The sequence below is a fragment of the Acetobacter fallax genome, from assembly GCF_011516735.1.
In the GTDB taxonomy this organism is placed as follows: Bacteria; Pseudomonadota; Alphaproteobacteria; order Acetobacterales; family Acetobacteraceae; genus Acetobacter; species Acetobacter fallax.
In genome coordinates this window covers 1-48,070 of sequence record NZ_WOSX01000027.1, presented here as the reverse complement: position 1 = coordinate 48,070, position 48,070 = coordinate 1, and the positions used below count along the sequence as shown (strand labels likewise).

The window sequence follows — 48,070 nt, the reverse complement described above, 5'->3', positions numbered from 1 at the left end:
GACGCTCTTCAAGATACCGTCTGTGGAGCAATTGACGATATCTCTCATCGCCAGGCCGCAGCGTGCTTCACCGCCGCCGGATATGAACCAGACTGATCGGATTATGCTCTAAATAGTTATAAGCGCCTCATTTTGATGTTATCGTAGGTCGTGATGCTCGTCTCAATGGGCATTGATCTCATGAGCAGCTCTCGAGATGGCGGTAAGTTCTCGCGACTGCACTTGAGAGTAATATCCAATTTGATTGTCACACTTCTCGATAGCCGACATTCTGCTTCCCCCCCCAACCCAGCCATTCGGCAAATGCACTTCAATGTCCGCTTCCGGGAAATGGACTGTCCTGCCTGAATGACAGGAACGTGCGCATGGCGTCCAACACCACTCCTTGCAGGATGCCCCCTCCCGGAGCTGCAGGCCGAACCTTCGGCCTGTTGTCGATCTGGCGTCCCGGGCCGTCTTATTTGCAAACGGTATAATCGCCTTTTTTAAGGGCCTTGAAATCTTCTGCTTTTGTTTCCGCCGCGAGTTTGTGGGCGACCGGGATGAAGACTTCGATTTTATGCCAGCATGCGGGAATATCAGAGATAGCTGTCCGATGCTGACGTCATCGCTACGGCCTTTTCTTATGTTACATTTTATTATTGTTAACGACTGTACCATGAACAGAGGAAAGGCAAGCAGGTTTTCGGCTGTCCGGGCCATATTGACGGACGGGTTTGCGTCGGGGCGGGTTGCGGAGGCGATCGGGGGCTGTTTTCCGCGATAACGATGCGTCTGGTCTGATTTAACGCTTTCCGGACGGGGTTCCTGTCCAGAGCCAGAGGATGAGCGGGGGCACGAAGAGCCAGAGAACGGTGCCGCCGATCATCCAGGGCAGGAGGTAGGTCAGGTCGATATTCAGGCCGAAGCGGCAGAGCATGTTTGCGAAGCCGAGCATCGCCATGGCGCCACAGAAGCAGATGGCGCTCGCGAACAGGCTGCGTCCGCCATTGGCCTGCCTGATTTTTTCCAGCAGGGCGTTGTTCCGGCTTGTCCCGTTGGTCATGGGTGGTCCTCTGCTGGCTGGGTCTGCGATTGCCTGATGGGCGTTTGCCTGATGGGCGTTTGCCTGTGGGCGTTGTCTTACGGGCATGTGGGGCGGAAGTCACTGACGGAGGGTGGATTGCGTGCAACTGAGGGGCGTGGTTGCATGGTGTTTTCCGCTTCCATTCCGTTTCAGGGGCAGTCTGTGCGTAAGAGATTATTGGGGCTTTCAGGTTCTGTTGCGATGTCTGCGTTGTGTGTTTCGGCGCTGTGTGGTTCGGGTGCGCGGGCCTCGGACGGGCCGCAGCCGGTTGCGCTGCCGCCGGTGATTCCGGTGGCGAAGGATGTTGCTTATCCGGGCACGGTTGAGCTTGCCGTGACGGCGACGGATCTGGACCGGCATGTTCTCTCGGTGTCCGAGCGGGTTCCCCTGCCCGCTTCGGTGACGGAGAAAGGTGGCGATGTGGTTCTGCTGTATCCGTCATGGCTGCCGGGCCATCATTCGCCTGGCGGTCCGATTGCCGAGGTTGGCGGCATCGGAGTGAAATCTGGCGGAAAGACGGTTCCCTGGGTGCGGGATACGGTGAATGTGAATGCGTTTCACATTGCGGTGCCGGCGGGCGCGAAGGATGTGGACGTTTCGTTTCAGGTTCTGACGCCGATCACGCCGAAGATGGGGCGTGTGGTGATGACGCCTGAGATGGTGAATGTGCAGTGGAATATGGTTGCGCTGTATCCGGCGGGTTATTTCACGCGCGACATTCCTTACAGTGTAAAGCTGACATTGCCGCATGGATGGCAGTATGGGACGGCGCTGCGGGCTTCGGGGCCGGCGGTGGGCGACACGGTGACGTTCGGGACGGTGCCGTTCAATACGCTGGTGGATTCACCTGTTTTCTCCGGGCAGTATTTCCGGCGGATTGAGCTGAGCAAACCGGGTGAGACGCCGGTTGCGCTGAATGTTATCGCGGACCGGCCGGAATGGCTGGCGGCGACGGCGGCGCAGACTGATCTGCACCGTGCGCTGGTGGTGCAGGCCGGGCTGCTGTTCGGGACGCATCATTATGACCACTATGATTTTCTGCTGGCGCTGACGAACGAGCTTGGCGGGATCGGGCTGGAGCATCACCGGTCGAGCGAGAACAGCGGGCCGCCGGGATATTTCACGAAATGGGATAAGACGTTCCCGGTGAAGGATCTTCTGGCGCATGAATATACCCATAGCTGGAATGGCAAGTTCCGGCGTCCCGCTGATTTGTGGGCGCCGGATTTCAACACGCCGCAGCGCGGGTCGATGCTCTGGGTTTATGAGGGGCAGACGCAGTACTGGGGCTATGTTCTGGCGGCGCGGGCAGGCCTGATGACGCCGGCGCAGACGCTGGATGCGATTGCGATGGTGGCGGCGGTTTATGACCGGCGGGCCGGGCGGACCTGGCGGCCGCTGGAAGACACGACGAATGATCCGATTATTTCGCAGCGGGCGCCGCTGTCCTGGCGGAGCTGGCAGCGGAGTGAGGATTATTACTCCGAGGGGCAGCTTGTGTGGCTGGACGCGGACACGCTGATTCGTGAAAAGACGGGTGGGCAGAAGTCACTGAACGATTTCGCGAAAGCGTTTTTCGGGGTTGATCCGGGGAGCTATGTGACGCGGACCTATACGTTTGACGATGTGGTGGCGGCGCTGAACGGGGTTGTTCCTTATGACTGGGCATCGTTTTTGCGGACGCGGCTGGATCGTCCGCGCCTGCGGGCGCCGCTCGATGGTCTGACGCGGGGCGGGTATAAGCTGGTTTATACGGAGACGGCCTCGCCTTATCTGAAGGCTGTGGAAGCGCTGAAGAAGGCGCGTAATTTCGATTTTTCACTTGGCTTCACGGTGGATGGCAAGGGCGTGCTGACAAATGTGGAGTGGGGCAGCCCGGCATGGCAGGCGGGGCTTGCGGCGGATGAGACGATTGTGGCGGTGAATGGCGTGGCGTTTGACGCGGATGATCTGTCGGATCTGATCACGGCGACGAAGGCTCCGGACAAAGACCCGATTACGCTGCTGGTGCAGGCGCGGGACCGGTTCCGGACGGTGACGATCTCTTATCATCTGGGGCTGCGCTATCCGCATCTGGAGCGGGTGGCGGGTGCGCCGGATGTGCTGGGGCAGATTCTGACGCCACTGAAGTAAGGGGTGAGAAAAAGGCTCGCCGTGGCTTGCTTATGCCGGTGCCGTTGGGTATGAGCAGGTCCACCGGGACCGGGGTGCGTAGCTCAGCGGTAGAGCATCGCCTTCACACGGCGGGGGTCACAGGTTCAATCCCTGTCGCACCCACCACGGTTTTCCTGGATTTCTGGCATTTTATCAGTGTTCCGTAATTTCGTTACCGTTCATATCGGTGCAAAACGGTATGGGTTGGCACGTCGCGACGCATACAAATCCGGGCCATATCCGTGCCGGTCGAATCGGGAACAGGCGGCGGGCGCCTCACCTCTTCACACATGCCCGGACCAGCGGACCGCAAGCTGCGTCCGGTCCAGGCAGCAGACGAAGCCTTATTCCTTCTTCGCAGAAGCTCCGGATATTGAAGTAAGCCGGATTTTTAGCCAGACAGGCACATCGCGCGATGCAAAGAGTTCACCATTTGCGGCGCAGGAGGCGGCATCATGGCGGACATCACTGACAAAAAACACGATGAGTTAATCCGGCGAATAGAGTTACTCGAAACGCAGGTCGCAGAACTCACCGGAAAACTGAAAGAGGGCAACCCAAAGGATAATGCCCGAAAGATACGAATACTTTCGGTTATCATCTCGGCTCTGGCGGGCACGATACGTGAACTCACTCGCCAGATCGGAAGGATTCGATCACCGAGGCAGAATCGGCAGTCGCTGTAGGCTGCACCTGAAGCGATGCCGGCGGAATACCTCAGCCACGCGCCGGCCGGGCCATATGCCGCGCGGCAGACCTGTGCGTATCGTCAGTTAAGGGTGATGAAGGCTGAGACGAGTTACGCGGCTGCGAGGGGCCCGACAGGTGGTCCGCCGACGTTCGGGATCTGACCCGGCCACCAGGCCGGGATTTTTCTACCTCTCTGTGTCTGGCACATCCCCCACGCTTCCCAGATACTCAGGCTCGTCGTAATCTCCGGCTTCGTCGTCAACTGCGATCCTGACGACCTGTGCGCCATCCACGCTGATTTGCCCCGACCGAACCTTTTCAAGCCGACGCAGACCTTCTTCAGCATCACGACAGGCGATCGGGGTTCCGGGTTCAAGAACGGGTCGGCGACCGCCTTTCTTCCATGTGTAGGGCTGGAAGATGATTCGCTCTTCGAGGGCCATGGTGCGTCCTGCTTACTGTTGTTTCCATCCTGGCATCCGGACCCGGATGATCACTGCGATTTCTTTGTCGTATAGCCTGTATGGTAACAGTGTCGGGTTATTTTCCCGTCGTCACCTGTGATGGAGCTTTTGTGTCATCCGGACCGGACCTTGTCTGTCCGGATCATAATCACCTTCTGAGTCTGCTGTGACTTTTCACCAGGTTACAGGTCGGCGATGGCCGGTGGCGCTGTGAACAGCGAAACGCCCTGTCTCGCTTTGGTGGGGGGCTTTGTGTGGAACTCTGAGCTGTTCCTGACGCTTAGAGATTGAGCCGCGAGAGGTATCCGATGTCACCCCACCAGCGCAGGAGACTGATCAGGTCGTTCGTGTTCGGCGTTATGCTGGTGATTATCGGGGCGATGATATTTCTTGCCGCGGGAAAGCGGGGCGGGCTGGACGGGCACCGACCCAATGATCAGTCGATCTCGGGACAGGCTCCGCGTCGCTTCTGACGTTTCCGTATCTGCACAATCCTGACTTTTTTATTCCGGGAATTACCTGGCGAAGGTGGCTTACCTTCTGTAACACCGCTGACCTTTCAGGGCCGTGTTTCTCCCGTAACGGTGGCGAACAGCGAGAAGGAAACGTTATGAAGAAGATCCTGACACTGGCACTTGTCGCCGTATCACTCGCGGCCTGTTTCGGCCCTCCTCCGGGTGGCGGCCATCGCGGCGGCAGGGGCTGGGGCCATGGTCAGCGTGGTGGTCCTGGCGGCGGTGGCAATCAGAATGGTGGCGGGGGCATGCAGGGCGGAGGGCCACAGGGAGGCGGAAACGGAGGGGGACAGCGCGGCGGATACTAATCGGCGCGTCCGGGTTTTATCTGTGTGAGGCTGACCGGGCTCTGGCTGAGCCCGGTTATTGCAACCGGGCGGCATCGTGAAAAAAGAGGGATGAGCGCGCATTCCGGCGCGTCTGACATTGTGCCGGGATCGCCCCCCTCTGCCCTGTCGCGATCGGGGAATCCACCTCTGAAGGCGTATTCCGGCCTCTTGCGTCAGGCCGCATCAATGGCATCTGAACCAATGCACACCGTGGCCGTTTCATTCTGGCTCAGCAGAATGAGGTGAGCCAATGACAGACAGGAACATGACACGCCGCAGTCTTGCGTTGCTGATAGCCGCGGTTGCTGTGGTTGGCGCATTGCCGGCACAGGCACAGCCGGCAGCAGCGTATTATCCCCCGCCACCTCCTCCTCCGCGTCGCCGGCGCAGAAGGCGGCGCCGGAGACTTCCTCCACCGCCCCCGCCACGTCCGGGCGGTCCCCGCTGACTGCATTATGATCCCGGCTGGCGATAGCCGGGACTTTTTACCTGTGCCGGGCTTGTGACGACGAATCGGTTTCATTCCGTTGAGACGGACCAGGGGGCAGGTGGGAGGATGGATGGCGGGACTTCCCTCCCGTGTGTCAGCCTTAACTCTGGTGAGTATAATACTACAGGTTGTGAAGACTGACCTGTCGATGAGAGTATCCGGGCTCTGCCCGGACCCGGCAGGGACCGCAGGCCCCCTGCGCCCCGATCTGTTCAATAAAATGGGTTCAAAAAGCGCTGTTAGCGTTAAGTGTTGGCTCCTTCCCAGGGCTTTGCCCTGGAACCCACCAAAGGTCACAGACCTTTGGAAACCATTTTATTATTAATCAATCGGGGTGCAGGGGCCTGCGGTCCCTGCCGGGTTCGGGCAGAGCCCGGATTCTGCTAACCCTTTGAAAAATCACAGATCAACACGTAACGACAACAGAGCGTTTCCAAAGGTCTGCGACCTTTGGTGGGTTCCGGGGCAAAGCCCTGCCAGTCCTGCACCAGCCAGTCGCACACAGGTCAAAGGCCAGATCCTCTGGTATAATACGTGTCCACTGCGGCGACTATAATTTCATCACAACCGCATTATCAGTAACGTTCGATTAACCAAAGACAAAGATGATCATTTTTATTCATTCAGGAGGAACATAATGGCAGGTTCAGTTGAAACTGAAACTGAAACAAAGATTATCTGCGCATTGATACTTGAACACGGAACCGATGCCGCACATGTTGCAGCGCGACGACTGGAAGCGGCCCATGGGGCCGGGCAGATCGAGGAGGCTGAGCGGTGGCTTGCGACGTATCGGCTTCTGACCCGGCCCCGGCATGTCATTCCGGGGCCGTTTCCATCAGCACCGGAACGCGGGGCACCGAACACGCGTGGCTTCAGGCATGTCGCACCGGGAAAGAGTTCTTCATCGCGTGAAACTATTGTCCTGCCGGGACGCTGACAGGGAAGGCTCATCCTGAGAGCATCACGGAAGGATTTTTCATGCGTCTGACTATTGCGGCGGTGCTGGCTGTTTCGGTGTGTTGTCTTGGACTGACGGCCTGCGAGCCCCACAAGCGGACTTTTGGCGAAAAGGTTCGGGACACGATTGATCCGCCGCAGGGACCGGTTGAGAAGGCCGGGCGTTCGATTGATCGGGCGACGGGCAACTGAGACGACGGGTCACTGCACTCGTAACCGGACTGTGGACGGCGGTGCCTTCGGGTACCGTCGTTTCTTTTTTGTGATGGGTTGAGTTGTGATGGGTTGAGTTGTGACGGGTCCGGGGCTGGTCTGTTTGTTGCCAGAGCATGGTTCGCGTGAGAGAATCATTTTGCGTGAATTGTGAATGGTGGCGTCAAAAGAGCCCATGAAGTTTATCCACAGTGCGGACTGGCAACTTGGCAAGCCGTTTGGCCGCTTTGATCCGGACATACGGGCGGCTCTTTCTGAAGCGCGGTTTGATGCCATCGATGCCATGGGCCGGGCTGCCGCGGAGCATGGCGCCGCGCATGTCGTGGTTGCCGGGGACGTTTTTGATACGGAAGGGCCGGAGGATCGCACGATTGTGCAGGCTCTCTCCCGGATGGAACGTCATGCGTGTCGCTGGTGGCTGTTGCCGGGGAATCATGATTTCGCGCGCAATGGCGGGCTCTGGGACCGCGTTCGCGCCCGAGCCGGAAGCCGGATTGTCGTTCTGACCGAACCTGAGCCGGTGGAAATGGAAGAGGGTGTCTGGCTGCTTCCCGCGCCGTTGACGTATCGTCATCATCTCGACGATCCCACGCATCAGTTCGACAGCATGGAGACGCCTGGCGCCCGGCTTCGGATTGGTCTTGCGCATGGATCGATCCGCGATTTTGGTTCACGGGGCGAGACAAACAACCAGATTGCCGCCGATCGTGCGCGGCGCTCAGGGCTTGATTATCTGGCACTGGGCGACTGGCATGGCGTGCTCAGGGTTGATGACCGCACGTGGTATGCGGGGACGCCCGAGGCCGACCGTTTTCAGCGTGATGATCCGGGATCTGTTCTGCTTGTCGATGTTGCGGAGGGGGCCGGGCCGCTGGTGACGCCGATCCGGACGGGGCGTTTTCAGTGGCTGATGCGGGACTGGACGGTGAATGATGTCGCGGCTTTTGATGCTGACTGTGCGGCGCTGCTCGGTGACATCGACGCGCCGAACACGTTGCTGCAACTCCTGCTGGCGGGAATAACGGATCTTACGGATCGGGTTGCCATTCTTGGTAAGGCGGAACACGATCTTTGCCACAGGCTGCGTTTTCTGGATCTGCGCGCTGATGATCTTGTCGGCCGGCCGGATGACGATGACCTTGCTGCTCTTGCTGCCGAAGGAACGCCCGGGATTGCGGCGGAGAAGCTGAGTGCGCTGATCAGGGCGGGTGGCCCGGACGCGCTGATCGCCAGGCGCGCGCTGGAGCGTCTGCTCATTGAGTATAGCCGTGAGGAACAGATATGAGTCTTCGTATCTGCCGGATGACGGCGACGGGTTTTCGGAAATTCCGTGAACCGGTCAGCATTGACGGGCTGACTGGCGGTCTGAACATCATTATCGAGCCGAACGAGACCGGGAAATCGACGCTCCTCGAAGCGCTTCGGGCTGCTTTTTTTGTTCGCCATGGCACGAAAAATCAGCTTACGCGGTCCTATGCGCCTCATGGTGATCTGGTCGCTCCGCAGATCCTTGTTGATTTTGAAGTCGATGGGGCTTCGTGGAGTGTCACCAAGCGTTTTCTGAAAAGCATGTCGGTCGAGGTCAGCGGACCGGACGGGCGGGCGCAGGGCGAGGATGCTGAAAAGCGGCTGCATGATCTTCTGGGATCGGTAAAGGACACCAGTTCGAAGGGTGATCTGTCGAACCAGGGAGCGCTTGGTCTGCTCTGGGTCGGCCAGGCCGAGGCATTGTCGGTGACGGCGCCAGGGCAGATCGTTCGTGACACGGTGCGGTCGATCCTGGAGGCTGAGGTTGGCGCCATTATGGGTGGGCCTGGCTACAGGCGTGTGCGCGACCGGATTGAGGAACAGTATGGCGTTTACTGGACGCAGACGGGTCAGCGGCGCGGCAGGCTGACCGAGGCGCAGAAAGCGGTCGAGGTGGCGGAGGGTGAAGCTGAAGAAGCAGGAAAGCGACTGGCTGCGCTTGAAGGAAATTTTCGCGACCTTGAGGATGCACGCACCCGGCTGAAGCTGGCGGAGCGCGAGATTGCGGATGAGGCCGATATTCAGGCTCGCAAAGCTCTGGAAGCAGAGCTTGAGGTGGCCCGGAGCGCGGCACAGATTCTCACGACGCGGCGCGCGGAGAAAGAGGCGGCGAACGGTGTGGCGAAAGCGCTGGAGGATCTTCAGGGTCGGCACAGGAGGGCGCTTGAGGCTCGGGATGCGGCGGGACGCGCGCTTGCGAAGGCACGGGAGAGACGTGCTGTTGTTGCTGCTGATCCTGGTCGTGCGCAGGAAAAGGTCAGGCAGACCCGGGAGGCTCTGGAGCGGGCGCGTGTTGCACAGCGGGACGCGCGTGTGGCGCTGGATGACGGGCAGAAGCTGCAACAGTTGTTGCGCCGCCGGGCTGCGGTTGCCGCGGCACGGCTGCGCTATGCTGAACTTGGCCGGCTGGAGACTCAGTATCGGGATGCCGGAGCAGTCAGTGGATCGCTGATCGCTCCGGAGCATATGGCGTCGCTGGAAAAGCATGAGCGCAAGGTTGCCGAAGCGCGGGCGCGGATGAGTGTCGGGACTGCGGTGATCGTGCTTTCCGGCGATGTGTCCGGGGTGACGGTCGATGGCCTGCCGATGGCGGCCGGGGAGCACAGTGTCACGCAGGATGTGACCATCCGGGTCGGCGGGGCTGAATTTCTGGTGCGGCCTCCGGCCAGTGTGGCCAGTGCGGAACTGGAGCTTGCGGATGCGCAGCGGAAGCGTGATCTGGCTCTTGAGACATTCGGTGTCGCCAGTCTGGCTGAAGCGCGGCTGCGGAACGAGGCGGCCCGTGAGGCGGCGGCGGAGCGTCGCACGCTGGCGGCACGGATCGACGCTGTGACCCCGGCCGATGATGCGATCGGGCTGGCGGCCGGTTCGCAGGCGCTCAGGCTTTTTGTGAGGGAGCTTGCGGAGGATGACCCGCAGGAAGAGGTCGCGCCCCCTGACATTGCCGCCCTGAGCAGAACTCTGGAGGAGGCTGAAAACGTTTTTGGACCTGCGGATGGTGCTTATAACAGCGCGATGGAAGCACAGCGGCGGCTGGAGACAGACAACATCCCGCTTGCGGCGGCTGAGGCGGGTGCGGAAAGTGATCTGTCGCATGCCGAAGCGCAGAGGGCTGAAATTGAAAACCTTCCCGAGTTTGCTGATCTGGATGTCAGTCTGACGGAGGCCCGGAAGCGTGCGGCTGAAGCTGCGGTGAAGCTGGAAGAAGCCATGCGCAACGCGACCGCGCACGATCCGGTGGCCATCGCGCGCAGGATGACGGGTATTGACGACCGTATGCGGCTGGCTGGCGAGACGTGCAGAAAGCTTGAGACGCAGATTGCCCATTTGCGGGGCACGATTGAGAGCGAAGGCGGCAAGGGGCTGGCTGAGCGTGACGCGGCTGCGCGCGAGGCGGCGGATGCGGCGCGTGAGGCATTCCGGCGTGTGACGGACGAGGCTGAGACCATCAGGCTGTTGCGCAACACTCTCGATGAGGCGCGCGCGGAGACTTCCGCCCGTTTTGCTGGTCCGGTGGCCCGGCGTGTGAAGAGCTATGTGGATCGCCTTATGCCGGGCTGTGATCTGACGTTCAGTGAGGATCTCGGGCTTGAGGGTGTCATCCGTGGCGGGCTGAACGAGGAATGTACGAGCCTGTCAAAAGGCACTCAGGAGCAGCTGGCCGTGCTGACCCGGATTGCTTTTGCCGACATTCTTCTTGAGCAGGGGCTGCCGGTGTCTCTGATTCTGGATGATCCGCTGGTTTATTCCGATGACGTCCGGCTCGAATTACTGATTGACGTTATCTGCGACGCCGCGAAACGGATGCAGGTCATTTTGCTGACCTGTCGTGATCGCGCGTTCAGGCATGTGCCGGGGAACCGGGTGTGTTTTGAGTGGTCCCAAAAGCATGAAGATAAACACACTCAATACTGACGGAACGCCACAGACGTTCGATCAGGATGTGATCCATCCGGTGCCCTTTGCCATGCATGAAAATTTCCATGCATGGCCAGGGTGTAGTGTCATGGTTGGTGTTTTTGAGGATCGAAGGCTTCTGCCGGCAAGGGTCTGCACTTCCGGAAGTTCCTGAGTTTCAGGAGAGCGGGTGCTGGAGATGACTACCGGAATCCATGTCCTGGTCGATTGCCCCGCGCGTTTCCACCGACCCGCTCCGCTTCAGCAGCGCAAGTGCTACGAGATAGACCAGCAATCCGCCGACCGACAGGAGAGCGCCGCCAATCCCGAGCGAGCCATAGCCGAACTGTCTGGCCAGCAGGGCGCTGCCCAGCGAGGCTCCGAGCGCATTGGCGATATTGAAAGCCGAGTGGTTGAGTGAAGCCGCGAGTGTCTGGGCGTCGCCTGCGAAATCCATGAGCCGGGTCTGAAGCGATGGTCCAAGTGCGTTCACGAAGCCCGGCACAAGCAGCACATCGATCATGAGAGCGACTTCGTTATGCAGAACGAACGGGAAAACGAGCATCACCAGGGCGCTGCCTGCCAGCGCAATGATCGCTGCGAGATTGAGATTGCGATCGACGAGCCATGCGCCCGCATTGGCGCCGATCAGCATGCCCATGCCGGACATGATCATGTAGATCATGATCCGCCATTCCGGAACATGCGTGACATTCTGAAGGACGCTCGTGAGATAGGTATAGATTGCGAACATGCCGCCAAAACCGATGGCCGCTGTCAGCAATGTTAGCAGGATCTGCGTGTTCATCAGCGCCCTGACCTCGCGCAACGGCGAATTCCTGCGGTTGGGATGATCCGCCGGGATATAACGCCAGACTCCGAGGAACGTCAGGAAGCCGAGAGCGGCGATGATGAGATAGGCGACGCGCCATCCGAAATGATCCGCAGCAAACGTCGAGAACGGTGCTCCGACAAGGGTTGAAATCGCGATGCCGGAAAGTATCCGTCCCACAGCCCATCCTCGCCTGGAGCGTTCGACCATCGACGCCCCCACTAACGCCGAGATGCCGATCAGCGCCCCGTGCGGCAGCCCGGTGATGAAGCGGGCGATTTCCACCGTGCCGGGTGTCTGCATGGCGACACTCAGGATATTGGCGAAGCCGAACAGCAGAAACAGGATGAGCAAAAGCTCACGGCGTGACAGGCGCGCGCCGAGGATCGTGATGAGCGGGGCGCCGATTACGACGCCCAGCGCATAGGCGGTAATGGCATACCCGGCAGCCGCCGTCGAAAGACCGAGGGATGCCGCGAATTGCGGCAGCATCCCCATAATCGCGAATTCGCCCGTTCCGACCACAAATGTGCCGAAAGTGAGAATGAAAAAAGCGGCTTTCACGCCGTGTGGTGGCACGATCGGCGAAGTGCCGCGCGCGGGCGGAACTGTTTTTGTCATGTGGAAGTCCGGAACGGAAGAAGATCAGGCGGTGAGTGTTTTTGCGGCGGCCTGTGCGATCGCGATGTCGTCTTCGGTGCTCGCGCCCGATACGCCTATCGAACCCAGCACCGTGCTGTCAGCGGTCCTGAGAACTATCCCGCCGCCAAAGCTCGTCAGGCCGCCATTGGTGTTCTCAAGCGTATAGGCGTCACCTCCGGGGCAACCGATTTTTGCGAAAACCTCGCTGTCCATCTGGAACAGGATGGCTGTCCGGGCCTTTTTTCCGGCGACGTCAATGACACCGAGCGGCGCGCCATCCATCCGGATGAAGGCCACGGGCCACGCTGCGGCATCCAGAATGGAGATGCAGACACTGACGCCGCGCTTTTGCGCCTCGGCAAGAGCAACATCGAGCATAGTGGTCGCCTGAGACAGTTTCATAATCTGCTTTCGGGTTTCTGGTATCCGGACAGGCAATCTAGCTTCGGCCCGGACGCCGCGTAATGTGCCGGCTCGCGAAATCCCGATTTGTTCAACATCGTTGAACCGTCGCGCGCTCTACATGCCTCATCATCATCCAGGCGAGCCGGACCAGACGATGCCGGGGGAGCTTCGACGATGGCCCGGTCAGGGCGATGCTGGCACGCACCTCGCCATTCTCGCGCCACGGCACGGCGACACCGTTCTCGCCTGGACGATAGGCTGCCAGATCGAGCGCATACCCTCTGATCCGGACCGTTTCGATCTCGCCCGGAATATCACCATCAAGCGCGTTGGCCCGTGTGCTCATGACGCGCCTGGCCAGGCCGGGGACGAAGGCCAGGAACACAAGCCCGACGGCGGATCCTTCGAGCGTCTCGCGACGATGCATCCGTGCGGCGGCGATATCGGGGGCGTGTGGATCGAGAATATCGAGATAGGCGGCTTCGTCTCCGCTCGGCACACCAAGATAGACGGTCGCGCCGCTTTCGTGGGCGATGGCTTCCAGCGTCGGGCGCATGCGATCTCGCAAAGAGGCATCGTCACCGACGATACGAGCCAGATTGAGAATGCGGCCACTGAGATGATAGCGCATGTCGCCCGGACGGCGCTGCACATAGCCCAGATGATCGAGTGTCTGCAGGATATTGTGCGCCGTGGTTTTCCCGAGTCCTGCAATGGCGGCGATCTGCTGAAGCCGCGCGCCACCGCCTTCCTGCGCGATGATCTCCAGGATGGCCGTCGCGCGCTCGATGGACTGAATCAGCTTCGGTGTTCTTCCCACGCGGCCCTCTCCTCCTGCTCCACCCTGCCGCACGGGCTTCCGGAAGGCTCTGTTAGCATTACGTGCCGGCACCTTCTCAGGGCTTTGCCCCGGAGGACGCCAAAGGTCGCCGACCTTTGGAAACCGGCTTATTGATAACAGATCGGGGTGAAGGGGTCCGCGACCCCTTCCGGGTGCATGACGTCCTGATCGGATTTCTGTGGCGTTCCGTCAGTAATTTAAGTGTGTTTATCTTCATACTTCTGGAAAAAGAATTCCGCAAACTGGCCGGATCTCCGGATACGCTGTTATGATGCTGACTGCGTGCTGCTGGCGGAGCGGCACGGAACAGTTTCCTGTTGTTTTGTGCTCTGGCGGCGGAGAAACGGAAGGCGGTTTTACTGGTATTCGCGTTGCCGTTGCGGCGTGGGCCGTCGCTGTTTGCATCCCGTTTTCTGACAGGACGTTTCTTCCTTAGCGAGGAAAGGTTCGGCCATGGCCGGCATGTGCTGGCGCAGAATGACCCGTCGGAAACGCATGTCGCGCTCGGCATGTCCATCATCGACGAGATCACGGAACACGATGACCATGGCGATGATGAGAGGCAGGACAAAGGACAGGAAGAGGAATGTCAGCAGAGAGACGAGAGCGTGCCATTCCATCTGCTTTCTCCTGTTGACCTGATAGTAGCCGGTAATTTCTGCAGCAACTCTGCGGGGCAGTCTGCCGGGCGTTTTTACGGCCTGCCGTCCTTATAACATTGCTGCTTATAACATAGAAAAAGTTATCTGGTTTTTAAAGAGACGCGGAGGTCGCGGAGAGTGAGCTGAGGATGGGAGCTCCGGGCCCTGGCCCGGACCGGAGGCTCCTGCGTCCCGGTTTGTTGATCGTAAAAGGCTCTGTTGTCGCTGGGTGCCGGCACCTCTCAGGGTTTTTCCGGTGATGACCATCAAAGGCCGCAGACCTTTGGAAACCGGCCTGTTTATCAAAACAGATCGGGGTGAAGGGGTCTGCGACCCCTTCCGGGTTCGGACGGAGCCCGGTCTTCTGCTAACCCGTTGAAAAATCACAGATCGACATACAACACTAACCGGGCCTGTGCCGGGTTCCGGGGCAGAGTCCTGCCAGTTTCACACAGGGCAAAGGCCAGATCCGCTGGTTTTTTATACCAACCCGTATGAAAACTGACTGCCCTGAAGAAAACCCGGGCTCTGCCCGGACCCGGAAGGGGTCGCAGACCCCTTCACCCCGATTTGTTAAGCAAGAAACCGGAATTCAAAGGTTTGCGGGAGCCCGGAGGCTCTCCTTCTGTGTGTCAGGCTCAACGCGAATCTGTCTTACTCCCGCAACTCTATCTGCTGCTTACGGGCGGCCGAGCGACTGGTAGTCCAGTCCTTCGGCGCGCATGGCGACCGGGTCGAAGATGTTGCGGAGGTCAACGATGACCCGGCCTTTCATGGTTTCGGCAAGGGCCCTGGGAGCAAGCGAGCGGAACATGGTCCATTCGGTGAGGACGACCAGGGCATCGGCATCTTCCGCGGCGTCGAGCGCATCCTGGCAGTAGATCACTGAGGGTGGCAGGGCGGGTTTTGCGGGTTCCATGCCGACCGGATCATAGGCGCGGAGGATGGCTCCGGCTTCGGCGAGGCGGTGCAGGATGGGGATCGACGGGGCCTCGCGCATGTCGTCGGTTTCGGGTTTGAAGGTCAGGCCGAGCACGGCGATTGTTTTGCCGTGTACCGAACCGCCGCAGGCGGCGATGATGCGGCCGGCCATGCCGATCTTGCGGGCATCATTGACCTGCACGGTGGTTTCGACGAGGCGGCAGGGGCTGCCGGCTTCCTGGCCGATGCGTGACAGGGCGAGCGTATCTTTCGGGAAGCAGGAGCCGCCATAGCCCGGGCCTGGATGCAGGAACTTACGACCGATGCGACCGTCGAGGCCCATGCCTCTGGCGAGGTCATGCACGTCCGCGCCGAGTTTCTCGCAGAGGCTGGCCATCTCGTTGATGAAGGAGATTTTCACCGCGAGGAAGGAGTTGGAGGCGTATTTGGTCAGTTCGGCTGTTTCCAGCGTGGTGAACAGGACCGGGGCCTCGATGAGGGAGAGCGGGCGATAGACGCGGCGCATCACCTCTTCGGCGCGGGCACCGCTGTCAGGGGCTGTGCGGTCGAGGCCGACGATGACGCGGTCTGGCCGCATGAAATCGCCAATGGCATTGCCTTCGCGCAGGAATTCAGGGTTGGAGGCAACGTCGAAATCGGCATCGGGGCGGGCTTCGCGGACGAGCTGTGCGATGCGGCGGCTGGTGCCGGCGGGCACGGTCGATTTGGTGACGATCACGGTGTAGCCGGTCAGGGCGTTGGCGATCTGTTTAGCGGCGGCGTGGACGTATTGCATGTCGGCGGCGCCGTCGCCGTTGCGGGGCGGTGTGCCGACGGCGATGAACACGGCTTCCGCGCCCTGAACGGCGGCGGCGATGTCATCACCGAAGGAGAGGCGCCCCGCCTGCATGTTCGATTCAACGAGCCGGTCGAGACCAGGTTCGTAGATGGGGATCCGGCCCTCGCGCAGGGCGGCCAGCCGGGCCGGGCTGTTTTCCACAACGGAGACATCAAGCCCGAATTCAGCGAAACACGCCGCGGAGACGAGGCCAACATAGCCGCCGCCGATCATCGCAATACGCACGTATAATTCCTCCTGGCCCCTGGCGGCCTTCCTGTAAATCGGTGTCGGACCCGGTTGCCGCAACGACGGGCAGCTGCGGAGTTCGGGTGCGCGGTTCTGTTGTCCGCCGCTCCTTCGGACTGACACGCGATCCGGACGGAGGGGACTTGAACCTGTCCATGCGAGCCCGGTCAAGCATTCACGACTATCCTGTCATTACGAAACGAGGCTGACTGTAAGTTTTTGAAAACCGATCGTGTTTCAGGGGGCTGGCGGCGACTTTGACGCGGGGCAGGTCTCGGGTTACGGCATGACTGTGGCTGGTGTCTGTTCCGGCCCGGCCAGGGACCGCAGGCTTCTGCGCCCTGATGTGTTGACGATATGCGCGGGTCCGGGGTTCCGGCCGCAGGAGGGCTGATCGCGCCGGATGAACGCTGTTCTTGATTTTATCGCTGCCATCGGCCGCGCTGCCTTTGCTCTGATCCGTTCCGCCGGGGCTATTGCGCTGTTTGCGCTGGAGGGGCTGTCGCATGCTGTGCGGCCTCCGTTTTACTGGCGGGTTTTCGGGGTGGCATTGCTGGACACCGGGTTTCTGTCGCTGCCGGTTGTGGCGCTGACGGCGCTGTTCTCGGGCGGCGTGATTGCGTTGCAGTCTTATACCGGGTTTGCGCAGTATCATGCGCAGAGTGCGATCGCGAGCATCGTGGTGCTGTCGGTGACCCGCGAGCTGGGTCCGGTTCTGGCGGGGCTGATGGTGGCGGGGCGCGTAGGTGCCGCGATGGCGGCGGAGATCGGCACCATGCGGGTGACGGACCAGATTGACGCGCTGACGACGCTGCGGACCAGTCCGATGAAGTATCTGGTCACGCCCAGGCTGCTGGCGGGTGTTATCGCGCTGCCGTTGCTGGTGGTGGTCGCGGACATTCTCGGTGTGGCGGGAGGTTTTACGGTTGCGACGGCGAAGCTCGGCTTCTCGCCGACGGCGTATATTACGGCGACGCTGAATGCGGTGAAGACGAGCGACATCACGGTTGGTCTGGTGAAGGCGGCGGTGTTTGGTTTTCTGATCGCTCTGATGGGCTGTTACCAGGGCTATAACAGCCGGGGCGGTGCCGAAGGGGTGGGGAGCGCGACGACTTCGGCTGTGGTGTCGGCCTCGATCCTTGTTCTGGCCTTTGATTATCTCCTGACGGATCTGTTTTTCGCGCAATGATGGAACAAACGCCCCCACCCTCCCCTGTCCCTGCTTCTGCTGTGCCGAAGATCCGTATTCGCGGCCTGTATAAATCATTCGGGAACAAGCATGTTCTCAACGGGGTTGATCTGGATGTTCCGGCGGGGACTTCCTTTGTCATCATTGGCGGCTCGGGGACGGGAAAATCGGTGCTGCTGCGCTGTATTCTCGGGCTGATTACGCCGGATGCGGGGACGATCGAGATTGACGGGAAGAATGTGCTGTCCGCGTCGCGTCGGGAGCGGGAAGTGATTCTTGGCGAGATTGGCATGCTGTTTCAGAACGGTGCGCTGTTCGACAGTCTGACGGTCTGGGAGAATGTGGCGTTCGGGCTGCTGGCGCCTGAGGCACGGCGGCATTCCGACGCGCATCCGAGGCTGACGCGGGCGCAGGCCCGGGTCCGGGCGGGTGAGATTCTGGCGCAGGTCGGGCTGGATGCTTCTGTGGGGGATCTGTCGCCTTCCGAGCTTTCGGGGGGGATGCAGAAGCGTGTCGGGCTGGCGCGGGCGATTGCGGACAGGCCGGACATTCTGTTTTTCGACGAGCCGACGACCGGGCTCGATCCGATCATGGGGGCTGTGATTGACGGGCTGATCGTCGACTGCGTGAAGCGGCTGGGATCGACGGCGATTGCGATCACGCATGACATGGCTTCGGCGCAGCGGATCGGCGATGAGGCGGCGATGCTGTATCAGGGGAAGCTGGTCTGGCAGGGACCGGCGTCTTCGCTGATGAACAGCGGGAATCCGCTGGTGGATCAGTTCACCCATGGGCGCCGTGAAGGGCCGATTACGATGGAGTTGCGGCGGTAGGTTTCGGTGCCGGGATGACGGAACAGGCGGGCTGACTTTAACGCGATGTGCGTTCTGCGATGGTCCAGGGAGCCTGTGTAGTTTTCCCGGCCGGTCAGTCATACTGTTAATGTCAAATTATGTCTTATTCACCGGAATTGTGGTCACTTCTGACACAGGAAAATCCGACCTGTGTCCGCTGAAACCCGCTCATCAATGTGTTTTCACACCTGACACTCCTTGAGCTATGGATGAAAGTTAACTAATCCACCTGCTGGGAATACAGGCTCTTCAGCTGGCCGGGCCGGGTCCTCCAGAGTGAGAGACGAGAGGCGGTTTGTGACAAACAGTGTTTTCAGCCGGGCAGGAGGTGAACGCGCAGATGTAAAACAGAGCGGTGCGATGTGGATTATTCCCCTGCACCTGGTGTTGCTGCTGGCTTTGTTTCTTATGGCGTGGTCTTCGGGCGGGCCGGCGAACGCTCTGTGTCACTGGGACTGCGCGTGGTATGAACAAATCGCGGTGCAGGGATATAGCAGCACGCCACGCCTGACTCCGAACGATTTCGCTCAGGGATCCTGGGCATTTTTTCCGCTCTATCCGTTGCTGATCCGTGCCGTGGCGGGCCTGACCGGATCAGGGGCTCACGCGGCCGGGTTCGCGCTCAACGGGGTACTTTTTCCCGTGCTCGTTCTGCTGGCGGTCCTCTACATGCGGGACCGCACGCCCGTTGCTGACAAAGACCGGACATTTTGCGTTCTGATGCTCATGCTGCTGCCGACCACGCTGTGGTATCGGCTCCCCTATACGGAATGTCTGTACGGCGTGCTGCTGCTGGGCTGCGTGATGGCGATGTCAAAAAGACGAACATTGCTTGCCGCGCTTCTGGCCTGTGCATTGTGTCTGACCCGTCCTACCGGTCTTTTCTGTGTTTTAATTGCCGCGGCGTTCCATGTTCTGGCGCTCCCTTCCGCCGCGTGCCGGTCTGATCGGCGGGATCGGCTGATCGAGGGCGTTGTGATCATTCTTGCGGGAGCGACCGGGCTCTCTCTGTTTATTTTCTTTCTGGACCGGCTGCTTGGCGATGGGCTGGCTTTTGCGCATGTGCAAGCGGCCTGGGGGCATCGTCTGCGCCTGCCGGTTGTGTGGATCTGGCACGGGTTCAAACACTCCCGGACAATTCCGATGAGCATCGCTGCTCTGGCGGAAATCGCGCTTATTATCTGGAGTTTCAGAATTCGGTGGCGCATGGAAAGCGTTGTCCTGCTGGTCACTTTCTTGCTGGCCAGCAGCACCAGTATGATGTCCATCCATCGCATCGTTCTGGCCAACCCGTTCGCGAATATGCTGCTGACGCTGCTTGCCTGCAAAACCCCGCCGCGCTGGCGACCGTGCCTGGTCGTGCTTTGTCTGGTTACAGATGCTTTTCTTATGAATGGCTGGATGCATGGAAAACGTTTTCTTGCCTGACGCCGTGAGGCCCGGAACAAAAACCTCGCGTAGGCGTATGGCGGGGTTGATAGCGCTCGGTCTTTTCTGCGGTCTGGTTGATCTTGCCGGAGCGTGGAAAGCCGCACACCCGCATGTCAGCGCAGCCTATCGCGCGCTCTATCTTACGCCTGGCGCTATTAAGAATGGCACCAATTGCGAAGCTGCCAGGACAGCCAGAGCGACTGACACATCGCCGGGACGCCGATGCGGGGATGACTGAACCTCCGTGGATCCATCCGGCCGAGGGTGTGGGAGCGAAAATCCATTATGTCGTAGGCGCTTTGGGTAAGCTTATTCGCGAGGCGGCGAAGGCGGAGTTGGGAGCATCCGAAACCAAACCCGGCGGGGACCGCTGGCCTCTGCACCCCGGTTGATTAATAATAAAATGGTTTCCAAACGCTCTGTTGTCATTAAGTGCTGGCATTTTTTCAGGGCTTTGCCCTGGAAACCCACCAAAGGTCTGCGACCTTTGGAAGCCATTTTATTATAAACAGATCGGGGTGAAGGGGGCCGCGACCCCTTCCGGGGTCGGGCAGAGCCCGGTCTTTTTCTAACTCTTTGAAAAATCACAGATCAACTCGTAACGGCAACAGAGCCTTTCCAAAGGTCTGCGACCTTTGCCGGGGTCCTGGGCAGAGCCGTACCAGCCTCGCATTTCTTTCCGTTTTAGGGCATGGTCGATATGGATCAAAAATGGGAAATACTTCTGAATGAAGCGGGCTTTTCTTCTTGTTCTCGGCTGTTCTCTGCTTTCCGCCTGTTCCTGGTTCGGAAGCAGCGGACCTGATAAACACCTGACAAAAGAGCAGCAACTTGAGGCTCTTGGCTATAAGGATGGCCTGAAGGCCGTCAAATAAGGACCCTGCCCCGTGAGTTTGTCCTCTTTCCTGCCTGAGCCGGAGGATGTTCGGTCGGCTTCGGTCCGGCTGGCGGGGCTGGCGCATCGGACGCCGGTTCTGACGTCCCGGATGTTTGACCAGCGGCTCGGGGCGGAACTGTTTTTCAAGGCCGAGACATTTCAGCGGAGCGGCGCGTTCAAGTTCCGCGGGGCGGCGAATGCGATTGCGCGTCTGTCGGATGAGCAGCGCCGGCGAGGCGTGGTGGCGTTTTCGTCGGGCAATCATGCGCAGGCCATGGCTCTGGCGGGGCGACTGGCCGGGGTGCCGGTTGTGATTGTGATGCCGGCGGATGCGCCTGCGATCAAGCGGGCGGCGACGGCGGGATATGGAGCGGAGATTGTCTCCTATGATCGTTACACGGAGGATCGGCAGGAGATCGGGGCACGGCTGGCGGCTGAGCGCGGGCTGACGCTGATTCCGCCGTTCAATCATCCGGACATTATTGCGGGACAGGGCACGGCGGCGCTGGAGTTGCTGGAGGAGACGGGGCCGCTGGATATTTTGCTGGCGCCTTTGGGTGGCGGCGGTCTGCTTTGCGGAACGGCTCTGGCGGTGGCGCTGCTTTCGCCGGGCTGCACGGTGATCGGGGTGGAGCCTGAGGCCGGGAATGACGGACAGCAATCGCTGGCGGCGGAGCGGATTGTGACTATTCCGGTGCCACAGACTCTGGCGGACGGGGCGCAGACGACGGCGCTCGGAGATCTGACGTTTGCGATGATGCGTGATCGTGTCGCGAAGATCGTGACAGTGACGGACGCTCAGTTGTTACGGGTGATGCGGGATCTCGCGGAGCGGATGAAGGTTGTTGTCGAGCCGACCGGGTGTCTGGCGGCTGCGGCGGTGCTTGAGGGCGTTGTGGATGTGCGCGGGAAGCGGGCTGGCATCATCCTGTCCGGCGGAAACGTGGACGTTTCGCTTTATGGACGTGTGTAAGAAGAGGATCAGACATGGAAAAGGCACTTTACGCCACGATGCGGGCGCTGCCGGGACAGGAGGAGACCGTGGCGTCATTGTTACGGACTCTGGCCGGAAACGTTCGGGCTGAACCGGGCAATATACGGTTTGTGGTGTATCGGCTGGCTGACGATCCGGCGTTTTTCCATGTAGAGGAAACGTATCGGGATCAGGCGGCATTTGAGGCTCACATCGGAATGGCGCATGGCAAGGCGTTCAACGCGGCGATTGAGACGCTGGTTGAAGGAGGCGGCTCGACGGTGGTGTTTCTGGAGCCGGTGGCCTGACGCCGGTCTTTCACTGTGACGGGCAGCGTGTGACGCAATCAGGAATTATCTGATTTTATCAGGAAACTGAGGACTTCTCAGAACAGGCCGAGTTGCCCTGCGGCCCACCAGAAGGCACCCAGCAGGACGATACCGCCGATGATGACGGGAATCACGATAGAGGTGGTGAAACTGCCGGCCGTCTGACGTGGCTCGGGAATGCCGGCGGCCTGCTCGATGCGGTCTGCCGCAGCGTCGGCTTCGGCGTCATCAGCGCTTTGAGTCGTCCAGTCTTCTTCGCTCATTGCATGAGTGTAAGAGGCTCCGGCGCGAAAAGCGAGAGCACAGGTCGGGGTGTGATTTTTTTCGTTCGCTCCTTTTCCGTGTCATGATCGAAGGATGAAACAGCACAAGGTTATGCCTGGGGCGCGTGTTCTTTATCAGGCGGCCCAGTTGTCTCATGCCGAAGTCTTTGCGGCGGCGCGGCGGTCGGAAGGGATGGACTGTCATGTCGTGCCGGATGTGAGCGGGACGAAGAGGGCGGTGCGGATCAATCCTCTCACGGGGCGAGGCCGCAGACGGTCGGGAGAGGCTGGCTGTCACTGCGATACCGTGTGAGGCTGTTTCAGATGTTTCTCTGCTGAGTGAAACGGCTTTCCCGAGGGGCGCGGTCATACGCTGCGAGGCAAAGGCGCGCCAGGCCGGTGGCAGGGAATGTCTGAAACAGTCTTTTACTTCGGGATGCGGGCCTGCCTCCCGCTGTCCTGTTGTTGTCGGTCCAGCCTCAGTCGCTCATAAGGGCATTCGGAATCTGAACCGGGGAATGACGGGATAAATGCCTGTGCGCACAGAGTCGTCCGGATTTGGGACGGCGTTCAGGATGGCGATTGTTTTCATCGCTCTCTCTGTTCTGGCTCTTATTGCCGCACCGGTTCTGGGCCTGTCGGCGCGGATTCCGTTTGACTATAATGAGGGCTGGAATGCCTACGCGGCCTTACGGGCGCTGGGACTTTCCGGCGGCCCGCTTTATCCCGCGCCGGGCGGCCTGATCGCCAACAACTATCCGCCGCTCTCCTTTTTTGTGACGGGGGTTCTGGGCTGGCTGACTGGTGATATGATCATTGCCGGCCGGATCATTGCGCTGGTCTCGCTTCTGACATCCGCCGGGCTTGCGGGGGCTGTTTCGCGACGCTGCGGGCCAGGCGGATGGGGCGTTGCGGCGGCGGTCCTGCTGCCGCTGCTCTATGTCGCGGCTTTCAGTCATGATTACGTGGCCATGGATGATCCGCAGTGGTTTGGCATTGCAATCATGCTGTCGGCTGTTCTGATTTTTGTCTCGGCTCCGGCTGGTGCGGACGGCAGACCTGACCTTCGGGCGCCGCGCCTGATCGCCACGGCGGCTCTGATGGTCACCGCTGGCATGGTGAAGCACAATGTTCTGTCATGGCCGGCGGCGGTGACATTTCAGCTCGCCGTCATGGCCGTGAGGCGGCGGGACTGGCGGCCGTTCGGGGTCTGGCTGATCAGCGGGGCTGCTTTTGCCGCGTTTGCTGTCGGGCTTTGCGTGGTCATTTTCGGGCCGGTTTTTCTGACGGATGTGCTGCACCATTCCCGGGTAATCAATCCCGCGCTAATGTTGAGCGGCGCCAGACGGACTTCGGAGATTCTGTCTCTGGGTCTGGTGTCGCTGACGCTGATCGGGCGCAGACCTTCGGTGCCGCACGGAGGATTGCTGGCCCGGGCGGCGGCCTGTTCCATTCTCTGGACCCTGATTCAGCGGACGGGCGAAGGTGTGGCGCTGAACGCCTGGTTTGAGCCGCTGATCGTGCTGTCGATTTTGACCGGTGTTGCGATTTCAGCGGCGGGACAACGTGAGCATGGCCTGTCTGTGACCGGCCCTGCGCGTTTTGCTTCGCGTGTCGGGCCGGCCGGGCTGCTTGGGATTGCACTGGTTCCGTTTCTGATCGGGGCGTGGGTGCTGTTGCCGCGCGCCGTGTCGCAGGTGGTGCATCTGAAGCGGGATGCCCGGGCCTGGGATGTTTTCGTCGATGAGGTGCGGCGCCAGCCGGGGCAGGTCGGGTGCAGCATGGCGGCGATCTGTTACTGGGCCGGAAAGGACAATCTGATCGACGTGTTCAACTATAGTGAATATGTCGCGAATGGCGGCAGCCGGGACCCGTTCGTGGCGTTGCTTGGCCGCCCGGATCTTGCGGGGTTTGTCATTCCGGTCGCTTCTGATGGTTCGCATTTCCGGCATCGGAACAACGAATTGCTGCGGCAGAAGGCATTACTGGCGCCGGTTTATGACCGGGACAGGCCGGGACCGGTTTCACCGGACGGGAAGCTGCGGCTTTATCTTCCGGTCAGGTGAACCCCGGTGTGTGCGGATGGCATATCCTGATCTGATCAGGATGTTTCGGGCAGTTGCTTCAACGCTGTCAGGATATGGCGCAGTTCCTGCTCCCGTGTCCGGTGTGTTCTTTTGTGTCGCAATTCGCGGTTCAGGAAACGACCATGGACAGGAGCAGGGCGAAACCCAGTCCGAGCAGTGAAATCAGCGTTTCGATCACGGACCATGTTTTCACGGTCTGCGATACGCTCATGCCGAGATATTCCTTGATCTGCCAGAAGCCGGCGTCGTTCAGGGGACCGAAAGCGATGGAGCCGGCGCCGGTTGCGATGACGAGGAGTTCCGGGGAGACGGCCGGGGCACTGGCCACCATCGGGCCGATGATGCCGGAAGCGGTGGTCATGGCGACGGTGGCGGACCCTGTTGCGATGCGGACGATGGCGGCGAGCAGCCAGGCGAGGATCATGAGCGGGACGTGAGCGCCGAGGGCCAGCGAGGTAATGGCGCCGGAGAGGCCGCTTTCGATGAGGACGTGACCGAAGCCGCCTCCGGCGCCGACGACGAGGAGAACGATGGCTGTGGGCGCGACGCATTCATTCGCGAAGTCGAGAATGGTGGCGCGGGAGAAGCCACGTGCGGTACCGAAGACCTGGAATGACAGAAGTGTGGCGATCAGCAGGGCGATGTCGGTATTGCCGATGAAATGGAGCGTGGTGTTGAGCAGCGATCCTTTTGTGGTGATGAAATCGGAGGCGGAGCCGATGAGCATCATGAGGACGGGCGAGAACACCGTTGTGGCGGTGATGACGAAGCCGGGCGGGTTTAGCACTTTGCTTTTGTGTTCGAACTGGGCGGCGATGCCATTCGGGTTTTCGATATGGATGCGCGGGCTGATCCAGCGCGCATAGACCGGCCCGGCGAGGGCGGCGACGGGAGTTCCGATGAGGATGCCCCAGAGAATCGTGAGGCCGGTATCGGCGTGATAGGCGGTCACCGCCAGCAGGGTTGCGGGGTGCGGCGGGATCATGGCGTGGGTGACGGACAGGGCGGTCGCCATTGGCAGGGCGATGGAGATCAGTTTCACATTGGCCTGCCGGGCCATGACGACGGCCAGCGGGATGAGAAGGACAAATCCGACCTCGAAGAACACGGGCAGGCCGATCAGCAGACCGACGGCCATCATGCCCCAGTCGGCGCGGCCCCGGCCGGCGAGACGTCCGATTGTCAGCGCGATGACATCCGCGCCGCCGGATTCGGCGAGCATTTTGCCGAGCATGGTGCCGAGCGCGATGACGGGCGCGACGTGGCCGAGGACGTGACCGACCCCGGCCTCGAAAGCGGAAACAGTTTTTTCGGGTGGCATACCGGCGATGAGGCCGAGACAGATCGACACCAGAAACAGCGCGATGAAGGGACTGAACCGGAGGCGGGAGATCAGCACCACGACGGCGCCTATGGCGCCGGCCGCGAGGCAGGCGGCGAGAACAGGGGTCATGCGGTTTTTATCATCCGTCTTGTTTTTTTAAGTCATGACATGATGTGGGGACGTCGTCACACCCCCGGCGCTCTCATCGTTGCGTGAGCGGTTCATCTCCGGCATGTGTGGCTCTGTCCGAATCCTGTCTGTTCCGGGCTGAAAGATGCCGGAGCCTTCGACCGTCCGGCACGGTGCGGCCTGTGCTGAAGGATCAGGTGTCGTCGCGCGCCGGATCTGGCCATGGTCAGTGCTGTGACGCACCTGAATTCCTTCGCGATGACTCTGCAAAACCGGACGGGCGCACTATGCTCCGCCGGCTATGACAACACGCCCTCCTGCTCCGCCCTTCTCTGCCTCCGGGCTCTCTTCAACGGCCGATGTGCCTGACGGCCTCTATGGTGCGGCGCGGACCCGGGCGATGACGGCGGTGTGCCTGTCTATTCTGCTGGCGTTGCTTGATTATGCGATTGCCAATGTGGCGCTGCCGGACATCTCTGCTGATCTGCATGCGACGGCGTCCGAGACGATCTGGGTGGTGAATGCCTATCAGCTGTCGAGCCTCATTTCGCTGTTACCGCTGGCGGCCGTAGGGGCATGGATCGGATATGCGCGGCTCAGCATTATTGGCGTGATTCTTTTCATGGTGTCGTCTGTGGGCTGTGCGATGGCGCCGACATTGCTGGAACTGAGTCTGGCGCGGGCGGTGCAGGGGCTTGGGGCGGCGTGCATGCTGGGCGTGAACACGGCGCTGATCCGCTTCATTTATCCTAAGAAGGAACTGGGACGCGGGATCACGCTGAACATGCTGATGGTCGGGCTGGGGCTGGCGCTCGGGCCGTCTGTGGCCGGTGTGGTGCTGGCGTTTACGACCTGGCCGTGGCTGTTCTGGATCAACATTCCGTTCGGGGCGCTGACGCTGTTCCTGGCGCAGACTTCACTGCCTCGTTCGGAGCCCCGTTCAGAGATGCCTGACCCGCGCGGGGCGTTGCTCTGTGTGGTCGGGCTCGGGCTGCTGGGGCTGGGAGGCGATGGTTTCGCGCACGGCAACAACGTTCTGATCAATGTGGCGCTGCTGGCGACCGGGGTGCTCGCGACGGCGATGCTTGTGCGGCATGAGGCGGACCTGTCGCAGCCGATTTTACCGGTCGATCTGTTGCGGGGGAGCGGGTTTCGGGTGGCGTTCCTGACGGGGCTGTTCGGTTATATCGCGTCCAATTTCTTTCTTGTTTCCCTGCCATTCGCGTTGAATCAGCATTTCGGCTGGAGCGCGACGGCGACCGGGCTGCTGATGACATCCTGGGCGGCCGGACTGATCCTGTCCACGAATGTGACGAAGCGGCTGGCGGATCGGATTCCGGCTGGCCAGATGTCTTCCGCGGGTCTGCTGATTACAGCAACGGGGTTTGTGGCTTTCCGGCTTCTTCCTGAGGCACCTGGAGCATTTGACATTGCCTGGCGGATTGCGGTGGCGGGTTTCGGGTTTGGCGTGTTTCAGGTACCGAACAACCGGGCGATGATGCTGTCGGCGACGGCCGGTCGTGAGGGCGGGGCGAGCGGCATGGTGCAGATGGCCCGTCAGGGTGGCCAGACGCTCGGGGCGATGGCGGTGGCGATGACGCTGAGGATTGCGATGACGGGCGGCACGATGACCTGCGTTGATGGCGGCATCCTGTTTGCGGTCACGGCAGCGATGCTGAGCGCGTCACGACTGCTGGGTGCGGGCCGGGTGCGGCGGGCGGGATAATGCGGTGCTGATCCGGCGAGCACGGCTGGCTGACGTGGTGTTTCTGCCTGTGCTGGAACGGTCTGCGGCGCAGGCGTTTCAGGATATTGCCGGTCTGGAGTGGGTAGTTTCGCATGAGGTGATGCCGGAGGCGGAGCATGAGGAGGCTGTCCGGACGGGGCTGAGCTGGAGTGCGCTGCGAGACGGAGAGCCGATCGGATTTGCTGTCGCGGCGGAGCATGAGGACGGGCTGCATCTGCTGGAACTGTCCGTGGCGCATGAGGCACAGGGACACGGGGCCGGGACGCGGCTGGTGGAAGCGGTGATCGCGGCGGCACGGGAACGGGGCAAGGTGTCGGTGACGCTGACGACGTTTCTCGATCTTCGTTTCAATGAACGGTTTTATCGGAAGCTGGGATTCGTCCGTCTGACGGCGGCGGGCATGCCGGAGCGGCTGCGGGACTGTCTGGCCCATGAAGTTGCGCTGGGGCTGCCGGGAGAGAGGCGGTGCGCGATGCGGCTGGTGTTGTGAGGATGCATTTCGCAGGGCGGGTTTTCAGCCAGGCGGCGTATCGACGCTGACCAGGCCGAAAGCTTCTGATGGGAGGCCTGCCACGCCGGCGCTTCAGAATACGCCGTAAGGGTGCTGCACGGGCGGCTTCGGGTCTTCGTGTTTCGGGTCTGTCCACGGTTCCAGGAGGCCCTGCGGAATGGTGGGACGGAATGGATGGTGGTTTGTCGGAACCTGCTTTTCGTCCAGAACGAAATTGCGGCGGATGAGGATCTGGTCGGGGCCGATGCGCATTTCACCGTAGGTCAGACCTGTGCCGGTCGGAACTTCGTCTGACTGCACAAGGGCGCGGCCGGAGGTCATCATCCCGGACTCATACCAGGAAAGATTGATGAGAATACCCCAGTTCCCGGCGGGAAGGTTTGTGAATCGGTAGAGGCAGCCCTCTTCCCGTGTGGCCAGACGCAGGTAAGTTTTTGCGTCTTTGGACATTTCGGCCACGATGCGGTGGCCTGACATGTGGGTTCTGTACCAGTTACGGAAATACTCTGTATCCGGAAACATCAGAGCGTGGTCGGCGACGTTACAGTTTTTTCCTTCGGGGAAACGATCGGTTCGTTCCATGCCGTGCAGAAGCACAGTTGTATAGCCCGGTTTGCGAGCCCATGCGGCATCGGCCAGTCCCGGTGTCTGTCCGGCGTTTTCCGGGGCGTGGGATGCACAGGAAACACTGAGCAGGCACAGAGTGACGATCATTTTAGAGGCCGTTTCAAAAGCCTTCCTGCTGAGCGGGAGCGCCCCTGAGGGGCGTGACCGGCGTGTATTTTTGAGCACGGAAGCGGAGCGGCTGTGCGGACCGTGAGCATCGGAGCACGGAAAACGCGCGTCGGAGCGTCGGCGGAGGGGCTTTTGAAACAGCCACTTACGGGACATGATTGTATTCCTGTCATCCTGTGGGCTGCTCCGGCATCCATCCTGACCGGGCTATGAAACCGGTCAGGATGGACGGGCAGACGAGAGTGGTCAGATCATTTCGAGCGAGACATGACGGGTTGGCGGAGCAAAGGCACGATCAAGAGCTGCGAGATCGTCATTTGAAAGTTTTATTTCCCGGGCAGCAACGTTTTCGCGCAGATGCTTCACTGAACTGGCTTTCGGAATAGCTATCAGATCAGGCTGACGCAGAACCCAGGCGAGGGCGATCTGGGCCGGGGTGGCTGCTCCGAGGGAGGTTTTGTGCCGGTGGGCGATGGTAGCGAGGACTTCGTTACGCAGCAGGACACCACCCTGCCCTATCGGCGAATAGGCCATTGTTGCGACGTGGCGTTTCCGGTCGTCATGAAGCAGATCGAATTCGACGCCGCGATGATCAAGGCTGTACAGAATCTGGTTGACCTCGCACTGGTCGCCTCCGGGGGTGTGATCGAGTTCCCGCATGTCATCGACATCAAAGTTTGAGACGCCCCAGCTTCCGATGAGACCATCGTCACGCAGTTGCTCAAAGGCTTCGATGGTTTCGGAGAGCGGGACGGAGCCACGCCAGTGGAGCAGATAGAGATCAATGCGATCGGTTTTCAGGCGGTCGAGCGAATTGCGACAGGCCTGAAGCACGCCTTTGCGGGATGCGTTGGACGGGACGACTTTTGTGACGAGATAAACCTTGTCACGGATACCGGCGATCGCCTCTCCGACGACATTTTCGGAGCGGCCGTTTCCGTACATTTCGGCGGTGTCGATCACGCGCAGGCCGAGATCGATGCCGGTGCGCAGGCTTTCGAGTTCTTCGCTACGGCGGGCGGCGTTGTCACCCATGTTCCAGGTGCCCATTCCGAGCGCCGGGACTTCCGTGCCGCTTCTGAGTTTCACTGTTCCGGACATGTTGAATCCTCCTGGGTGAGAAGCGTCTGAGCAACCGGATTGTTCCGTCCGCAGAGGACAGGGAAGCGTTGCGATAAGAGAAAGTGCCATTTTCGTTGCGGATAATGCCGCCCGGGGATCTGGCTGTGGTCTGAGGAAGCCCGGGCTCTGCCCGGACCCGGCAGGGACCACAGGCCCCTGCACCCCGATCTGCTTATAATGAAATAGTTTTCAAAGGTCTGTGACCTTTGGTGGGTTAAAGGCCGGCACGTAACGGCACAGGAGCCAGATCCGCTTATGAAAGCAGGCCGTGATACGTCTTTCCGGGGACGGGTTTTCTTTGAAGGAGCCTGGCTCAGCGTGCGCGGGTCCAGCCTTTTGCTTCCTGTCGCCAGTAGGCCAGTGTGTGCCCCCGGGCTTTAAGGGCGGTCCAGCGGAGGCGGGCGGCAGCGACGGCGGATTCATCGCGGCCATCAAAAAGATCGAAGACGCGCTCGAAAGGATCGACGGGCGGGGCGTCCGTGGCGCCAAGCATGAAGAGGAAGGTGGCGCCATTGGGCACATCGTCGCCGGCCGTGATCCAGATCGGCTGACGCTCGGGGTATTTTCCGCCGGTGGCGGCGTGGGGGAGCCAGACTGGATCTGACACTTTCCACAACGCGTCGTCGAGGGCGCGGGCGTCGCCGGGCGTGCCGCAGCGGATGACGGCGCGTTTCCCGGTATCGAGTGTACGCCCCAGCAGCACCGGCAGGGCGTCGTGCGCGCCGGTGCGGGTCAGATGATAGAAGCCGATTTCAGCCAAGTTCCGGCTTCTCCTCTGTCAGCTTCGTTCCGTCACTTCTGTGCTTCGTATGTGCGGACGAGGCGGTCGAGCAGACGGACACCGAAAGCCGTCGCGCCTTTGGGTGCGCCTGGTTTCGCTTTGGAAGCCCAGGTAACGCCTGCGATGTCGAGATGTGCCCAGGGGGTGTCACCCACGAAGCGTTGCAGGAACTGCGCGGCGGTGATGGAGCCTGCCGGACGGCCACCGATGTTTTTCATGTCGGCGATGTCGGATTTCAGGAGTTGATCGTATTCGTCGGCCAGCGGCATGCGCCACAGTTTCTCGCCGCTGGTTTTGCCGGCGGCGTCGAGGTTTGCGGCGAGGGTATCATCGTTCGAGAACAGGCCAGCGTATTCGTGACCAAGACCGACGATGATGGCCCCGGTCAGGGTCGCGAGATCGACCATGAAGCGTGGCCTGAAGGTTTCGCGGGCGTACCAGAGGACGTCAGCCAGAACCAGCCGGCCTTCGGCATCGGTGTTGAGGACTTCGATGGTCTGGCCGGAGGCGCTGCGGACGACGGCGCCGGGGCGCTGGGCGTTGCCGGAGACCATGTTTTCGACGAGACCGATCAGGCCGACGACGTTCACTTTCGCGTTGCGGCGGGCCAGGGCTGACATCAGACCGGTGACGACACCGGCGCCGCCCATGTCCCACTTCATGTCTTCCATACCGGCGGCGGGCTTTATGGAAATGCCGCCGGAATCGAAGGTGACGCCTTTACCGACGAAGGCGAGCGGGGCGGACTCGTCCCCTGCCCCGTTCCAGCGCAGCACGACCATGCGGGGTTCGTTGCTGCTGCCCTGTGCGACACCGAGGAGAGCGCCGAAGCCGAGCTTTTCCATCGCCGGACGATCGAACACTTCGATGGTCAGGCCGAGGCCGCGGAGATCTTCGACGCGGTCCGCGAAGGCGACGGGGGTGAGGATGTTGGCGGGTTCGGTGACGAGATTGCGGGTCAGGGTGACGCCCTGGGCGACGGCATCCCATCCGGTCCAGGCGGCCTGGGCGGTATCGGCGCTGTCTGTCAGGATGGTGAGAGCGGCGAGCTTCGGACCGTCGTCACGATCGGTCGTGCGATAACGGTCGAAGCGGTAAAGGCTGAGGGTGGCGCCAAGAGCGACCAGCGGGACGAGGCTGCTGTCGATGCCGTCCGTGGCGATGGCGGCCTGGCTGTGCATCGTCATGGCCAGCGCGGCGACGCCCCCGACCCGTTCGGCGAGGACTTCGGTGACACCATCTTTGTCACCGAGGCCGACGAGGACAACACGCTCCAGCCCTGCGCCTGGGGCGAGAATGGTGCAACTGGCGCCGGGTTTGAAGGAGAAGGAGGCGGCCTCGACGGCGCGGGCAATGGCGCCGCCGGTGGCGTCATTGGCGGCTTTGAAGAGGTTCGAGCGATCCGACTCGGCGAATTCGAGGAGGGCCAGCGCTCCGCCAGTGGGAAGTTCGGGGCCTGAGAAGCTGATCTCTGTCACGGTGGCGCCTTTTTATCATGCGTGGTGGCGACGGTCGCGGCGCGGGAGCGGTATCCCTGCCTCCGCCGGAATGACGGCGACAGGCGTAGCGGAGGGGCGGCCTGCCTGGCAAGCGAGAGGCATGGGACGAGCCATGCAGCGGTCGTTATCAGGGAGGGTGCAATATCAATTGCGTGTTCACTCATGTGGAGTAAGACATCTCTATGATATCTGACACGCTCCTCCCCTCCGATGCCGTTCTTCTCGATCTTGCACTTCGTCTGGCGCGCGAAGCCAGCGATATCATCAACGCCATTCGGGCAAAGGGCTTTGTGACGAAGACGAAATCCGACCGGTCACCGGTCACGGAGGCTGATCAGGCGGCGGAAACGCACATTCTGGCGGGCTTGCGGGCTGCGGTGCCGCAGATTCCGGTGATTGCCGAGGAAGAAGTCGCGGCGGGCATTTATGTGGCACCGGCCAGGACGTACTGGCTGGTTGATCCTCTGGACGGAACGCGGGAATTCGCGGCCGGGCGGGATGATTTCACAGTGAATATCGGGCTCGTCCGTGACGATCAGGCCGTGCTGGGGGCGATGGCTCTGCCGGCTTATGGTCAGTTTTATACCGGCGGTGTCGGGCTTGGGGCGAAGCGCTTCGACAGTGAGGGCGAGCATGACATTCATGTGCGCACGTCACCGGCCGCGGGACTGGCGGTTCTGGCCTCACGTCATCACGGAGATGCGCCGGAACTGAAGCGGTTTCTGGATGGACGGGTGATTGCGTCGATTGGCAATATCGGTTCGGCGGTGAAGTTTGTACGGGTTGCCGAAGGCGTGGCGGATTTTTATCCCCGGCTGGGTCCGACGATGGAATGGGACACAGCGGCACCGCAGGCGATTGTTGAGGCGGCGGGTGGGACCATCACGCTGCTGGACGGGGAGCCCCTGCGATACAGCAAGTCCGGGTGGAAAAATCCGTCCTTTGTCTGCACCGGTCTTCTGTCCGCTGTCGCATGACGGGCCGGTTTCCGGACCCCTTTCCGGGCCGGTGTCTGATGCGGGTGTTGCTCAGCCGCACCGGCATGACGAGGCAATGGCGCCGGTGCTGTTCGGATACTGGCGAGTGGAGACTTGTTCATGTTATGCGGGCGGTCTCTCCAGCAGGACCAGAATGACCGAACGCCTTGCCGCAAATTCCGCCGGACTGTCCCGTGCCGCAGAGCTTCTCCGCTCTGGTGGCCTGGTCGCGTTTGGCACGGAGACCGTGTATGGCCTTGGCGCCGATGCGACAGACCCTCTGGCCGTGGCACGGATTTTCGAAGCGAAAAACCGGCCGCGCTTCAATCCTCTGATCAGTCATTTTGCCGATGCCGCACATGCTTTTGAGCATGTTGTAGCCGATGACAGGGCACGGGCTCTGGCGGCGCGTTTCTGGCCCGGGCCGCTGACGCTGGTTTTACCGCGTCGGGCGAATGGATGGATCTGCGATCTGGCGGCGGCGGGATTGCCGACGGCGGCGGTGCGTGTTCCGGCTCAGGACAGTACGCTGGCGCTGCTTGGGGCGGTGGACAGGCCGGTTGCGGCACCTTCCGCGAACCTGTCCGGAGCGGTCAGTCCGTCCGATGCGGATCATGTTCTGGACGGGCTGGAAGGACGGATCGCGGCGGTTCTGGACACGGGACCGTGCCGGATTGGTGTTGAGAGCACGGTGCTGGATTTGTCCGGGCCTTCTGCCGTTCTGCTGCGTCCGGGCGGGATTACGGTTGAAGACATTGAAGCCGTGATCGGCCCTGTCGGGCAGTCCGTCGGGAGTGATGAGCCGGATGCGCCAGTCGGACCGGGGATGCTGAAATCGCATTACGCGCCAGGCCTGCCGGTGCGTCTGGATGCGTCGGATGTGGCGGTGGATGAGGCGCTGCTGGCGTTTGGCGCACCGCTTTCGGGGGCACGGCTGGTCTGGAATCTGAGCGCGGCGGGACGACTGGATGAGGCGGCGGCGCGGCTGTTTGCCGGGCTGCGTGTGCTGGATCGCGAGGGAGCGGCGCTCGGGCTGCGGGGCATTGCGGTGCAGCCGGTGCCTGATGGTGGTCTGGGCGCGGCTATCAGGGATCGTCTGTCGCGGGCGGCGGCACCGCGTCCGGGTTCGGGTTCAGGTTCAGGTGGTGCATCAGATCTTTCGGGCGGGGGGCTGGTCCCGTCCCATCTTCAGCGGAACATTGCATGAGTGAGACTTTTGATCCGAAAGAGCTGAAGGTTCTTTCAGATATCCTTGCTCTGGTGCTTGAGGATCAGCCCGGGCAGTCGGCCACGGCGCTGGAAGCGATCCGGTCACGCGCGCGGCGCAACAACATCACGGGCGGGGCTCTGAAGAACCTGTTCACCGCGATTGCGCCGAACCCGCCGAAGCGGGCGCCGGCAGCGCGGGCGCGGGCCACGAAAGCGAGTGCTTCCGCGGATGTGCAACAGGAACGGGCGCGGGTTCGCGAACTTACGGAGAGTGTGACGAAGCTGGACATGGAGCTTCGGACGGTGCGTGCGAACAACGCCCAGCTCAAAGCAGAGCTTTTTCTGACCCAGCAGGCGCGGGCGGAGACGCAGAGCCAGCTTGTGGCCGTTCAGTCAACCAGTCACACGCGGTTCGGATTGGTGGGACTGGCGGTTATTGTAGGCTGTATCGCGGGTGTGGCGGGGACGGAGCTGTTTCATTCGCTTCGGCCCGGGCCGGCTCATATGCCAAATGCGGTGTATCTGCATTAGCTGATGCCTGTCAGGTACCGGGATCAGGGAAAACCTGTTCGTTCATAAACCGGGCCTGGCATGCGTCTGCCTGTTTCATGATGATGACACGTTCGCTGGCATGGGGTTTCAGTCGCAGGCCAAGACCGTGGACCAGGGCCATCAGCAGCACGGTGACAGGCAGAATGAGAATGCTGCCTTCCGGTCCCGCGGAGCCGCCGGTCAGAAGAGGATTATCTGAAAGCTGGCACATCAGGAGCGACGGTGTTTCGGTTGCGTCACGACTTGCGAATCCAAAGATGAAGTTTTGCGCAAATTTCCATGAGGCATGCAGGCCGAGCGCGAACCACAGGGAGCCTGTTTGCAGAAAGCTGTAAACGAGCACGAGACCGAACAATCCGGCGCCCAGAATACCGGCTGCTGTTTCTTCATGATATGTCGCATGTTCCAGCATGACGATGCCGCAGTCGATGAGGGCGGCGGGCCAGAACGAGAATGCCCGGACGAGCTGTACGAAGGCGTAACCACGATTGAGTCCTTCCTCGCTGGCGGCGACACAAAGCCAGAAAACAGCGGAAAGCAGGCCTTCGCTGACGACCTGACGCAGAGTGGGGATGGCGGGAGTCCAGCGCACGGCGCCTTCTGACCACAGGACAGTGGCGAAGAGGGTGATCGCGACGAAGCCGGCGGAGATACCCAGGAAAAGAAGCTGTGGGGCATTGGCGGGTTGCCATCCCGCCTGTTCGGGTGGGTCGCGAAAGAGGCGCAGCATGATCCGGGTAGGGAACACGACGAAACACAGCAGAAACAGGCTGGCGCTGACAGCGGCGGCAATGAGGCTGGTTTCGACGGTGGGGTGCACGGTTTTTTCAGGCAGGATTCCGGAGAGGGCTGAGACGAGCAGGCCACAAACCAGAACGAGCACGATGTAGAGAGCTGACCGGCCAAGGGATGATGCGCGCGTACGTCCCTGCGCAGCGGCGAACGGAAAGGCTGAGATTGGCGGGATCATCCGATGCTCCCTTTTATGGCAGTTTGCGCGGAGATCCTCCTGGATACCGCCGCACGGTCTGCAAGAAGATATTTGCAGTGTCTGTTTATGAGCGCCTCATTACGAACACGCATCAGTCTGACATGAAAGGCTCCGGGTTTCCAGATTTTTGCACCGGCGTGGGGTAATCCGGATGTGACAGGACGCTCTGACCGGCGGGCTGGCATTCTGGCTGCCGGCATGACAAACCGACACAGGCCGGGCCTGCTTTGTCCGGCGGTTATCCAGGGTGTCGCGCCCCGGTTTTTACCCCGCCCGATTTTTACCATCTCTGAGACGGATGCCATGACCAGCTTTTCCCCTGCCCTTCTTCCGGACACTCTGACCAGCGCTCTTGAAAAGGTTCTCGGGCCGGGCGGATTGCTGACGCAGCCGGAAGACACGGCGGCGTTTCTGACTGACTGGCGCGGGATGTTTCATGGCAAAGCCTGTGCGGTGGCGCGGCCGGCGAACACGGAAGGTTGCGCGGAGACCGTGCGGCTGTGTGCGGAGCACGGCATTCCGGTGGTTCCGCAGGGTGGCAACACGAGCATGGTTGGCGGCGCGACGCCGGATGACAGCGGACGGGCACTGGTGATCGTGACCAGCCGGATGAACCGGGTGCGCGAGATTGATCCGGTCGATAATACGATGAGCATTGATGCGGGTGTGACTCTGAAGGCGGCGCAGGATGCCGCGCTGGATGCTGGCCTGATGCTGCCGTTGTCGATTTCATCAGAAGGATCAGCGGAGATTGGCGGCGTGCTGGCGACCAATGCGGGCGGCAACAACACAGTGCGTTATGGCAATGCGCGGGAACTGGTTCTGGGGCTTGAAGCCGTGCTGCCGGACGGAAGAGTGCTGAACCTGATGCGGAAGCTGCGCAAGGACAACACGGGCTATGCGCTGCGTCAGTTATTGATCGGGTCTGAAGGGACCCTGGCGATTATTACCGGTGCGATTTTGCAGCTTCAGCCGAAGCCGAAATCGATTGAAACGGCGCTCTGTGCGGTAGCGGACGCCCGGGCGGCGCTGAAGCTTTTCGCGGCGTTTCGTAACGTCGAGCCAAGTGCGATTCAGGCCTTTGAGTTTATGTCCGGGCTGAGCATGACACTGGTGAACACGCTGATTCCGGATGCGCCTTTGCCGCTGGCGAACCCTTCACCGGCCTATGTCCTGGTGGAACTGGCGAGTCCGCGTGGAGGTGACACGCTGCGCGGGCTGATGGAAGAAGTGCTGGGCAAAGCGTTCGAAGATGGCCTGGTCAGTGACGCTGTGCTGGCGGAGAGCGAGGCGCAGCGGGCGGCATTCTGGAAATTGCGTGAGGAGCACTCGGAAGCGCAGAAGCGGGCGGGAACGTCGGTGAAAAATGATGTGTCTGTGCCACTCTCGGCCATTCCGGAGTTTATCGACCGGGCAACGTCAGCGTGCAAGACACTGGTTCCGGGCATTCGGGTGGCGCCGTTCGGGCATATTGGCGATGGCAATATTCACTTCAATCTGGTCCAGCCTGAGGGGGCGGATGGCGCTGCTTTCCTCGCCCGTGATCATGAGATCATGGATACGGTGACGGCGATTGTGCGTGAACTGGGTGGATCTTTTTCGGCTGAACATGGGGTTGGGCAGCTTAAATCCTACATGATGCCGGAGTGGCGCGGCGGGGCTGAACTTGATGTGATGCGACGGATCAAAGCCGCGATTGATCCGGCGGGGATGATGAACCCGGGGAAGATGTTGCCGAAGGCGGGGTAGGGTTTTTTCAGGGGGTGGCACAGCAGAGCGCTGCGCCCTGAGAAAGGCTGATGCAGGGCTGTGTTTTCGCAACTCGTTTTTAACGAATGCAGATGGACAGTTCTGTTAACCCCTGCAAATAGCGATCCCATCCGCGCTAACGCATTAATATTCCCTGAGTCCGGAAATCACACAATGGGGTTAACAGAACCGTAAAGATAAGCCGATATCCGGAGCAGTTTATTGTCTGGTGCAGCTGATTTTTCTTAAATCAACGTGTATGCGACTTGTAGCGACTGCCCTAAAAAAGGTTAAGATGATTTCATTCCGGGGCCAGACGTGTTTCAGAAGTATCTGGCTGCTGCGGCACTTGATGAAAGGGAACCATGGAACAGGACGTCATTGACGATTTCGCAAAAAATATCCGATATGTTTGTGGATATTATAAATCAATATCTGATATTTGCCGGAAAATCGGTGTCAACAGAAGTCAGTTCAGTAAATATATTTCCGGCTCAACAATGCCGTCTCAATACATATTGAGAAAAATCTGCAATTTTTTTGGCGTCGATTATCGGGAAATCATTCTTCCTCATCATGAATTCAAAAGTATTTTTGAAGCCAATCATGGCCTGTATGGAATAGAAAGAAATAACTCTTATTTTTCACGCATAAAATCTAATGACAAAGCTTTATCAATATATCTTGGATACTACTGCTGCTATAAAATATCTATGGTTAATGACAATAAAATTGTCAAATCAATAATGCTCATATCAAAAAATGAATCAAACTTCACAGTAAACTATATAGAACGATCTCCGGAAAGACGGCATCGATATAAAGGATACATCTACTATGTTGGAGACAGATTATTTATCAATGCCTACGATTCTATGTTTGACTCGGAGTTGCTCTCGATTGTTATGTATCCCAGCCTGACAACGAAAGTCTCTGTATTATCCGGACTGTGCCTTGGCGTGGCGTCAAATATTACAAAAACACCCAACTGTGTCCGCATTGCATTACTCAGAATATCTGAGCCTGCACTTCTTAAAAATGCAATCTCCCGATGTGGTGTATTCGACAAAGGGGACGCAGATTTACCAGCTTCGATTATCAGCATCCTGCACCCGGAAGAAGGCTCCCTTCCATTAAGAATGTATCCTTCTCAAATCGAACAACAGGCAGGCAAACCGGTCTCCACTCGCTGATACTGAATTCTGTTCAATCAGAAAATACAGAACAGCCACCCGAAAGCTCTTAGAAGCTCCCGGTTCTGTCAATTGCGACAGCAATTTGTCAGCCTCTCATCCCGAGGCTGTCGTTATTTCAGCTGACTCCAATGCATCGAACACCTCTCTGACCTCCTGTGGTGTAAAATTCGCCTTCATAGCTCACGGCGTAGTCCGCATTCTCCATAGTCAGAATTATTTTATGCTACTTTATGCTCCACAAGCAACAATCGCACACAAAAAGCAGCCATCAGCAATATTGTTTTGAAATCGAATCTAAAATAATAATTAGCAGGGTTGAAATGCAGACGGATAATATTCTCACTACAAAAATGAAGATATTTTTTGGTGATGAAAATGTTCGGAATAAATCTTCATGAATAAGTCGAGATGAATATTCATAAAGATAACAGCGGGGAAATCGATTGTGTTTATATTCTCGCATCACAAATATTTTGTTTCCGGAATTGGATTTATTGCAATAATTCCTCTTTTCGCGGAAGCAAAGACAGTCCCTGCTGCCCCGCACAAACAGGCTGCGGTGGCTCAGGCAGCGACATCCGGAATTACTACGACACGATCTGCTCAGGCGACACGCGCCAGAAAAGCGGCTTTGACGGCACCATTATCACGGACTGAAAATGTCGTTGTTGTCGGCTCTGCGCTACGTAATGCAGCCAATCAGAATGCTAATCCTGTTCAGACAGTAACGGCGCAGCAGATTCAGGAAACGTCTGCCAGCACAATCAGCGATTACCTGCAAAGATTGCCATCTATTGGCAGTCAGGGCTCGGGCAGCACATCGACAATCAGCAGTGCCGGGATGCCTAACGGAACCAATGGTCTGTCCTGTGCCGACCTCAGAAATCTGGGACAAAGTCGCGTTCTCGTTCTGGTGGACGGGAAACGTATGGTTCCCACAATGGGCGGCGTGGCATCCTGTGTTGATCTGAGTTCCATTCCTATCGATCAGATCGCTTCAGTAGAAATACTGAAAGATGGCGGATCTGAGCTTTATGGTGCCGATGCTGTTTCAGGCGTTATCAATATTAAACTCAAACATAATCTGACGACTGGCGGTCTGACGATACGTGGAGGGATTACCGACCAGGGAGATGGAGATACCGGAAAAATATCTGGCTATAAGGGGTTTAATTTTGATCACGGGCGCGGAAATATCACTGTCTTTGGCCAGTATCTGACCAACAGCCCTATTATGACCCGCAACAGATCATGGTCTCGCGATCCCTGGCTTTCCGATGCTCTCATTGGTCAGACTCCGGTTCATGGAAGCTCGATTACGGCCGCGACACGCGTGATTGATCCGAATGGCAATTTTGATCTTGTCAGCAACAATACGGGCGGGGGCACCAGCGGATTTCATGATTTTGGCAACAGCGATCGTTTCCAATATGGGAATGAACAGCAGCTTACCAATTATCTGCAGGAGTCAAATCTTTCCGGTGATGCGCATTATGACATCAACGAGCATATTTCACTGTATTCTTCGGTTCAGTACACGCACAAAACAACATCCCAGAACATGGCCGCCTGGCCGGAAACAGGAAGTTCGTATCCTTCAACGGAGCCATCGCAGCTGATGCTTCCTGCGGGCAGTCCTTACAATATCTGGGGCGAAGACGTTGATCTTTATAAAAGAATGCAGGACATCGGTGACCGTAATTATAAGCAGGCATTCGATACATGGCAGGTCATGGGCGGGGCTCGCGGACGCATTGTTGGCGACTGGAATTACGATGCCTCAATGACGTACGGCGAAAGCCGGGCCACAATGGCGGTCGATAACCAGATTAATTACACACACCTGCTGGATTCTCTGGGTGTTCGTCAGCTTAACCCTGGTAATCCTCTGAGCGCCATCACTTACGATCCCTCCGTCTGCCAGGCCAGCAAGGGATGCTCACTGATAAATCCTTTCGGAGCGCTCAGCAGCTCTCAGCGCGAATATATCGCCGATTATCAGACGGACCACGCGACCTATCAGATGCGCGATTTTAATCTGCGCGTTGACAACAATCATCTTGCTCACCTTCCCTATAAATATGGCGGAGATTTTGCTCTTGCCGGCGGCCTGGAACACCGCAGCGAGCAGGCCAGTTATGTGCCCGATCCGATGGTGAACAGCGATCTGGGGGGTGGAGAAGAATATACCGGCGGCGGCTATGGCGTGACGTCTGTTTATCTTGAGGGGAAACTTCCCCTTCTGCATAACGCACCATTTGCCCGGGATCTGACCGTGGATGCTCAGGGGCGCTGGGACAATTACTCCACATTTGGCAGTACAGAAAACTGGAAAGCCAGCCTCAACTGGGCACCGACGCGTGACATCCGCTTCCGGGGAACGCTTGGTACGTCCTTTCGTGCTCCATCCGTTTCCGAACTCTATGGCGGCGCTTCCATGAGCTACAATTCCGGCAATGATCCGTGTGCTCAGGCCGGAACATATGGCGGACTGTCCGCGAATGTTGTTGCCCACTGCATGAAGGAGGGCATCAATCCCGGTAAATTCGTTCAGGCCGATGCCAGTGAAATCCCGACGCTTGCGGGTGGCAACACGAAACTTCAGCCGGAAATCGGCCGGACTTATACGTTTGGCGTTGTCCTTACGCCCAGATGGATTCGTGGGCTGGAGGCATCTGTTGAGTACTGGCACTATACTGTTCAGCATGAGATCGGCACTTTACCGATCCAGTATATCGTCGATAGCTGCTACACCGGAACGGCAACAAACTACTGTAGTCTGATAAACGCACGAAACAGTGCCGGTCAGCTTACTCAGGTTGACGATCCTTACCAGAACATCGGAGAACTGCGGACGAGCGGCATTGATTTTGATCTGAACTACACTTTGCGGCTTGGTGCTTCTGACCGGCTTATGCTGAACAATAATTTCCAGCAAGTCATCAGCTATATGCAACAAAACACACCAGGTGGCGCCTGGTTCAACTATGATGGACGTCTTTTCTATCAGGGTGGATATGGCAACCCGCGGGTGAGAGATTATGCGACAGTCACATGGGCACACGATAATTTCCGCCTCACCTATATGATGAATTACACCGGAGGCATGCACTTTACTGATGGGACCAACGATGTTTCCTGCAAAGTATACAGTTACTGTAAAGTTCCCGGGATTTTCTCCCACGATGTGACTGTGTCCTACAGGACTGGTCGCTGGAACTTCCTTGGTGGCGTCAATAATATTCTCAACAAGGCACCGCCATTTGTACCGGATGGAAGTAGCAATACCGCCTCAGGCCTCTATTCTTCAGATATTATCGGGCGTTACGTTTTCCTGCAGGCGCGGGCAGATTTCTGATCGCTTTATGCTGTCTTCATCCGTTTTCGGATTTATTTTATGAAATGGTGGCTATTTCTGAAAAAAATGTCACCATTTACCGGAGCCCATCATGAAAAAACATATCTTCCTCATTCCTCTCATGGCCTTCAGTTGTGCATCTGCCGCGATGGCTCAATCGGGCACGGCAAGTCTGCAGGGATATGACCTGTTTGGTAAGCCTATGTATTTTGACGCTGAGCAAAAAGTAAATGTCGGAGAACCATCCAGTCTCGAAAAAGCTATTACTGATGCTAAATCTGATTATGAGAAAACAGAATCAGAAGCCAGCGCTGTATGGTATGGCCGGCTTCTTGGTTTCAGAGGCGACATGAAAGCATCAATCGATGTTTTTACAAAAGGGCTTTCAAAGTATCCGAATTCTGTCGCCCTTCTTCGCCATCGGGCTCATCGCTATTTCAGTATCAGGCAATTTGGTAAATCAATCGCAGATGGCCTTCAGGCTGCAAAGCTGAGCATCGGGAAACCTCTGGAACGCGATATCGTCAGACCCGGGGTTCCGGCCGCGACACCCGACGTTCTGCAGTTCTATATTTACTATCATCTCGGCCAGGCCTATTTTGCGTCTCATCAGTTTGAACAGGCCGCACACTGGTTTCATGAATCACGGCAGATTGCGCTCGGAACGGCGGGTGCTCCTGATGTGACAGCCTGTGTTTACTGGGAGTATCTGTCACTTGCACACGCCACTAAATATATAGAAGCAAAAGCGCTTCTTGATAGCTACAGCTACACAATGCACGACATGAAAGACAACATAGAAGACAATATATATTTTAACGGGGTTGAACTGTTTAAGGGCCATCAGGACGTCGATGATTTCCTGTCGGACAGAGATACAGGAAAATCCTTCAGCTCTTCTGACGGAAACCGGGCCAGTACAGCTTTCACTATATCGGAATATTATATTCTTCACGCCGACTATGACAAAGCTCGCCCATTTCTGGAGAAATCTTTGAATGTGAAGACATGGAGCTACTTTGCCAGAATTCAGGCAGAGGCTGAGTGGACCTATATTTTTGGAAAAACAGGGCCGCAACAGAACTAATTCGTCTCATGAGCAGCCTGCGACTGAGGCTGAGCGTCACTGAGCGCAGAGAAGATCTCTGAAAAAAGGCTGCCGCCAGATTCTGACGGCAGCTTTTCAGCTGACAAACGGAGTGTCGGACTTCTGCCCTCCGGATTCAGGCACGCCTCCGCGATCAGTTCTTCCGGTAAGGTGCGGCAGCTTTGGGGAGGCCGTCTTCGACAGGGAGCGACGGGTCACGGGACCATTCGTTCCATGATCCCATATAAAGGCGCAGGCGCGTGAAGCCTGCGGCGGCCAGTGCGACATAGGTGTTGGCGGCCCGGGCGCCCTTGAAGCAGTAAATAATGATGTCCTCGTCAGGGGTCAGGTTACGGGACGCGGCGAGATTACGGATTTCTTCACGACTACGAAACGTAGCGTGATTGTCGGCGACCTTCATGAAATCGTACCATTCGATCCAGACCGCGCCAGGGATCCGGCCTTTGCGCGGCGCGAAATCGACGCCGTAGGGTGACGAGCTTTCACCAAGCCACTCGACCTTATCGCGGTTATCGAGCAGTTTCACGGTATCGGAGCCGAGGGAGGCCTGGACATCTTCGCGGGTGGCCATAAGGCTGTGGTTGATGTGCAGCGGGAATTCGGCGCGGGTCGGGCGGGTCGTTTCGGTAGTGAGTTCTCCGCCTTTCCGTCGCCATGCACTGAGGCCACCATCGAGAATACCGACCTTCGGGTAACCAAGGTAGCTGAGGATCCAGTAGCCACGACAGGATGCACCATAACGGGTGTGCAGTGCATCTTCATAAATAATGGCGGTCTTTTTTCCGTCGAGGCCATAATTGGCGAACAGATCTGCGAAGGTTTTTTGCAGGGTTTGCAGGCCGGTTTCGGTAGTTTCGGCAAGATAGGTAAAGATGTCAGGCATATTGACGGCGCCGGGGATGTGTCCGGCGGCGAAGTCTTTTTCGTCCCGGACATCAATGAGGACGACGCTGTTGTCTGTGGCCAGTTTGCGAATGTCATCAGGAGAATGGAGAACGACTGGCGGCATGATGACTTCCTGTATGGTTGAGGATATGCCGTTTTGTGTACCAGCCAGGGTTCAGGAGAGGCAGGCAGGACGAGGCAGGCCGGATATGATGTAGCCGGGATGGCCTTACCCTTCTGACAGCGGGCATCAATGATGCCTGGCTCGTTAGCCATGCGAATGGTGCTGATGCTGAAAAGGGGATTTTTCATGTCATATGATTCTGTGGCCTCCCCCGACAGTGCTGCTTTCACCCGGAGAGCGGCCCGTTTGGGATAAAGCCTCCGCTGCTTACCCTGGCCGGGCAAAACGATCAGGCCTCTGTTATACCAGAGGTGTGAAGACTGACCTGCCGATGAGAGAGTCTCCGGACTCAGCCCGGATCTGGCAGGGACTGCAGGCTCCTGCCCCACGGTTTGCTGATCATAAATGGTTTGCAAAGGCGAGCCTTTGCCGGGTTCCAGGGCAGTCCTGCGCCTGTCAGTCTCACACAGATCAAAGACCAGGACCCTCTGGTACTACGCATACCACGGACAGTGTGAGGCCCTGCGTTGCTGTGTGGAGAGCCCGAAGTGCTCACACAAACATACTATTCGGCATGACGATGGTTTCCCGGTAATCTGCTGCGATGAAGACAAAAGCAACGCCATGACCGGTCCCGATCTCCGCCCGGGTCATCTTTCTCCGGCGATGACGCTGATTTTCGCTCTGGTCTGTGGCGTGACAGTAGCCAACATCTACTACGCGCAATCGCTGGTGGGGCCGATCGCGCATGATCTGCGGATAAAACCGGAATGGGCGGGGGCGATTATCACGCTGACGCAGCTTGGTTACGGAAGCGGTTTGTTTTTTCTTGTGTCGCTCGGAGATATTATCGAGAACCGGCGACTTATCCTGATGCTGACGGCGGGGCTTATACTGAGTCTGGCCGGGGTGGTGCTGAGTACGTCGCCGGAGATGTTTTTGCTGTCGTCGTTCGCGGTGGGAGTGTGCTCCGTGGGGTCACAGGTGCTGGTGCCGCTGGCGACTTATCTTTCTCCTCCGGCGATGCGGGGGCGGGTGATCGGCAACATCATGGGTGGGCTGATTACAGGGATCATGCTGTCGCGGCCGCTGGCGAGTTTTCTGGCGGGGCATTTCGGCTGGCGGGCGGTGTTTGCGCTTTCGGACGGCCTGATGATCGTGGCGTTTGGTGTGCTGTGGTGGGTGCTGCCACCTCGCCAGCCGCATCCGCGAATGGGATATGGAGCGTTACTCGGTTCGACGCTGCGGTTACTCGCGGTGTCGCATCCGTTGCAGCGCCGGGTGGCTTATCAGGGCGTGCTGTTCGGTGTGTTCAACATGTTCTGGACCGGCGTTCCGCTGATGCTGCATGACCGTTTCGGAATGAGTCAGCAGGCGATTGCTGCGTTTGCCCTGGCCGGGGCCGGAGGAGCGCTGTCGGCACCGTTTGCAGGCAGGGTGGCGGATCGGGGCTATACGCGGCTGGCGACCGGGATAGCGATAGGCATTGTGTTGCTGGCGTCGGTGATTTCGGGATGGGCTGCGTCGGCGGGAGCCCTCCTGATTCTGGCCCTGGCGGCGATTGCACTGGACGGAGCGGCACAGGCGAATCAGATTCTGAGTCAGCGGGTGGTTTACAGCCTGAGCGATGATGCCCGCGGGCGACTGAATGCGGCTTATATGACGGTCGTGTTTCTCGGTGGCGCAGCAGGATCGACGCTGGGAGCGTGGACTTATTTTCGCGGCGGATGGGGGCTGACCAGCCTGGTTGGCTTCGGTCTTTCTGTCGTCATTCTTCTTGTTTATGCGACTGAGTTTTGGAAAAAATCACTCTGATCAGATGCCACCGAAGCGTTCACGTATCCTGGCCAGACCACGGGTCCACGCCGCAGAGATCAGGTCTGATGTGCTGACAACTCCGGGAAACCGGCCCAGTTCCCGTCTTAACGGACTATGAGGAACAAAATAGTCCTTCACGAAATGTGTATGTGCGAGCAGGCTTTGGACGTAGCGAGCCTGATCCAGGACTGGGTGAAAGAACGTCAGTTCATCGCACGGTCCGAAATCAAGATCATCCTCAAGAACCGGCGGAAACCAGCTGTAATGGGAAATGTCCCCGAAATCCGAAAGAGGCGTACACTGGAAGCCTCCGAGATAAAGTTCTGTGGGAATGAATGTCTCGCTTAGCGGCCAGAACGGAATATCGTCCCGCTTTGACATTTCCCTTCGCTTTTCGAACAGGAACTGCAGAGAGCGCCTGGAGTGAACCGTTATGCAGTTGAGCGATCCACGACAGATCGTTTCCGGGTAGATGTCTTTATGAAGAGACGTCCACATCCATTCTTTCATGTTCTGACGAACCTGAACAACGTTTTCAGCTCCTGCTTTCCTGATTTTTTCCATCAGCAGGGCCGCGCCGCCGCGAATATAGACATCGTATTCCATGAACATATAGTTTTCATAATCGGGTATTGTTTCAAATACCTGATAATGGGTATAATCCGGGTTCCACCATAGGAGGGATCCTTTTTCATAACGATTGGCCAGACCGAGCTGAAGAATTTCAGACTGGTTAGTCCGGAGAATATTATTCCATGGTGGCAGCTTCACTTTTCCGCTTGTGTCATCGACTGACAGATAAACATCCAGGTCACCTGCCCCGGCCTGCACTCTGGCAAGCTGTCGCTCCACAAATGCATCCCAGGCATAGCATTTGACGACAACAGCACAGGTGCGATTTCCCGTGGATTTTCCGCCTGTCATAATTAATCTCCGGAACACACCAAACATTATATATGTTTGCTGAACAAATCTTTATTTTAATGATATTGTTTTACGCAATCTTATTTATTATATTTAAATAAATATAATAAAGTCTCTGATCGGAAACCAGAACACTCAGCAATATTTCTTTTGTCCCCGGCCTTGCGACATTGCCGGACAAAAAGCCTTTTCGGAAACAGGCTTCAACCTCTGAAGACGCTGAACTATTTGCCATTTCTGCCCGTATCGCAATTATCAACCAGCAATTTTTAAATTATATCCGGCAGGCTTTTTCAGAAGTGACGTCTGAAAGTTTCAGCATCACGGCGTTGTGACATAATAAGTCACGCAGTGACCGGATCACACGGAGCCGTCAAAAAAGACTTATACCCGTTCATACAAAAACCATTTGCAACTGTCAGAAAGGAAGACTGAGTTCAAGCAGTCCGGAAATGTTGAGGTTTTGTTCAAGAGTCCTGGCAATCTCATCAAGAGCTGTGTCAAGGGAATGGGTATAGTCTGTGCCGGCCGAATTCGTTCCCAGACGGCGCAGAAGTTCGCGTCGAAACGGGGTTGAGGCAAATGTTGCATGACAATAGGTGCCCATCACGCGGCCATCGGCGCTGATCGCGCCGTCGGGCTGGCCCGTGTCGAGCTGGCTGAAAGGACGCCCTGTATCCGCTCCGGTGGTTGTTCCCATATGGATTTCGTAGCCCGTGAACGCCGCGCCGAGTGCTGTTCCCACGACGTGGCGAAGGATTTTTCGGGTTTCGATCCGGGTCTGCACGTCGAGCAGGCCGAGACCGGCACTCCGGGCAGGCGGACCTTCGAGACCGGAGGGATCATCAATGATACGGCCGAGCATCTGATATCCGCCACAGATACCGAGGATCATGCCGCCCCGACGATGATGAGCAAGAATATCGATATCCCATCCCCCGGCGCGGATGGCCTGCATATCGGCGATGGTCGTTTTGGAGCCGGGAAGGATGATCAGTGCCGTCTCAGCCGGGATCGGCGTTCCGGGCGGCACCATGACAACATCTAGCAGTCTGTCGGGTTGGGCATTTTGAGGATCACGGCGGCGAGGCTGACCCGGCTTATGCTGTTTGAAGCCGTGCCATTCTTTTGCAGTTGTATGCGAGAGCGACGAG

The 48,070-nt window shown here is 58.8% G+C and carries 48 protein-coding genes, 1 tRNA gene and 1 pseudogene; 30 read left to right on the top strand and 20 right to left on the bottom strand.

The genetic code is table 11. The annotated features are described in order from the left end of the window. Nucleotides 1-784 precede the first annotated feature (784 nt). Entirely contained in the window at nucleotides 785-1,045 is a 261-nt protein-coding gene (locus GOB85_RS12975; RefSeq protein ID WP_173577871.1) for a hypothetical protein, read from the bottom strand. A gap of 222 nt (nucleotides 1,046-1,267) precedes the next feature. Here GOB85_RS12975 and GOB85_RS12970 point away from each other — a divergent pair, with 222 nt between their 5' ends. The 3 genes from GOB85_RS12970 (at nucleotide 1,268) to GOB85_RS12960 (ending at nucleotide 3,906) form a co-directional block, all read left to right on the top strand. Then, the gene (locus tag GOB85_RS12970) at nucleotides 1,268-3,199 is read left to right on the top strand and encodes a M61 family metallopeptidase (protein WP_173577917.1); all 1,932 of its coding nucleotides are present in this window, start codon (nucleotides 1,268-1,270) and stop codon (nucleotides 3,197-3,199) included. A 72-nt stretch (nucleotides 3,200-3,271) separates the two neighbouring features. Next, nucleotides 3,272-3,346, top strand: a tRNA-Val gene (locus GOB85_RS12965). 329 nt (nucleotides 3,347-3,675) lie between these two features. Then, nucleotides 3,676-3,906 (top strand): hypothetical protein, encoded by a 231-nt coding sequence (locus tag GOB85_RS12960; RefSeq protein ID WP_173577911.1) that lies wholly within the window; start codon nucleotides 3,676-3,678, stop codon nucleotides 3,904-3,906. A 189-nt stretch (nucleotides 3,907-4,095) separates the two neighbouring features. On the opposite strand, the gene GOB85_RS12955 is transcribed toward GOB85_RS12960, so the two are convergent. Next, nucleotides 4,096-4,353: a hypothetical protein gene (locus tag GOB85_RS12955; RefSeq protein ID WP_173577910.1), complete on the bottom strand. Its 258-nt coding sequence runs from the start codon at nucleotides 4,351-4,353 to the stop codon at nucleotides 4,096-4,098. A 329-nt stretch (nucleotides 4,354-4,682) separates the two neighbouring features. Here GOB85_RS12955 and GOB85_RS12950 point away from each other — a divergent pair, with 329 nt between their 5' ends. Then, nucleotides 4,683-4,847, top strand: coding sequence for a hypothetical protein (locus GOB85_RS12950; protein WP_173577909.1), 165 nt, complete (start codon nucleotides 4,683-4,685; stop codon nucleotides 4,845-4,847). A gap of 137 nt (nucleotides 4,848-4,984) precedes the next feature. Further along, nucleotides 4,985-5,197 carry a hypothetical protein gene (locus GOB85_RS19610; protein ID WP_173577908.1) on the top strand — a complete coding sequence of 71 codons (213 nt, stop codon included), beginning with the start codon at nucleotides 4,985-4,987 and terminating at the stop codon, nucleotides 5,195-5,197. 194 nt (nucleotides 5,198-5,391) lie between these two features. On the opposite strand, the gene GOB85_RS12940 is transcribed toward GOB85_RS19610, so the two are convergent. Next, a complete protein-coding gene (locus GOB85_RS12940; RefSeq protein WP_173577907.1) occupies nucleotides 5,392-5,646 on the bottom strand; it encodes a hypothetical protein in 255 nt (84 codons plus the stop codon). A 699-nt stretch (nucleotides 5,647-6,345) separates the two neighbouring features. On the opposite strand from GOB85_RS12940, the gene GOB85_RS12935 reads away from it, so the two are divergent. The 4 genes from GOB85_RS12935 (at nucleotide 6,346) to GOB85_RS12920 (ending at nucleotide 10,823) form a co-directional block, all read left to right on the top strand. Beyond that, on the top strand, nucleotides 6,346-6,648 hold the full coding sequence (locus tag GOB85_RS12935; RefSeq protein WP_173577906.1) for a hypothetical protein: 303 nt from the start codon (nucleotides 6,346-6,348) through the stop codon (nucleotides 6,646-6,648). A gap of 41 nt (nucleotides 6,649-6,689) precedes the next feature. After that, entirely contained in the window at nucleotides 6,690-6,860 is a 171-nt protein-coding gene (locus GOB85_RS12930) for a hypothetical protein (protein ID WP_173577905.1), read from the top strand. 196 nt (nucleotides 6,861-7,056) lie between these two features. After that, on the top strand, nucleotides 7,057-8,166 hold the full coding sequence (locus GOB85_RS12925; protein WP_173577904.1) for a metallophosphoesterase family protein: 1,110 nt from the start codon (nucleotides 7,057-7,059) through the stop codon (nucleotides 8,164-8,166). Continuing rightward, complete coding sequence (locus GOB85_RS12920; protein ID WP_173577903.1) at nucleotides 8,163-10,823, top strand: AAA family ATPase; 2,661 nt, start codon at nucleotides 8,163-8,165, stop codon at nucleotides 10,821-10,823. Before GOB85_RS12925 ends, GOB85_RS12920 begins: the two co-directional genes overlap by 4 nt. Before the next feature lie 160 nt (nucleotides 10,824-10,983). On the opposite strand, the gene GOB85_RS12915 is transcribed toward GOB85_RS12920, so the two are convergent. The 5 genes from GOB85_RS12915 to GOB85_RS12895 all read right to left on the bottom strand — a co-directional run bounded on the left by GOB85_RS12915 (nucleotide 10,984) and on the right by GOB85_RS12895 (nucleotide 16,159). After that, nucleotides 10,984-12,258, bottom strand: a complete 1,275-nt coding sequence (locus GOB85_RS12915; RefSeq protein WP_173577902.1) for an MFS transporter — start codon at nucleotides 12,256-12,258, stop codon at nucleotides 10,984-10,986. 24 nt (nucleotides 12,259-12,282) lie between these two features. Beyond that, a complete protein-coding gene (locus GOB85_RS12910; RefSeq protein ID WP_173577901.1) occupies nucleotides 12,283-12,681 on the bottom strand; it encodes a GlcG/HbpS family heme-binding protein in 399 nt (132 codons plus the stop codon). 91 nt (nucleotides 12,682-12,772) lie between these two features. Beyond that, nucleotides 12,773-13,504 (bottom strand): helix-turn-helix domain-containing protein, encoded by a 732-nt coding sequence (locus tag GOB85_RS12905; RefSeq protein ID WP_173577900.1) that lies wholly within the window; start codon nucleotides 13,502-13,504, stop codon nucleotides 12,773-12,775. Nucleotides 13,505-13,881: 377 nt separating this feature from the next. Then, the gene (locus GOB85_RS12900; protein WP_173577899.1) at nucleotides 13,882-14,145 is read right to left on the bottom strand and encodes a hypothetical protein; all 264 of its coding nucleotides are present in this window, start codon (nucleotides 14,143-14,145) and stop codon (nucleotides 13,882-13,884) included. A gap of 700 nt (nucleotides 14,146-14,845) precedes the next feature. Next, nucleotides 14,846-16,159: a UDP-glucose dehydrogenase family protein gene (locus GOB85_RS12895; protein ID WP_173577916.1), complete on the bottom strand. Its 1,314-nt coding sequence runs from the start codon at nucleotides 16,157-16,159 to the stop codon at nucleotides 14,846-14,848. Nucleotides 16,160-16,577: 418 nt separating this feature from the next. Here GOB85_RS12895 and GOB85_RS12890 point away from each other — a divergent pair, with 418 nt between their 5' ends. The 8 genes from GOB85_RS12890 (at nucleotide 16,578) to GOB85_RS12855 (ending at nucleotide 21,806) form a co-directional block, all read left to right on the top strand. Next, a complete protein-coding gene (locus tag GOB85_RS12890; protein WP_173577898.1) occupies nucleotides 16,578-17,363 on the top strand; it encodes an MlaE family ABC transporter permease in 786 nt (261 codons plus the stop codon). Then, nucleotides 17,363-18,196 (top strand): ABC transporter ATP-binding protein, encoded by an 834-nt coding sequence (locus tag GOB85_RS12885; RefSeq protein WP_173577915.1) that lies wholly within the window; start codon nucleotides 17,363-17,365, stop codon nucleotides 18,194-18,196. Before GOB85_RS12890 ends, GOB85_RS12885 begins: the two co-directional genes overlap by 1 nt. 381 nt (nucleotides 18,197-18,577) lie before the next feature. Continuing rightward, on the top strand, nucleotides 18,578-19,645 hold the full coding sequence (locus GOB85_RS12880) for a hypothetical protein (protein WP_173577897.1): 1,068 nt from the start codon (nucleotides 18,578-18,580) through the stop codon (nucleotides 19,643-19,645). Further along, complete coding sequence (locus GOB85_RS12875; RefSeq protein ID WP_173577896.1) at nucleotides 19,638-19,886, top strand: hypothetical protein; 249 nt, start codon at nucleotides 19,638-19,640, stop codon at nucleotides 19,884-19,886. The genes GOB85_RS12880 and GOB85_RS12875 overlap by 8 nt, the downstream gene beginning before the upstream one ends. Beyond that, nucleotides 19,879-20,040 (top strand): hypothetical protein, encoded by a 162-nt coding sequence (locus GOB85_RS12870; RefSeq protein ID WP_173577895.1) that lies wholly within the window; start codon nucleotides 19,879-19,881, stop codon nucleotides 20,038-20,040. Before GOB85_RS12875 ends, GOB85_RS12870 begins: the two co-directional genes overlap by 8 nt. A gap of 336 nt (nucleotides 20,041-20,376) precedes the next feature. Further along, nucleotides 20,377-20,523 (top strand): hypothetical protein, encoded by a 147-nt coding sequence (locus tag GOB85_RS12865; protein WP_173577894.1) that lies wholly within the window; start codon nucleotides 20,377-20,379, stop codon nucleotides 20,521-20,523. A 12-nt stretch (nucleotides 20,524-20,535) separates the two neighbouring features. After that, on the top strand, nucleotides 20,536-21,498 hold the full coding sequence (locus GOB85_RS12860; protein WP_338421730.1) for a threo-3-hydroxy-L-aspartate ammonia-lyase: 963 nt from the start codon (nucleotides 20,536-20,538) through the stop codon (nucleotides 21,496-21,498). A gap of 14 nt (nucleotides 21,499-21,512) precedes the next feature. Then, nucleotides 21,513-21,806: a putative quinol monooxygenase gene (locus GOB85_RS12855; RefSeq protein ID WP_173577893.1), complete on the top strand. Its 294-nt coding sequence runs from the start codon at nucleotides 21,513-21,515 to the stop codon at nucleotides 21,804-21,806. A 77-nt stretch (nucleotides 21,807-21,883) separates the two neighbouring features. On the opposite strand, the gene GOB85_RS12850 is transcribed toward GOB85_RS12855, so the two are convergent. Next, nucleotides 21,884-22,090: a hypothetical protein gene (locus GOB85_RS12850; RefSeq protein WP_173577892.1), complete on the bottom strand. Its 207-nt coding sequence runs from the start codon at nucleotides 22,088-22,090 to the stop codon at nucleotides 21,884-21,886. 94 nt (nucleotides 22,091-22,184) lie between these two features. Between GOB85_RS12850 and GOB85_RS12845 the strand changes: the two genes are divergently transcribed. Both GOB85_RS12845 and GOB85_RS12840 read left to right on the top strand, forming a co-directional pair. Next, entirely contained in the window at nucleotides 22,185-22,403 is a 219-nt protein-coding gene (locus GOB85_RS12845) for a hypothetical protein (RefSeq protein WP_173577891.1), read from the top strand. Nucleotides 22,404-22,620: 217 nt separating this feature from the next. Further along, nucleotides 22,621-24,156, top strand: a complete 1,536-nt coding sequence (locus GOB85_RS12840) for a hypothetical protein (protein ID WP_173577890.1) — start codon at nucleotides 22,621-22,623, stop codon at nucleotides 24,154-24,156. 130 nt (nucleotides 24,157-24,286) lie between these two features. Here GOB85_RS12840 and GOB85_RS12835 read toward each other — a convergent pair whose 3' ends face one another. Both GOB85_RS12835 and GOB85_RS12830 read right to left on the bottom strand, forming a co-directional pair. After that, a complete protein-coding gene (locus GOB85_RS12835) occupies nucleotides 24,287-25,630 on the bottom strand; it encodes a GntT/GntP/DsdX family permease (RefSeq protein ID WP_173577889.1) in 1,344 nt (447 codons plus the stop codon). 27 nt (nucleotides 25,631-25,657) lie between these two features. Then, nucleotides 25,658-25,873 (bottom strand): hypothetical protein, encoded by a 216-nt coding sequence (locus GOB85_RS12830; protein WP_173578998.1) that lies wholly within the window; start codon nucleotides 25,871-25,873, stop codon nucleotides 25,658-25,660. A 58-nt stretch (nucleotides 25,874-25,931) separates the two neighbouring features. Between GOB85_RS12830 and GOB85_RS12825 the strand changes: the two genes are divergently transcribed. Together GOB85_RS12825 and GOB85_RS12820 are read left to right on the top strand one after the other, a co-directional pair. Further along, the gene (locus GOB85_RS12825) at nucleotides 25,932-27,356 is read left to right on the top strand and encodes an MFS transporter (RefSeq protein ID WP_173577888.1); all 1,425 of its coding nucleotides are present in this window, start codon (nucleotides 25,932-25,934) and stop codon (nucleotides 27,354-27,356) included. A gap of 4 nt (nucleotides 27,357-27,360) precedes the next feature. Then, on the top strand, nucleotides 27,361-27,867 hold the full coding sequence (locus GOB85_RS12820) for a GNAT family N-acetyltransferase (RefSeq protein WP_173577887.1): 507 nt from the start codon (nucleotides 27,361-27,363) through the stop codon (nucleotides 27,865-27,867). A gap of 93 nt (nucleotides 27,868-27,960) precedes the next feature. Here GOB85_RS12820 and GOB85_RS12815 read toward each other — a convergent pair whose 3' ends face one another. The 5 genes from GOB85_RS12815 to GOB85_RS12795 form a co-directional block, all read right to left on the bottom strand. Further along, entirely contained in the window at nucleotides 27,961-28,602 is a 642-nt protein-coding gene (locus tag GOB85_RS12815) for a hypothetical protein (RefSeq protein WP_173577886.1), read from the bottom strand. 267 nt (nucleotides 28,603-28,869) lie between these two features. Continuing rightward, a complete protein-coding gene (locus GOB85_RS12810) occupies nucleotides 28,870-29,724 on the bottom strand; it encodes an aldo/keto reductase (protein WP_173577885.1) in 855 nt (284 codons plus the stop codon). Between the two features lie 334 nt (nucleotides 29,725-30,058). Beyond that, nucleotides 30,059-30,505, bottom strand: a complete 447-nt coding sequence (locus GOB85_RS12805) for a DNA polymerase III subunit chi (protein ID WP_173577884.1) — start codon at nucleotides 30,503-30,505, stop codon at nucleotides 30,059-30,061. A gap of 32 nt (nucleotides 30,506-30,537) precedes the next feature. Then, the gene (locus tag GOB85_RS12800) at nucleotides 30,538-32,004 is read right to left on the bottom strand and encodes a leucyl aminopeptidase (protein WP_173577883.1); all 1,467 of its coding nucleotides are present in this window, start codon (nucleotides 32,002-32,004) and stop codon (nucleotides 30,538-30,540) included. Next, a complete protein-coding gene (locus GOB85_RS12795) occupies nucleotides 32,001-32,189 on the bottom strand; it encodes a hypothetical protein (protein ID WP_173577882.1) in 189 nt (62 codons plus the stop codon). The genes GOB85_RS12800 and GOB85_RS12795 overlap by 4 nt, the downstream gene beginning before the upstream one ends. 18 nt (nucleotides 32,190-32,207) lie before the next feature. Between GOB85_RS12795 and cysQ the strand changes: the two genes are divergently transcribed. From cysQ to GOB85_RS12780, 3 genes are all read left to right on the top strand, one after another. Continuing rightward, a complete protein-coding gene (gene cysQ / locus GOB85_RS12790) occupies nucleotides 32,208-33,002 on the top strand; it encodes a 3'(2'),5'-bisphosphate nucleotidase CysQ (RefSeq protein ID WP_173577881.1) in 795 nt (264 codons plus the stop codon). A gap of 154 nt (nucleotides 33,003-33,156) precedes the next feature. Further along, on the top strand, nucleotides 33,157-34,209 hold the full coding sequence (locus tag GOB85_RS12785; RefSeq protein ID WP_173577880.1) for an L-threonylcarbamoyladenylate synthase: 1,053 nt from the start codon (nucleotides 33,157-33,159) through the stop codon (nucleotides 34,207-34,209). After that, the gene (locus GOB85_RS12780) at nucleotides 34,206-34,742 is read left to right on the top strand and encodes a hypothetical protein (RefSeq protein WP_173577879.1); all 537 of its coding nucleotides are present in this window, start codon (nucleotides 34,206-34,208) and stop codon (nucleotides 34,740-34,742) included. Before GOB85_RS12785 ends, GOB85_RS12780 begins: the two co-directional genes overlap by 4 nt. Before the next feature lie 10 nt (nucleotides 34,743-34,752). On the opposite strand, the gene GOB85_RS12775 is transcribed toward GOB85_RS12780, so the two are convergent. Beyond that, a complete protein-coding gene (locus GOB85_RS12775) occupies nucleotides 34,753-35,733 on the bottom strand; it encodes a CPBP family intramembrane glutamic endopeptidase (RefSeq protein ID WP_173577878.1) in 981 nt (326 codons plus the stop codon). A 324-nt stretch (nucleotides 35,734-36,057) separates the two neighbouring features. On the opposite strand from GOB85_RS12775, the gene GOB85_RS12770 reads away from it, so the two are divergent. The 4 genes from GOB85_RS12770 to GOB85_RS12755 all read left to right on the top strand — a co-directional run bounded on the left by GOB85_RS12770 (nucleotide 36,058) and on the right by GOB85_RS12755 (nucleotide 43,144). Continuing rightward, entirely contained in the window at nucleotides 36,058-37,503 is a 1,446-nt protein-coding gene (locus GOB85_RS12770) for an FAD-binding oxidoreductase (protein ID WP_242011493.1), read from the top strand. A 365-nt stretch (nucleotides 37,504-37,868) separates the two neighbouring features. Continuing rightward, nucleotides 37,869-38,696: a helix-turn-helix domain-containing protein gene (locus GOB85_RS12765; protein ID WP_173577877.1), complete on the top strand. Its 828-nt coding sequence runs from the start codon at nucleotides 37,869-37,871 to the stop codon at nucleotides 38,694-38,696. A 448-nt stretch (nucleotides 38,697-39,144) separates the two neighbouring features. Then, complete coding sequence (locus GOB85_RS12760; protein ID WP_338421729.1) at nucleotides 39,145-42,057, top strand: TonB-dependent receptor domain-containing protein; 2,913 nt, start codon at nucleotides 39,145-39,147, stop codon at nucleotides 42,055-42,057. Between the two features lie 91 nt (nucleotides 42,058-42,148). After that, a complete protein-coding gene (locus GOB85_RS12755; RefSeq protein WP_173577876.1) occupies nucleotides 42,149-43,144 on the top strand; it encodes a tetratricopeptide repeat protein in 996 nt (331 codons plus the stop codon). A gap of 154 nt (nucleotides 43,145-43,298) precedes the next feature. Here the strand turns inward: GOB85_RS12755 and GOB85_RS12750 are convergent, their stop codons facing one another. Further along, complete coding sequence (locus tag GOB85_RS12750) at nucleotides 43,299-44,174, bottom strand: sulfurtransferase (RefSeq protein WP_173577875.1); 876 nt, start codon at nucleotides 44,172-44,174, stop codon at nucleotides 43,299-43,301. Between the two features lie 624 nt (nucleotides 44,175-44,798). Between GOB85_RS12750 and GOB85_RS12745 the strand changes: the two genes are divergently transcribed. Continuing rightward, nucleotides 44,799-45,989, top strand: a complete 1,191-nt coding sequence (locus GOB85_RS12745) for an MFS transporter (protein WP_173577874.1) — start codon at nucleotides 44,799-44,801, stop codon at nucleotides 45,987-45,989. On the opposite strand, the gene GOB85_RS12740 is transcribed toward GOB85_RS12745, so the two are convergent. After that, nucleotides 45,990-46,916: a hypothetical protein gene (locus GOB85_RS12740; protein ID WP_173577873.1), complete on the bottom strand. Its 927-nt coding sequence runs from the start codon at nucleotides 46,914-46,916 to the stop codon at nucleotides 45,990-45,992. It abuts the gene before it with no gap. A 170-nt stretch (nucleotides 46,917-47,086) separates the two neighbouring features. On the opposite strand from GOB85_RS12740, the gene GOB85_RS12735 reads away from it, so the two are divergent. Then, nucleotides 47,087-47,251 carry a hypothetical protein gene (locus GOB85_RS12735; protein ID WP_173577872.1) on the top strand — a complete coding sequence of 55 codons (165 nt, stop codon included), beginning with the start codon at nucleotides 47,087-47,089 and terminating at the stop codon, nucleotides 47,249-47,251. Nucleotides 47,252-47,334: 83 nt separating this feature from the next. Here GOB85_RS12735 and GOB85_RS12730 read toward each other — a convergent pair. Next, a pseudogene (locus GOB85_RS12730) lies at nucleotides 47,335-48,070 on the bottom strand (hypothetical protein); the annotation flags it as partial.

Excerpts from the sequence above, each read along its gene's own strand:
- GOB85_RS12975 (WP_173577871.1), bottom strand. The coding sequence starts at position 1,045 with ATGACCAACGGGACAAGCCGGAACAACGCCCTGCTGGAAAAAATCAGG.
- GOB85_RS12970 (WP_173577917.1), top strand. The coding sequence starts at position 1,268 with ATGTCTGCGTTGTGTGTTTCGGCGCTGTGTGGTTCGGGTGCGCGGGCC.
- GOB85_RS12960 (WP_173577911.1), top strand. The coding sequence starts at position 3,676 with ATGGCGGACATCACTGACAAAAAACACGATGAGTTAATCCGGCGAATA.
- GOB85_RS12955 (WP_173577910.1), bottom strand. The coding sequence starts at position 4,353 with ATGGCCCTCGAAGAGCGAATCATCTTCCAGCCCTACACATGGAAGAAA.
- GOB85_RS12950 (WP_173577909.1), top strand. The coding sequence starts at position 4,683 with ATGTCACCCCACCAGCGCAGGAGACTGATCAGGTCGTTCGTGTTCGGC.
- GOB85_RS19610 (WP_173577908.1), top strand. The coding sequence starts at position 4,985 with ATGAAGAAGATCCTGACACTGGCACTTGTCGCCGTATCACTCGCGGCC.
- GOB85_RS12935 (WP_173577906.1), top strand. The coding sequence starts at position 6,346 with ATGGCAGGTTCAGTTGAAACTGAAACTGAAACAAAGATTATCTGCGCA.
- GOB85_RS12930 (WP_173577905.1), top strand. The coding sequence starts at position 6,690 with ATGCGTCTGACTATTGCGGCGGTGCTGGCTGTTTCGGTGTGTTGTCTT.
- GOB85_RS12925 (WP_173577904.1), top strand. The coding sequence starts at position 7,057 with ATGAAGTTTATCCACAGTGCGGACTGGCAACTTGGCAAGCCGTTTGGC.
- GOB85_RS12920 (WP_173577903.1), top strand. The coding sequence starts at position 8,163 with ATGAGTCTTCGTATCTGCCGGATGACGGCGACGGGTTTTCGGAAATTC.
- GOB85_RS12915 (WP_173577902.1), bottom strand. The coding sequence starts at position 12,258 with ATGACAAAAACAGTTCCGCCCGCGCGCGGCACTTCGCCGATCGTGCCA.
- GOB85_RS12910 (WP_173577901.1), bottom strand. The coding sequence starts at position 12,681 with ATGAAACTGTCTCAGGCGACCACTATGCTCGATGTTGCTCTTGCCGAG.
- GOB85_RS12900 (WP_173577899.1), bottom strand. The coding sequence starts at position 14,145 with ATGGAATGGCACGCTCTCGTCTCTCTGCTGACATTCCTCTTCCTGTCC.
- GOB85_RS12895 (WP_173577916.1), bottom strand. The coding sequence starts at position 16,159 with ATGATCGGCGGCGGCTATGTTGGCCTCGTCTCCGCGGCGTGTTTCGCT.
- GOB85_RS12890 (WP_173577898.1), top strand. The coding sequence starts at position 16,578 with ATGAACGCTGTTCTTGATTTTATCGCTGCCATCGGCCGCGCTGCCTTT.
- GOB85_RS12885 (WP_173577915.1), top strand. The coding sequence starts at position 17,363 with ATGGAACAAACGCCCCCACCCTCCCCTGTCCCTGCTTCTGCTGTGCCG.
- GOB85_RS12880 (WP_173577897.1), top strand. The coding sequence starts at position 18,578 with ATGTGGATTATTCCCCTGCACCTGGTGTTGCTGCTGGCTTTGTTTCTT.
- GOB85_RS12870 (WP_173577895.1), top strand. The coding sequence starts at position 19,879 with ATGACTGAACCTCCGTGGATCCATCCGGCCGAGGGTGTGGGAGCGAAA.
- GOB85_RS12865 (WP_173577894.1), top strand. The coding sequence starts at position 20,377 with ATGAAGCGGGCTTTTCTTCTTGTTCTCGGCTGTTCTCTGCTTTCCGCC.
- GOB85_RS12855 (WP_173577893.1), top strand. The coding sequence starts at position 21,513 with ATGGAAAAGGCACTTTACGCCACGATGCGGGCGCTGCCGGGACAGGAG.
- GOB85_RS12850 (WP_173577892.1), bottom strand. The coding sequence starts at position 22,090 with ATGAGCGAAGAAGACTGGACGACTCAAAGCGCTGATGACGCCGAAGCC.
- GOB85_RS12845 (WP_173577891.1), top strand. The coding sequence starts at position 22,185 with ATGAAACAGCACAAGGTTATGCCTGGGGCGCGTGTTCTTTATCAGGCG.
- GOB85_RS12840 (WP_173577890.1), top strand. The coding sequence starts at position 22,621 with ATGCCTGTGCGCACAGAGTCGTCCGGATTTGGGACGGCGTTCAGGATG.
- GOB85_RS12835 (WP_173577889.1), bottom strand. The coding sequence starts at position 25,630 with ATGACCCCTGTTCTCGCCGCCTGCCTCGCGGCCGGCGCCATAGGCGCC.
- GOB85_RS12825 (WP_173577888.1), top strand. The coding sequence starts at position 25,932 with ATGACAACACGCCCTCCTGCTCCGCCCTTCTCTGCCTCCGGGCTCTCT.
- GOB85_RS12815 (WP_173577886.1), bottom strand. The coding sequence starts at position 28,602 with ATGATCGTCACTCTGTGCCTGCTCAGTGTTTCCTGTGCATCCCACGCC.
- GOB85_RS12810 (WP_173577885.1), bottom strand. The coding sequence starts at position 29,724 with ATGTCCGGAACAGTGAAACTCAGAAGCGGCACGGAAGTCCCGGCGCTC.
- GOB85_RS12795 (WP_173577882.1), bottom strand. The coding sequence starts at position 32,189 with ATGAGTGAACACGCAATTGATATTGCACCCTCCCTGATAACGACCGCT.
- cysQ (WP_173577881.1), top strand. The coding sequence starts at position 32,208 with ATGATATCTGACACGCTCCTCCCCTCCGATGCCGTTCTTCTCGATCTT.
- GOB85_RS12785 (WP_173577880.1), top strand. The coding sequence starts at position 33,157 with ATGACCGAACGCCTTGCCGCAAATTCCGCCGGACTGTCCCGTGCCGCA.
- GOB85_RS12780 (WP_173577879.1), top strand. The coding sequence starts at position 34,206 with ATGAGTGAGACTTTTGATCCGAAAGAGCTGAAGGTTCTTTCAGATATC.
- GOB85_RS12775 (WP_173577878.1), bottom strand. The coding sequence starts at position 35,733 with ATGATCCCGCCAATCTCAGCCTTTCCGTTCGCCGCTGCGCAGGGACGT.
- GOB85_RS12770 (WP_242011493.1), top strand. The coding sequence starts at position 36,058 with ATGACCAGCTTTTCCCCTGCCCTTCTTCCGGACACTCTGACCAGCGCT.
- GOB85_RS12765 (WP_173577877.1), top strand. The coding sequence starts at position 37,869 with ATGGAACAGGACGTCATTGACGATTTCGCAAAAAATATCCGATATGTT.
- GOB85_RS12755 (WP_173577876.1), top strand. The coding sequence starts at position 42,149 with ATGAAAAAACATATCTTCCTCATTCCTCTCATGGCCTTCAGTTGTGCA.
- GOB85_RS12750 (WP_173577875.1), bottom strand. The coding sequence starts at position 44,174 with ATGCCGCCAGTCGTTCTCCATTCTCCTGATGACATTCGCAAACTGGCC.
- GOB85_RS12745 (WP_173577874.1), top strand. The coding sequence starts at position 44,799 with ATGACCGGTCCCGATCTCCGCCCGGGTCATCTTTCTCCGGCGATGACG.
- GOB85_RS12740 (WP_173577873.1), bottom strand. The coding sequence starts at position 46,916 with ATGACAGGCGGAAAATCCACGGGAAATCGCACCTGTGCTGTTGTCGTC.